Genomic DNA, 57671 nt, shown 5'->3' on the forward strand with positions numbered 1-57671 from the left:
GAAGTGTGGAAAGAATACATAAAGAACCAGAAGCCTAATGACCCTGATGATGACTTCAGTGTATTGTAGCCCGCCTTCAGGCGGAATGAACAGCTTTCAGCCGTAATTTGAAGCTACCGGCTTTAGCCGGTAGTCGTTCACATCTGGTGTAGGCGTAGAGTAGGCACTTTCGTTAAAATAAGGGCAAATTCGAACAAATTTCTTCAAACAACTTACACCAAGAACATGGTGTAATTATATGATAATAAAAAGAATATACAAGACCTTAAAACAGCCTAAAAGTAACACTCAAAAATCTTAAAATCCCTCGGTGGTAACACCGTGCCGGTTCGATTCCGGTCCTGGCACCATTTCTCAGTTGTTTTTAACAGATTTGGTTTTTTCGAAAATTTATAGCAGGAACTATCTTTTATCACTGCTTAGCCTCTTACTCGTTCCTGTAATTTTCCCATCTATGACTATTCCGAGGTTAGATATAAAGAGGCTACATTCCAATCCTAGAAAACTGATGTTTTTAGTGCTAGACTGTTTGATAGTATTTTATAAATAAGTGTTCTATCAACAGGTTGGCTCGATATGCAAGATGTTTTCCATCTACAAAAACCGAAGAAGCTTCCATTTTTGGAAGCTGTCTGTTGGGATTTGGGCAACATAAATCAGCTTGACCAGGATGAGATTCTCAACCGATATGAACGAGGTTGGGAATATAGAGGTGTTTTAGCTGATCTTGAAGGTGATGAAAAAGCATTTTTAATACCGCTTGCCAAGGCTAAAGGATCTTGGTTGCAAGTGAATGTTTGATCACAAATATCATCAAAAAATCCTCCTTGGCCAGGATAACATTAAATGCTCCAGATGAATTTGACTGGGTACCTGTGCCATGCTTAAGCTTTGAAGATCAGTGCACTGAAAAACTTTTAGCAAATGCTGATCGCTGGCCTGATACATCTATTAAGTCACGTGATTTGATTGATTTGGCCGTTTTAAGACTTCAAAATAAAATACCAGATGTAGCCGTGGCTAAAGCAGAAGCTGCGTATCCAGTTAAGTCGCCTTTGCAAGAAGCGGTAAGTAAGTTTCAAGGTTCTGCTAAGCATAGGAGAAAATGCTTTGCTGCCCTTGAAATCAAAAAGACTTCATTAATTATTGATGGAATTGATTTATTAGCTGATGGTCTTGGAATGAAGAAGACTGAAAGAATGCCTGATGAAATGAATGATAGTAAAGCAAGTTGAGGCAGGAAACGCAGTTAATAGCGAGCTATTGACAATTTTTCTAACGAAAATCAGGCATAAAGGCTGGTACCAGCGGTGACCTGATAATTACGTTGCACATCTTCCATTAGCTTGAGGTTTTGCTGACGACTATTGGATACCTGAGGTTTTTCTGTGGCGGGATCGGCTTCTTTTTCTATACGTTTATTGCCCTGCGTCTCTGTTGGTGGATTGGTGGTGAGTTCAACGCGTGCTTCCTGTGCCATAGAGATTGCCCGGGCGGCGACACGTCGATCCTGCTGCGAGGGTGTTGCAGGTGCGAGCGCAGCACGTTGAATCTGCTCGGCCTTGTTTATCGTTGCCTTGGGGTCGCCATTAATTTTGCCGGTATCAATGCTCACCTCACCACCTGTGGCATAGCGTTTGCCATTGGGGCCAACGCTGTAGCTGAAACTGGCTCCACCCTGGGCGAGGGTGCCGGCGGCACTTAGATGGGCTTGTTCATGATTGCGAACTTCTCGATCACGGCTCTGTAGTGTTTGTACCTGGCGTAGTTCGGATTGGCTCAGTTCCTGTTCAATACTCTTGCTCGTGGGCTGGTTCTTTTGATCTGTTTTTACTGAGGCTTCATTGGTTTTTTTGTCGGCACTTGCCTGAATGTCTTTATTCGATGTCTGAGAGTCTGCGGGCTTATTATCATTAGACAAGGCAGGGGTGACCCCCGACTTGTAGAATGTATTAGTAGAACTCCCGACACCTGTGATCATAGTTTAATCTTGTCTTTTACAGTGGGAATGCTCGCATGCCAACCATAGCGTTCGTAGAGCTCATTTTGTAGAATCAACATCTTTTCCAGTTCGCCGTGTATTAGATAGAGTCGCGGTTTCTGGTCGTGAAACTGACCTGCCCAGGCCAATAGTTCATTTTGCCCGGCGTGAGCAGATAGGCCGCCAAGGGTGTGTGTTTGTGCCTGAACAACAAATTCTTCACCCATAATCTTGACGTGTTTAGCGCCTTCAACCAGTGCGCGACCGACTGTGCCTCGAGCCTGGAAGCCGGAAAAGATGATATGGCTTCTTTTGTGCCAGAGGTTATGTTTGAGATGATGCATGATACGCCCACCGGTACACATACCGCTACCAGCAATAATAATAGCACCACCACTGATTTTGTTCAGTGCCATAGACTCTTCGGTGTTGTGGGTAAAGGTCAGGATGGGTAGCCATTTCTTCCAACCACCTTTGATCAGTTCATTAAAATGGGGGTGTTCATCATTGTATAGTTGACTGTTATGGGCATAGATACCGCTCACGGCAGTTGCCATTGGGCTATCCAGATAGACCTTTTGTTGTTTCAGGGTGCCATGTTGATAGAAACGCCCGAGGTGGAAGATCAGATCCTGGGTTCGACCGACAGCAAAGGCAGGGATGAATACATTGCCGCCATCCTCCATCGCTTCATCGAGGATCTGCTGGAACTCGATCAGGGTATCTTCAAGGGGGCGGTGATTGCGATCCCCGTAAGTAGACTCCATTAATAACACATGAGCATCCTTGATTAACTCGGGATCTTGTAGCAGAGGATCACTCTTGTTGCCAAGATCACCCGAGAAGACGATCTTGCGTTTATGTGGGCCATCCTTAACCCATAATTCAACAATGGATGAGCCAATAATGTGCCCGGCATCATTAAAACAGACTTCAACATCCGGGTGGATCTGAGTTTTTTTGCCGTACTCAACGGTGTGAATCAGACCCAGGGTCTTTTCAACATCATCCAGATCATAAAGCGGTTCAACAGTTTCTTCGCCATGACGTTGAGAGCGGCGGTTTTTCCATTCGGCATTCTTTTGCTGGATAAAGGCGGAATCCTTTAACATGATCTCCATTAATTCGAAGGTCTGCGGGGTGGTGTAAACGGGGCCATGGAAACCATCACGAATCAATTTGGGTAACAGACCCGAGTGATCGATATGTGCATGTGAGATAACAACCGCATCAATGGTCTTAGGGTCAAATAGAAAGGTCTTGTCGGTGGTGGGTTTGCGACGTTGGTTTTCTTGCGTCATGCCGCATTCAAGCAGAATACGCCCCTGGTCGGATTCAATTAGATAACAGGAACCGGTTACCTGTCGGGTTGCGCCGAGAAATTGTAATGTAGCCATGCCAACCTCCTTGTGGATAAAGGTTATCATTTCATTACCACATCTTTTAATATACACCTTATGAGTTTTGATCACCATCATATTTGGCATCCTTATACCTCAATGACAAATCCTGGCCCGGTATGGCCGGTGCGTTCGGCGAGTGGGGTGCGTTTATGCCTGGAGGATGGTAGAGAATTAATTGATGGCATGTCGTCCTGGTGGGCAGTTATTCATGGTTATAACCATCCGCGATTAAATCAGGCACTACAGCAGCAGATGGAACAGATGAGTCATGTCATGTTTGGTGGGCTGATCCATCAGCCCGCTGTTGATCTGGCGCGGTTGTTGATTGATATCACCCCTGATTCGCTACAACATATATTTTTTGCGGATTCGGGTTCAGTGGCGGTTGAGGTTGCGATCAAGATGGCGACACAGTTCTGGTTTGCCCAGGGATATCCGCAAAAGTCGCGTCTATTGACTATCCGTCAGGGTTATCATGGCGATACCTTTGGTGCCATGGCAGTCTGTGACCCAGAGAGCGGGATGCACCATCAGTTTACCCATCTGCTGGCAAAACACTTTTTTGTTGCCGCCCCGGTTTGTCGCGATGATGACTCTTGGCAGGATAGCGAACTGGATGAGATCAAGACGCGTCTGCAACAATCCCATAATGAGATCTCAGCCATTATTCTTGAGCCGCTGGTGCAGGGCGCGGGCGGTATGCGTTTTTATTGCCCGCAATATCTAACAGCAATACGTGCGTTGTGTGATCAATATGATATCTTGTTGATTGTGGATGAGATCGCTACCGGGTTTGGTCGTACCGGGACGCTATTTGCTTGTGAACAGGCGGCTATTGAACCGGATATTATGTGTCTGGGTAAAGCGCTGACCGGTGGTTACCTGACTCTCGCGGCAACGCTGACAAGTACACGGGTGGCAGAAGGAATATCGGCGGATGGTCAGGGCGTGTTGATGCATGGCCCTACCTTTATGGCAAACCCCCTTGCCTGTGCCGTCGCCATTGCCAGTGTCGAGTTATTGCTAGAGGGTGACTGGCAACAACAGGTCGCTAATATTGAACAACAGTTAACAGTTGGCTTGATGTGCAACCTTGATTTTGATCATGTGCGTGATGTGCGTGTCAAGGGTGCTATTGGTGTGATCGAGTTCAAACAGAAGATTGATATGGCGTGGATGCAGCCCTTTCTGGTCGAGCAGGGGGTATGGATTCGACCTTTTAATAATCTGCTCTATATTATGCCACCTTATATTATTGATAATAATGATCTCGGAATCTTGATCAGAGCGATGAATCAAGGGGTCAGAGCTCTTGATTTTAAAATCAAGTGCTCTGACCCCTTGATTTTGTGATCTAATAGCATCCTATGTTCAAACCAATCGAATTATTTATCGGCTTACGCTATACGCGTGCCAAACGCCGCAATCATTTTATCTCCTTCATATCCATGACCTCGATGCTGGGTATTGCCCTGGGGGTGATGGCATTGATCACCGTGTTGTCGGTGATGAATGGCTTTGAGGAAGAGTTGCGTTCACGCATCCTGGGTATGGCGGCGCATGGCACCATCAGCGCCTCGGGTCGAGGGCTGGATAATTGGCAGGAGATTATTAAGCAGGTAAGGGCGCATGAAACAGTGGAGGGTGCGGCTCCTTACATTCGTGGTGAGGTGATGATTACGCACGGCAAACAGGTTGCCGGGGTTGTTCTGCGCGGCATCCTGCCACAACAGGAACCGGCTGTTTCTGATTTTGACAAGGTTATGAAAAAGGGTGAGCTAACTTCACTGGTGGCCGGGAAATACGGGATTATTATGGGTAAGGAGTTGGCCTGGACGCTGGGTGTTGATGTCGGTGATCGGGTGACTATCGTGAGTCCGCAAAGCATTGTTACGCCTGCCGGTGGTTTACCGCGCTTACGTCGTTTTATAGTGACCGGTTTGTTTGAAGCAGGGATGTATGAATATGATCGCGGTGTTGTATTAACCCATATGGCTGATGCTGCACGCCTGTTTCGTATGCAGGATCAAGTGACGGGTATACGTCTTCGTTTTGACAACATGTTTGATGCGCCAGCAATCGTGCGTAATATTGCCAATGAGATGCAGGGTTATTATCGAATCTCCGATTGGACGCAGCAGCATACTAATTTCTTTCGTGCGATTAAAACCGAGAAGCAGGTTATGTTTGTCATCCTTGCGCTGATTGTGGCAGTGGCAGCATTTAATATCGTTTCCACCCTGGTGATGGTGGTGACGGATAAGCAATCCGATATTGCTATTCTACGCACTCTGGGTCTGAGTCCGCGCTCGGTGATGGGGGTGTTTCTGGTACAGGGGATCATTATTGGCCTGGTCGGCACCTTGCTTGGGGTATTGAGTGGTATCGCATTGGCTAATAATGTTGAGACTCTGGTGCCGGCTATTGAACGATTTTTTGGTGTGCAGTTTTTGCCGCCGGATGTCTACTATATTAGCCAATTACCATCGCAACTTGAGATGACTGATGTCGGGTCAATTGCTGTGGTATCACTGGTGTTAAGTTTTTTAGCGACTTTATATCCAGCCTGGAGTGCGGCACGCACACACCCGGTTGAGGCATTACGTTATGAGTGATCAAGTGGTGCTTTCCTGCCGGAAATTGAGCAAGGTATTTGCACAAGGTGATGTCTGCGTTGAAGTGTTCAAACAGGTTGATCTGGAAGTACAGCAGGGTGAACGTATCGCGATTATTGGTGCCTCTGGTGCCGGTAAAAGCACCTTGTTACATCTGTTGAGTGGACTGGATCAGCCCAGTGCTGGTGAGGTGTTTATTGCGGGACATAATATCAGTCGGTTAACGGATGCTGAACGTGGGACGATACGGAATCAGTTGCTGGGTTTTGTTTATCAGTTTCATCATCTGTTACCTGAATTTACTGCGCTGGAAAATGTTGCGATGCCACTCCTTATCGGTGGGCTATCCGGTCAACAGGCACAGGAGCGGGCACGAGCCATGTTGGCCAGGGTGGGGCTTGAACAACGTACCTTACATAAACCCGGAGAGCTATCCGGTGGTGAGCGTCAACGAGCCGCCGTTGCCCGGGCATTGGTGACGCATCCGCGTTGTGTGCTGGCGGATGAACCAACGGGTAATCTCGATCATCAGAATGCGGAACAGGTCTATCAATTGATGCTGGAACTCAATCAGTCGATGGGCGTGAGTTTTATTGTGGTGACGCATGATATGACTCTGGCCCAGCGTATGGATCGTATCCTTGAACTGAGGGATGGGGTGCTTCATTTGGTAGAGTAACATTGTGTTCTGATATTCATATATGTCTATTTTTGTATTTTTTGAGTACTTGGTAACCCCAGATCCAGAGTATGCCGTAGTAGGCAATGGTAGCGAGGATGGCTCCGGTAGCAAAGCTACCTAGTAGTAGAGGTTGCCATATCTGATCCATTACACTGACCAACCATTCAAAGGTGTTTTCTGAATCATATTCCAGTATCTGTGAGTTTAACATCCAGGCACCCAGTTTATAGGTGGTGTAATATATGGGGCCCATGGTTAAGGGGTTGGTTATCCATACCAGTGCCACAGAAAAAGGCAGGTTGACGCGAAAAATAATGGCGAATCCTGCTGCAATTATCATTTGCAAGGGCATAGGGATAAAGGCACAGAAAATGCCGACAGCCCCGGCGCCCGCCAGTGAACGACGGCTTAGATGCCAAAGATGAGGGTCTAGTAGATGGTCGCCAAACCAGGATAGATACTTGTGTTCTTTTAATTGCTGATGATCGGGGAGATATTTTTTAAATAATCTTTTCGGCATAGCTGGAGGAACCTCTGATCAATTATATACTCTTACATGGGTAACAATAAAGATCTATAAGGACTTTTTATTCAAGGATGAATATGATTATCTACAGTCTGGCTCTATTGGCGGGTATTGGCAGCCTGCAATTTTTCTCACAATTACCTGAATATTATTTTCTATATGGTCTGTTATTGTTGCCATTGTGCCTTGTACGCACATCAACTCGTTGGCTAGCATGGATGATCTTTGGTTTCTACTGGGCATGGTTTAATGCCGCACAGGTGTTGGATAAACGTCTACCCAAAGAGCTTGAGGGTAAGGATCTATTGGTGCAGGGTTATGTTGCTTCCATTCCGGATCATAGTGCTCGTCGACAATCTTTTCTATTTGATGTCAAACAACGGTTGGAGGATTCTAACGGGCAGGACTTTCCGATACGCATCAAGATGTCGTGGTATTACAGTCAGGCATCGCTTGAGCCGGGGCAATTCTGGCAGTTCAGGGTGCGTTTGAAGCGACCTCACGGGATGTTGAATCCGGGTGGCTTTGATTATGAACAATGGATGTTCAGGGCTGGGATTCAGGCCAGTGGTTATGTGCGCAAGGATGCTATGAATCGGCTGTTACGAGAGGATAGGTGGGCTTATCCGTTGACCTACTGGCGTTATCATCTGGCAATGCGCCTGAATAAGTTGCTCTCGGACGATGCATCGGCGGCCTTTATTCCAGCGCTCACCATCGGTCAGCGTAGGGGTATTACTACCCACCAATGGGATGTGTTACGCATTACCGGCACTGGACACCTGATGGCGATATCAGGCTTGCATATTGGTCTGATATCCGGTTTTGTTTACCTATTAACCAGGCTGTTGATGAGAGGGCTTATTATAGGGCGATTATTGCAAAGACCATGGTCGGTCAACACCATCTCATCCCTTGCTGCAATGATTGTGGCCTTGATTTATGCTGCCCTGGCCGGTTTTTCTGTGCCGACACAACGTGCCTTGATAATGGTGTTGATGTTCTTTTCTGCGACGTTATTGAAACGTCATATCAATCCATTTCACATCTTGTCCAGCGCATTGATAATCGTTTTACTCATAGATCCAGCCGTTGTATTGTCCGCCGGTTTCTGGTTATCCTTCCTGGCGTTGTATAGTATCTTTTATTTGCTGTTGTCTGATTCAGGTGATGGCGGTAAGTGGTTAAAATATGGTCGTCTTCAACTCATGTTGTCGACTGCATTGGTTCCTGCGAGTCTATTGTTTTTTCAACAGGCATCATGGTTGTCACCCTTGACGAATCTATTGGCAATTCCGTGGATGACCCTACTGGTCGTGCCATTAAGTCTGATCGGCACGGCTCTATTACTGCTGGATGAAACGCTGGCAGGATTTATTTTACAGTTAGCGGTTCAGACTATGGACTGGATATGGGTGTTTCTTGAGTATTGTGCGCAAATCCCGTTATCACAGTGGTTTTCTCCCGCTCCTTTATTAGGATTGTTGCCCCTGGTTGTTGCCGGTTTATTGTTGTTATTATCCCCTCGAACGGTGCCGTTGCATCTATTAGGTCTATTCATCCTGTTGCCTCTTTTATTGATGGATCAACCACGCCCCTCTGTTGGTGCGGTCTGGTTAACGCTGCTGGATGTGGGGCAGGGAACTTCGCTGGTGGTGCGAACAAAAACACACACGCTGGTGTTTGATGCCGGTGCTCGATATAGCGATAGCTATGATATGGGGCGTAGTGTTGTCGCCCCTTTTTTGACGGCCAAGGGGATTGATACGATTGATTATTTAGTAATCAGTCATGGTGATAATGATCACATGGGTGGGGCGCGTTCATTGTATCAGTTGCTGGATATTAACAAAGTCTATTCTAGCGTAAACAAAGGACTGGAATGGATTAAATACACACATTGTCGTAAAGGTGATGGATGGCAGTGGGATGGTGTAAGCTTCCTGTTTTTGTACCCCTCTGATGAAGGTGGACTTTCGGGTAATAATGCCTCTTGTGTGCTCAGGGTTGAGGCATCGAATGGCGATGTAATGTTGTTGACAGGTGATATTGAAAAAGAAGCTGAAGAAATTCTATTGGCGACTAATAAAGCATTGTTACAAGCACGTGTTTTAGTAGTGCCGCATCATGGCAGCAAGACTTCATCGGGCATACAGTTTATAGCGGCCGTTAATGCGGAGTATGCCTTGATCTCCTCTGGTTATAGAAATCGATTTCGTTTGCCCGCTGAAGAGGTGGTGAAACGTTATCAGGAACATGGGGTAACGGTGATGAATAGTGCCAGGGAAGGGGCGATTACGTTTTATCTGAATGAATCAGGACAGGCACTACGGATAGAACGTTATCGTGATGTTGCACAACGTTATTGGCATTAAGATCCCCCCGCGCGAGGATGACAAAACAGGTAGGGTGCCGCACTGCGCACCATTCCAAGACGCAGAGGTACACAGAGAGCAGGGGGTTATATTGTTTTTTTGTTGATTGACTGTGGTATTTCACTGGCTGGCATGGGGCGATCAATATAATAGCCTTGTGCCATATCACACCCCATATCCATCAGGGTGTTAAGAGTCTTAATATCTTCAATGCCTTCAGCGGTGACCAACATATCAAGGCTATGGGCTAATTCGATGGTGGATTGTATGATGACGTGATCTTTTTTACTGTCATGGATGTATTCTACGAAGCTGCGATCAATCTTTAGTTCGTAGGCTGTTAATTTTTTAAGATGGCTCAGGGAGGAATAACCGGTGCCGTAATCATCAATAGAGAGTTGGATATTGAGTTGTTCCAGCTGCTTGAGGTTATCCATTATAATGCGCTGTTCATCCATCAGGGCACTCTCTGTGATCTCTAGAATGAGTTGCTTGGCCGGTATCTTCCATTTTTTCAGAAGGTCGTGAATCTCATTGCTCAAATTGGGGTCGCGCAGGTTTTGTACCGATAGATTAACAGAGACCGTTAGGTCGACTCCTTGTTGGTACCATAAGGTGTATTGTTCCATCGACTTGTTCAATGCCCAGGAGGTAAAGGACTGTATCAATCGTGTCTGTTCAATGATAGGGATGAAGTCATTGGGTGGAATAAACCCGTGAACAGGATGGTTCCAGCGACTAAGTGCTTCAACCCCGGTGATCTTTCCGCTGTGGAGATCCAGTTTAGGTTGGTAATATAGTTCCAGTTGATCTTCTTGTATGGCATCTCTCAGATCACTCATCAGGCTATGTCGGGAATGTTGAGCCTGATTCGCATCCGGGCAATAGGTGAAATAACCGTCCTTGTTTTGCTTAGCTGAATACATGGCAATATCAGCACATTTTAGTAATGTTGATACTTCGGAACCATGGTCAGGGTAAATGGCGATACCGATACTGGCATCCAGAAACAGGTGATGGTTTTCAATCTCAAAGGCGGGTTCAAGAGCCATCAACAGGGCATTGGCGACATCTTGAGCTGATTCCTTATCTACATTATGTGAAACAACAGCAAACTCATCACCACCGAGGCGGCCAATGGTATCACTGTTCCTGATGGCCTTTTGCAGACGTGTGCTAACCTGTTTGAGTAATTGATCACCGGTTTCGTGACCCAGATTATCGTTCACTTCCTTGAATTTATTCAGATCAATCATTAGTACAGCAAGATGCTCATTGCTACGTGTTGCCTGCCGTAGATTTTGTTCCAGTCGATCCAGTAACAGAAAACGGTTGGGGATTCCGGTCAGGTGATCATACAGAGCCAGTTGTTTGAGTTCACGGTTGGCTTCTTCCAATTTAAAATTACTGGCCTTCAGGTTCTTCAGGTATTGCTCGGATAATTTTTGTGCCTCTTCCAGTTCCTCCACGGCCATTGCGTTTTCAATGGCAATGGCAACCTGGCTGGCGAAGATGGTTAGAATGCTTAGATCACGTTCATCAAATTTACCGCCGCCTTCCTTATGCATCCCGGTTAGTCCACCAAGCAGCCTTCTTTTACCAATTAAGGGGATCATTATTATGGTTTCGGCATCCTTTCTCCATACCTCACGATCCTGTTCATTCATATCATCCAGGACACCGGTCCACCACGGGGCTTTGTGTTTCCATACCCAGCCACAGACGCCGAAATTAACAGGAAGGGATTCGCCGATAATCTCTTCTGTATTTTCACCACAGCCAGCAGCATAAGTGTATTCGGTACAATCCTTGTTAAGAATCGGGAGCAATACTGTTTTGGCGTTAATCAGGGCTTTGGTGTGTTGGGTAACAAGTTTAAGCACCACATCCAGCTTGAGTTGGCTGGTGATGGCATTGGAAGTATCCACCAGGAGCTGGATCTCGTGATCATCCAGATGTAGCATGTGCGGGTTGTTTATGAACGGGTTTTCCATGGTGATGAAGGTCTTCCTGGTATAAATATCGATCAAATTATAAGTGTTATGTGGACGAATAAACTGTTTTCTACCTTTTAAGGGATATAATTTAGTTCCAGATCAGAGTCTATATCAGTATGATACCTGAAATCTTGAAGAAATATTAAGTGAAAGGAATATATCAGGTGAAAATATATGTTTGAGCTTATTCAGGCGGGTGGTCTGTTAATGTGGCCTATATTGATTTGTTCAGTGGTTGCCCTGGCTATTATAGGGGAACGTCTGTGGAGTTTGCAGGTTCAACGCATAGCACCACAGGATCTATTGCCTCAGATATGGACCTGGATACGTAATAATGAACTGAATAACGCACGTTTGCAGGATCTTCAATTATCTTCTCCTCTGGGTAAGATTATGGCCTCCGGTTTGACTAATAGAAGTCATAGTCGAGAGATTATGAAAGAGGCCATCGAGGACTCAGGTCGTCATGTTATCCATGAACTGGAACGTTATCTGAATACTTTGGGTACCATTGCCGCAACCACGCCTTTACTCGGTTTATTAGGTACAGTCATTGGTATGATCAAGGTGTTTTCAGCGATTACCACGCAAGGGGTCGGTGATGCAGCACCATTGGCGGGCGGGATCTCCGAAGCTTTATTGACCACGGCTGCTGGTTTGGTCGTTGCAATCCCTAGTCTGATGTTCTATCGCTATTTCCGTGGACGTGTAGAAATGTTGGTGATGTTGATGGAAGAAGAGGCAATGAAGATGCTTGAAATTATGCATGGTGAACGTGAGTCAGAAGACAATGCATTGGACATCAAAAAATGAATCTTCGTATGAAAAAGAATGATGAGTTGGACGTTAATCTAACCCCTCTGATTGACGTTGTTTTTTTATTATTAATCTTTTTTATGGTGTCCACGACCTTTGAGAAAGAGGCCTTGATGCATGTGGATCTGCCCGAAAGTGTTACCGCACCTATCGAGAGTATTGATCAACCCCTTAGTATCACTATTAATGCAGAGGGACAATATAGTGTGAATGACAAGGATCTCGCTAGTACAGAATTATCGGTATTGTCTACCGCAATTGCTGCTGTTGCCGGTGAACAAAAGGATCTTCCGGTACTCATACGTGCTGATGCGCGTACCCCTTACCAGGCCGTAATTACGGCAATGGATGTTGTGAGTCGACAAGGTTTGTCAAAGGTCTCATTAGCAACCATGGCGGCAAAATAATATTGGCAAAGTACGTAATGACTAAACCGGATCCTGATTCTTCGATTATTTTATACCGTCGTTTATTAAGCTATGTCGTGCCGCATTGGCGTATCTTTATCCTGGCAATCCTGAGTATGGTTGCTTATGCAGCAACGGATACGGCCTTTGCTGCATTAATGAAACCCATGCTGGATGGCAGTTTCGTCGAAAAGGATGCTGACACGATAAAGTGGGTGCCGGTCTGGCTGATACTAATTTTTCTGGTGCGTGGCCTGAGTGGTTTTGTCTCCAACTATGGGATGGCGTGGGTGGGCAGGCGTGTTGTTACAGAGATCAGGGCTGCAATGTTTAAACGTATGATGTTATTGCCCATGCGCTTTTTTGATGAAGGTAATAATGGTCAACTGGTCTCACAGTTTACCTACAACGTGGAACAGGTGGCACAGGCAACAACCAACGTTATTACGATTCTGATTCGTGATTCCATGACGATCCTTTTTTTACTGGGCTGGATGTTTTATATCAATACCTTTCTGGCAATGATATTTCTTTTTCTTGGGCCGGTGATTACCATTCTGGTTCGTTATGTCAGTAAACGCTTTCGTCGTATCAGTAAGGCAATACAGACTTCGATGGGTGAAGTGACTCAGATCACAACCGAGGCTATTGAGTCTCAGGAAGTAATTAAGGGCTTCTCCGGGCAGTCTTATGAAGCCGGGCAGTTTGATAAAGTCAATGAACGTAATCGTCAGCAACGAATGAAAATGGTGCTGACCAGTTCGGTTAGTGTCGCTAGTATACAGTTTATCTCTGCCTGTGCCCTGGCCGGGGTTATTTATCTTGCCACTCTTGATGCCATGCTGGAACAGATTACCCCAGGTGGTTTCATCTCATTTATTACGGCTATGTTGTTGCTATTGCCACCGATTAAACGGCTAACGACGGTGACAGCGGGTCTACAGGCGGGTTTGGCGGCGGCCGCTAGTGTGTTTGCTTTACTGGATGCAGAACCGGAACAGGATAGTGGTACGCAGTCATTAGTGCGGGCAAAGGGCTTGATTGAGATTCAACAACTGGGCTTCGCTTATAATGAAGATAAAGGTGAAGTGCTGCGCGATATTAATCTGACCATTAAAGCGGGAGAGACGGTGGCACTGGTGGGGCGTTCAGGTAGTGGCAAGTCTACTTTGGCGCATTTGTTGCCGCGTTTTTATGATGCTGGACGTGGTTCTATCTGTCTCGATGGTCTGGCCTTAAATGAATACAGGCTGGATGATCTACGTCGGCAATTCTCGGTCGTTGGCCAGCATGTTAGCCTGTTTAATGACACCATTATGCATAATATTGCCTATGGTAGTCTGGAACAGGCAACGGAATCTGCGGTGATTGATGCGGCAAAAAATGCTAATGCCTGGAGTTTTATTGAGGCCTTGCCTGATGGTCTGAATACCCAGGTGGGGAATCAGGGTGCCTTGTTATCCGGGGGACAGAAACAACGCATAGCGATTGCCCGTGCATTGCTCAAGGATGCGCCTATCCTGATTCTGGATGAGGCAACATCGGCACTGGATACTGAGTCAGAGCGTATGATACAAGAAGCACTTGATCGCTTGATAAAAAATCGAACAACAGTGATTATTGCGCATCGTTTATCGACGATTGAAAATGCGGATCGTATCGTAGTGATGGATCAGGGCGCTATTGTAGAGACTGGCAAGCATCATGAATTACTGGAAAAAAATGGTTATTATGCGGCCTTGTATCGGATGCAGTTTGCATCTGGAGATATTGATGTTCAGGTGTCACCATGAATGGACTTGAGGATGCGTGGTATCACCGTCGTAGCTGGCTGATTTTATTGACACCATTATCCGCATTATTTCGCTTGCTGGTGTTATTGCGGCGTAAGGCCTATCAATGGGGGTTACTAACATCCACTGCACTGGATGTGCCGGTGATTGTGGTTGGCAATATCACAGTGGGTGGCACTGGTAAGACGCCGTTGATTGTCTGGCTCTATCATTTTCTTATTGAACAGGGTTTTAAACCTGGAATTATCTCGCGTGGTTATAAGGGCAAGGCGAGTCAATGGCCGCAGCAGGTAAGGGCTGATAGTGATCCTTATGTGGTGGGTGATGAGTCGGTTATGTTGGCGCGTCAGACCGGTGCACCCATTGCAGTCGGTCCGAATCGAGTTGATACAGCACAGGCATTACTGGAGTATCATGACTGTGATTTGATCATCAGTGATGATGGCCTGCAACACTATGCGATGCAGCGGGATATCGAGATAGCTGTAATTGATGGTGTGCGTCGTTTATGGAATGGTCGTTGTTTGCCTGCCGGGCCATTACGAGAACCACAGGAGCGTCTACAGGAAGTCGATATTGTGGTGGCTAATGGTCTTGCCGGGGTACGCGAGTTTGCTATGAAGACATCAATTAATACCGCTTGTCGTCTGGATCAGCCTGATCAATGTCAGGCCTTAACGGCATTCGGGGCACAACCGCTGCACGTGGTTGCCGGTATAGGGCAACCGCAACGCTTTTTTCAAGCACTGGAAAAAAAGGGATTGTCTATTGATGTTCATGCCTTTCCTGATCATCATGCCTTTGTGCGTGAGGAGTTGGCATTTGATGATGATCAACCGATATTAATGACGGCTAAGGATGCCGTTAAATGCAGTCGTTTGGGACTTGAATGTGCCTGGTTTGTACCGTTGCAGGTTGAACCAGACCCTCGTTTTGGAGAAAGGGTATTAAATTTGTTGAAGCGGGTTTAGTATGTGGGTGGATTATGGATCAATAGGGGTAGGGTGCGTACTACGCACCACGGTTTTATGGATTCCCGCCTGCGCGGGAATGACGAGTTAACGGGATAGCAGTGGGTAGCAATAACCAATAAAGTGAGGATTACTTAATGAAGATAGCAATGGTTGGTTTGGGCAAGATGGGTGCCAATATGGTGCGTCGCCTGGTTCGGGGTGGACATGAGGTGGTGGCCTATGATGTGGATACGGCGACGGCTGTCGCTCTGGCCGAGGAACTGGAGGCGGTATCCGCAGCAGATAGTTTATCATCCATGCTGGGCCAAATGTCTGGTTCTCGTTCTATCTGGTTAATGGTGCCGCATCAATTTGTTGATTCCAGTATCGACGCATTGCTGGAGGCGGGTCTAACTGCTGGAGATCTGGTTATTGATGGTGGAAATTCCAATTTCAAACTCAGCCAACAACGTGCTGAACGTCTGCTGGAACAGGATATACACTTCGTCGATTCGGGTACCTCAGGGGGTGTCTGGGGGCTGGAGAATGGCTATAGCATTATGGTGGGTGGTAGCAATCATGCGGTTGATATGATTCGACCTGTGCTGGAGACACTCGCCCCGGCGAGCGATCAAGGCTGGGGACATGTGGGCCCGGCGGGTGCAGGACACTATGTCAAGATGGTGCACAACGGGATCGAATACGGGATGATGCAGGCCTATGCCGAGGGTTTTGAGATGTTGGAGGCAAAGAAGGAAATGGAGCTGGACCTACATCAGATATCACAGATATGGCAGCATGGTAGTGTGGTGCGTTCCTGGTTGCTGGATTTGATTGCTGATGCCTTTGCCAGTGATCAGGCTCTCTCTTCACTGAGTGATTATGTTGATGATTCAGGTGAGGGGCGCTGGACGGTACAGGATTCAATTGATCTTGCTGTGCCAACACCGGTTTTAACCTTGGCATTACAAATGCGGTTTCGTAGTCGTCAATCCCCGGCCTTTGGCGGCAAGGTGCTTAATGCTATGCGCGCCGGTTTTGGTGGGCATGCTGTTCGCGCCAGCGATGATGAGGATGCTTCTTCATGAGTGATACCGATAATAGAGGTGCCTGTTATGGTGATCAGGCTGATCCTGCCAATATTGTAATCATTGGCGCCGCTGGGGATCTGAGTAAGCGCAAATTGATGCCAGCATTATTTAAAATGGTGCGTTGTGGTCTTATTCATCCACAGAGTCGAATTATTGGTGTGGCCAATAGTCGCAGTATGGAAGAATGGCAAGCACTGGTCAGGGGCGGGCTGGATGACAACCTGGAAGAAGCGGCTACTGAGGAAGAATGGCTGGCCTTTGCTACGATGTTAAAGATCGTTGGCGGGAACCTGGAGGATGCCGAGACCTATCAACACCTGGCCGATAGCCTTGAGGTTTTGGAGGGGCGCAAGAACGCTATGTTTTATTGTGCGATCCCTCCGCAGTGGTATGGCGTTACCGCGAATGGTCTGAAGGATGCCGGGCTGGTGGATGATACAGAGGGTTATCGTCGTATTGTTATTGAGAAACCCATTGGTACTGATCTGGCATCAGCAAAGGCACTGAACCGGGAACTGCAAGAAGTATTTGATGAATCACAGATCTATCGTATTGATCATTACCTGGGTAAGGAGAGTGTGCAAAATCTCCTGGTCTATCGTTTTGCCAACAGTATTATGGAACCTCTGTGGAACCGGAATTATATTGACCATATCCAGATCTTCGCGGCGGAGACCCTGGGTATTGAGTATCGTGCCAATTATTATGAAAAGTCCGGTGCTCTGCGTGACATGATTCAGAGCCATCTGTTGCAGGTGATGACCTTGGTTTGTATGGAGCCGCCGGTTGAATTTAGTGCCGATGCCATACGTGATGAAAAGATCAAGGTATTGCGTGCCGTGCGCAGGCTTGATCCAGACAATGATGAATGTCAGGCAGTAGCGGCACAGTACGCATCGGGAACGATTGATGATGAAAAAGTGCCTGCCTATGTGAGTGAGGCCGATGTCTCGCCGGATTCGGCAACGGAAACCTTTGCCGCCGTGCGTTTTTATATCGACAACTGGCGTTGGCAGGGTGTGCCGATTATTCTGTGGACAGGTAAACGGATGCAGAGAAAGGCCTCTGAGGTGATGATTCGCTTCCGTAAGCCACCGTTTAACCTGTTCGATAGTCATGCGACTGAACCATTAGCCAATGCCCTGGTGTTCAGGTTACAACCGGATGAAGGTATTGTATTGCGTATGAATGCGAAGATGCCTGGCCTATCGACCGATATTCAGCGTATGGTGATGCGCGCACCGTATGCCAAGGATGGTAAGGATGTATCAGAGGCCTATGAGATCTTGTTGCATGATGTATTGAACGGTGATGCCACCCTGTTTTCTCATGCCGACGAGATTGAGGAATCCTGGGATATCGTTGCCCCATTGATCGATAACTGGAAGGATCGTTTTTCGATTGAACGTTATCGTGCCGGCAGCTGGGATGTTCCTGATATGGATGATCTGTTGAAGGACTGTGTCGGTGGCTGGCACAAGCCGAGCTGATATATCATGGTAGGGTGCGTACCACGCACCAATAAATTGAAGAGGACTAAGTTCTAGATGCCCATGCAACAATGGAACCGATTTGATGATGCCGACCAATTAGCGCAGGAAGCCGCCTGGTTTATTGCTGACCGGATTGAGGAGATATTGGCCTCTCGCCCACTCTGTCATATTGCCTTGCCTGGCGGTAGTACCCCTGCACAGTGTCTACGTTATCTTGCTGAAAAGTCATTGGAATGGGCGCGTATTCACTGGTATCTTACCGATGAACGTTGTTACCCGCCGGGTCATCCCGAACGTAACGATCAAATGCTTGATGAAAACCTGTGGTCTTTAATCAATGCGGATAGTTCGACTATACATCGTATCCCGGCAGAACTGGGGCCTGAACAGGCAGCTTTGCAATACGCAGAAGAAATAGCGGCGATTAATGCGCTGGATATTGTCGTGCTAGGGATGGGTGAGGATGGTCATACCGCAAGCCTGTTTCCAAGAAACCCAGCCTTGAATGAACATGCGCTGGTGGTGCCAGTAGACGATGCGCCTAAGCCTCCCTCACAGCGTGTCTCGTTGGGGATGAATGCCTTACATGACGCTTCCTTCAGAATTGTGCTGGCGGCTGGGGAGGGCAAGGCTGAGGCGCTTGATCGTGTTAGAAAAAAGATTGCCTTACCCATTAGCCAGGTAGGACATTTGATCTGGTTTGTGGATACATCCGCCTTATCGGAGTTATAATATGTCCCCGATACATTAGGAGATGATTGATATGAAGATGCCAGAGGTTCGTAGTATGGCTAAAGTACTCGGTATTAAAACTGGGCGCATGAGTAAATTAAAACTGATTCAGGCGATTCAGATGCGTGAGGGGAATTTCCCCTGCTTTGCCTCAGCGCTGAATGGAGTGTGTGATCAGCTTGCCTGTGTTTGGCGTAGTGATTGTTTTATTGCGGCTAAAAAATGAATCAAGGTGAATCAAGGGGTCAGAGCTCTTGAAATTCACTCGTGGCTTAGGAAATAGGCTTAATGATTTTTTCAAGAGCTCTGACCCCTTGATTTGTCAAGCATAGCTTGTTGATAAAGCTGAATATATTTCTCGGCACTGGTCTTCCATGAGTAATCATGTTGCATGGCGGTGTGTTGCAGGCGATGCCAGCTTTCATCTTTTTTATGATAGATGGTTAGTGCTTTTTCCAGTGTCTCTAACAAGGCCTGCGGGGTGTTATCCTTGACGTAGAAGCCGTTGGCAGTGTTATCAGCGAGGGTCTCTTGAGTGGCATTAACGATGGTATCGGCAAGACCGCCGACATTGCGTACCACCGGGATGGTGCCATAGTGCAGGCTGTAGAGTTGATTGAGTCCACAGGGTTCAAATTTTGAAGGCATCAGATAAATATCGGCAGCGGCCTCGATCCTGTGAGAAAGAGCCTCATCGTAGCCGATGATAACCTTTAGTTTATCGGGATGTTGTTCTGCCCATTGTGTTAATTGTGACTCGTAGGTTTTATCGCCACTACCGAGTATGACGATCTGTAACGGCCACTGTAGTAACGTTGACAGACTATCCAGAATGACATCGACACCCTTTTGTTCAACCAGACGACTGATCATACCCAACATCGGCACATCGGCGTCAACGGGAAGTCCTAGTTCAGCCTGTAGTGAAGTCTTGTTCTGGCTCTTGTGAGCGAGTGTCCGGTAATTGTAGTTATGCTCCAGATAAGGATCAGTGCCCGGATTCCAGATTTTGGTCTCGATACCATTGATGATGCCTGAGACTCGATCTTGTCGATGTTTGAGGAGACCATCCAGCCCGTAACCAAATTCAGGTTGCTGGATCTCAATAGCATAACCTGGACTAACGGTGTTAATGCGATCAGCATAGATGAGCCCACCCTTAATAAAAGATAACTGCTTGTGAAACTCCAGCCCATTCATGCCCCATAATGTATCGGGTAGACCCAGGTCAATAAACGCCTGGTAATTGAATAGCCCCTGATAGGCTAGATTATGAATAGTAAAAACACTACCGGGACGCTGTTCATGCTGACTAAGAAGAGCGGGTATCAGTGCGGATTGCCAGTCATTGCAATGCACCACATCCGGTTGCCAAGCAGGGTGACCTTTACCGAGGGCAAGCTGTACCGCAACCTGTGAGAACAAGGCGAAACGAAAGGCGTTATCTGACCATGGATTACCATCCGTATCCACATAGGGGTTGCCAGGCCGGTCAAAGGCAGCAGGGCAGTCAACCAACCAGACAGTGACACGGCTACCGGGTAGACGTGTCTCTAGAACTCTTACCTGATGACCATAATGTTCCTGTTCATCAATAAGTTTCACCTTACCCGCTTGCTGTTGAACCTGGGGATAATAAGGGAGTAACAGGCGTACATCTTGTTTAAGCAGTTGTAGTGCACGCGGTAGACTGCCAGATACATCGGCGAGACCGCCGGTCTTGATTAATGGGTAGGCCTCACTGGTAATATATAAAATCTTATTCATTTTTTCTCTTGATAATAATGCCTGATAGTGGAGGAAGGGTTAGGGTAATAGACCAGGGGTGCCCCATGCTGGCGGTGTGTTCTGCAACTATATTACCATTGTAGCCATGCTGACTGCCGTTGTAGACCTCGGCATCAGAATTAAAGATCTCATGGTAGTTCCCGGAATCGGATACACCGATACGATAGTGATTTCTAGGAATAGGGGTAAAGTTTAATACGGTAATAATGGTTTCATTATCGGTTTTTCTTTCATAGGATAATATGGAATGCTGGCTGTCATCACAATTAAGCCATGAAAAACCTTTTTCCTCAAAGTCATGGCGATGCAATGCAGCCTCTTTTTTGTATAAATGGTTGAGGTCGCTGAGTAGTTGTTTAACGCCGTTATGACCAGGGTATTGCAGGGTATACCAGTCTAGTGCCTGCTCATGGTTCCATTCATTGCCCTGAGCGAATTCACAGCCCATGAATAACAATTTCTTACCCGGGTAGGTAAACATGTAGGTATAAAGCAGCCTCAGATTAGCAAAGCGTTGCCATTCATCCCCCGGCATTTTGTTTATCATGGAACCCTTGCCGTGTACGACTTCATCATGAGAAAAGGGCAATACAAAGTTCTCGGTAAACAGGTAGAGCAAACCAAAGGTGAGTTGTTGATGGTGGTGCGTTCGATGCACCGGGTCTTTGGCAAAGTAGTTCAGAGTATCGTGCATCCAGCCCATATTCCATTTCATGGAAAAGCCCAGTCCACCGCTATCGGTTGGGTTGGTGACCTGTGGCCAGGCAGTCGATTCCTCAGCAATAATCATCGTGCCCGGATGGCGCTGATGGGTGAGTGCATTGAGTTCCCGCATAAAGGCGACCGCTTCAATGTTTTCATTGCCACCATGAATGTTGGGTATCCAGTCATTCGCTTCCCGTGAGTAATCTAGATAGAGCATGGAGGCGACAGCATCGACCCGTAGACCATCTAAGTGCATCTCCTCAAGCCAGAACAAGGCGCTGGCAATGAGGAAGTTTTTAACCTCATTACGGTTGTAGTTATAGATCAGAGTGCCCCAATCACGGTGTTCCCCACGTCGAGGGTCTTCATGTTCATAGAGGGCGCTACCATCAAAACGGGCAAGACCATGTGCATCCTTGGGGAAGTGGGCGGGCACCCAATCAAGCAAGACCCCGATATGGTGTTGATGGCAATAATCAATAAAGTAGCGAAAGTCATCAACCGAGCCATGGCGACTGGTGGGGGCGTAATACCCTGTGGTCTGATAGCCCCAGGAGGCATCCAAGGGATGTTCGGTAATGGGAAGCAGCTCAATATGGGTGAAGCCAGTCTGCTGCATATGTGCCACCAGACGATGCGCCAGTTCTCGATAATTGAGGAAATCGCCTTGTTCATCCCGTTGCCATGAACCGAGGTGAACCTCGTAGATCGACATGGGTTGATGGAGCCAGTCATGTTGTGCGCGTGCCTGGATCCATTCCTGATCAGACCACTGGTAAGTCGATTGATGACAGATGATGGAGGCCGTTTCAGGTCGTAATTCAAATTGTCGACCATAAGGATCAATCTTGCGCATGACCTCGCCCGATTGACGATTGCGTATCTCAAACTTATACAATGCCCCGGCGCATAGCTCCGGGATGAATATCTCCCATACACCGCTACTGCCACGGCAGCGCATGGGATGGTTGCGACCATCCCAGCGGTTGAAATCGCCAATAACACTGACTCGTTCAGCATTCGGTGCCCAGGTAGCAAACAGGGTGCCTTCAATCCCGGCAACGCTATGTGCATTGGCCCCTAATGTATTGTAGACATACCAGTGTTTGCCCTCGGCAAACAGATAAATATCATTATCACTGATCTGTGCGGGAAAGCAGTAGGGGTCGTGAAATTCTCTTGTTAGACCCTGTTTATCGATCATAGTGACCTGATAATGATCGCTTATAGCCTGATCATCACCGTGCCAGAAGAAAAAATCACTATTGGGGATGCGCGCCATTGGCAAAGTTCCGGAGCCAAGCGTAAGATGCTCACCATCAGGCGCATAGATACAGACGCTGGCTTGTCCAGCGTGACGGTGCAGACCTAATAGAGAGAAGGGGTCATGATGCCGGGCCGCAGCAATCTTTTTGAGATCATCACTTTTGTTTTTGATAAAAGTCGTCATGGTGGAGTCTGGATTGTGAGCGTTTTTCATTTTCTCGTCATAGTTCTCATATATAGTCGACAAATAGAACAGTTTATTCAATACTGTAGCTGGATGAGACACTACTATACTTGATGTGCTTGAGTTACGTGTACATTATCAATGATATGTTTAGGGAAAGTTTATGGATACACAACAATCTCCACGTTACATCAGTAACCTGACAAGAAATACTCTGGCACTGATCATGGCCGGGGGACGAGGTGAACGGCTGAAGAATCTAACCACCTGGCGAACCAAACCGGCGGTGCCTTTTGGTGGAAAGTTTCGTATTATTGATTTTCCGTTATCTAATTGTATTAACTCCGGTATTCGCAGGATAGGTGTCCTGACTCAGTACAAGGCGCATTCTTTGATCCTGCATGTGCAACATGGCTGGGGACATCTGCGCGGGGCATTTGGTGAGTTTATTGAATTGCTCCCCGCCCAGCAAAGAGTCAAGACTTCATGGTATACCGGTACCGCTGATTCGATTTATCAGAATCTGGATATTATTCGCCGACATGCCCCCGAGTTTGTATTGATCCTGGCGGGAGACCATATTTACAAGATGGATTATGGTGCCATGCTGGCGAAGCACGTGGAGAGTGCCGCCGATATTACTGTTGGTTGTGTCGAGGTTTCGGCAGAGGCAGCAACCGGTTATGGGGTCATGAGTGTGGATGAAAATAATCTGATCCACAAATTTACCGAGAAACCGGATAAGCCCGAATGTTTACCTGGTAAAGAAGGCATAGCATTGTGTTCGATGGGGATCTACATCTTTAACCGGGATTTTCTGTTTGAACAGTTGATTCGTGATGCTGATATGACGACATCCAGTCATGATTTTGGTAAGGATATTATCCCGGCTGCGATCGAGAAATACCGGGTGTGTGCCTATCCATTCAATGACGCTGATAGTGGTAAACAGTCTTACTGGCGTGATGTGGGTACGGTCGATGCCTTCTGGGAGGCTAATCTGGAATTGATCGGAGTCACGCCTGAATTAAATCTATATGATGATGACTGGCCGATATGGACGCTTCAGGAGCAATTGCCACCGGCAAAATTTATATTTGATGAGGATGACCGCAGGGGTATGGCGGTGGATTCAATGGTATCCGGGGGTTGTATTATCTCGGGTGCCGTCGTTCATCATTCCCTGTTATTCTCCAATGTGATGGTGCAGGATTATTCTACTGTTAATTCCTCAGTGATTCTGCCCGATGTGGTTATTGGTAAACATTGCCGAATCTCCTATGCCGTTATTGACAAGGGCTGTAATATTCCGGACGGCATGGTGATTGGTGAAGAAACAGAAGAGGATAAACGACGTTTTCATGTCACCCCCAACGGGATCGTTCTGGTAACCCCCGATATGTTAGGACAGGATCGACACCATGTCCGATAGTGATGATCAGGAGCATCCCCTTAATCTGGTTATCTATTGGCATATGCATCAACCCGAGTATCGTAACCTGGATACTGGGGAATACCATTTACCGTGGACCTATCTGCATACAATAAAGGATTATGTGGATATGGCTGCTCATCTGGAGGATTGTGAACAGGCGCGTGCCGTGGTTAATTTTGCGCCGGTCTTACTTGAGCAGATCGATGATTATAGTCAGCAGTTATCCAATTACCTGCATTATGGAAGAGATTTACGAGATCCCCTGATGGCGGCTCTGGCCAATAGTGAAATGCCACAGGGTTCGAATGCGCGTATTCACATTATAAGATCTTGTTTGCGCGCCAATGAAGAACGCCTGATTAATCGTTTCAAACCCTTCAAAAAACTGGCGGCAGTGGCAAAAAGTATCCTTGTCGATCATGCTATGGTTTCTTATTACACAGATCAGTTCCTGGCTGACCTGCTGGTGTGGTATCACCTGTCATGGATTGCTGAAACGGTAAGAAGGCAGGACTCCAGAGTCAAAACCTTGATGAAAAAGGGGGGCTTGTATACACCACAGGATCGACGGTTGCTGATTGAGTTAATGCATGAACTAATATCAGGCGTTATTGGTCGTTACCGGCATCTAGCGGAGCAGGGGCGTATCGAGTTATCGATGACACCTTATGCTCACCCTATCGTGCCATTGCTGCTGGATATAAAAAGTGCAGAACAGGCAATGCCGGATGTGACCTTGCCGGAGGTGAACGACTATCCGGGTGGAAAACAACGTAGCCAATGGCATATGAAAAAGGGTGTAGAGGTGTTTAAGAAACACTTTGGCTTCCCTCCACAGGGCTGTTGGCCATCAGAAGGCAGCATTAGTGGAGAGATGGTCGAGTTGCTGTCCGATATGAATATAAAATGGATGGCCAGTGGCGAGACTGTATTGCGTAATTCATTAAGTCGTTCAAATATGAGTGATAGCGATTGCCGGCATCAGACCTATCAATATCGTGACACTTCCCCCAGCCTGTTTTTCCGTGATGATGGTTTGTCTGATCTGATCGGGTTTAAATACTCAGACTGGCATGCCGATGATGCGATTGCTAATCTGATACGTCATCTGGAAGACATTCATGAGAGTTGCAAAGATAAGCCAGAGGCCATTGTCTCGATTATTCTGGATGGGGAAAACGCATGGGAATATTATCCGGAAAATGCCTACTATTTCTTATCGACCCTGTATAAAAAGTTATCCGAGAACAAGGGCATTCGTATGACGACTTATAGCGAATATCTCCTGAATGTTAGTAACAAAACAACCTTACCGGAATTGGTGGCGGGTAGCTGGGTCTATGGAACCTTCTCTACCTGGATTGGTGAACGGGATAAAAATACCGCCTGGGAGATGCTGATTGCGGTAAAACAGGTTTATGATCGGGTGATGGCAGAAGACAATCTTTCACTTGATATCAGGAAACGGGCAGAGATGCAGTTGGCGACCTGCGAGAGTTCAGACTGGTTCTGGTGGTTCGGGGAGTATAACTCAGCAGAATCGGTGGCATCATTTGACAAACAATATCGTATGCATCTGGCCAATCTTTATCAGATCATGGATGAACCCGCCCCGGCTTATTTGCACAAGGCGTTTTCATTTGGTAGTGGTGATGCGCTGGCAAGTGGCACGATGTTGCCTGGCAAGAAGCAGTGACAGATACAGTAAGGTCTGTTTTTTCTTTTAGTGATCAACGTCGTGCCGGTGTGTTGTTGCATCCTACCTCATTGCCAGGCCCGTTGGCTAAAGGTGATCTGGGACATCAGGCCTACCGTTTTATTGAGTTTCTTGCGTCCTGTAGCATTACTGTCTGGCAGATGTTGCCATTGGGCCCAACACATGAGGATGATTCTCCTTATCAATGTCTGTCAGCACATGCCGGTAATCCGCAATTGATCAGTCTGGACTGGTTGGCTGATAAAGGCTGGTTTGATGCGAATGAAATCGATATTGATATGAAGTTAAAGGACTATCGTAGTGAAGCCCTGGTGCGAGCAAGCACACACTTTTATGCGCAGAACGATCAATTCTGGCTACAAAAGCTGGAGGCCTTTAAAGAAGAACATGCCTACTGGTTGCATGATTATGTCCTGTTTATTGCCCTCAAACAACATTTTGGTAATGCCCCCTGGTATCAATGGCCACATGATTTCAGGGATAAAGATCCAGTGGCACTGGAAAAGGTAAGGCTTAAATTATCAAGTCTTATTGCCCACATTGAATTTGAACAGTTTGTTTTTTTTCAACAGTGGCAAGAGTTGCGTGAATATGCCCACCGCTATGGGATTAGTCTATTTGGTGATATGCCGATCTTTATTGCGCATGACAGTGCTGATTTGTGGTCACATCGGGAAAACTTTTTGATCAATGATCTGGTTGAGCTTGATGTCGTTGCCGGGGTGCCTCCAGACTGTTTTTCGGAGGATGGGCAGCGTTGGGGGAATCCTCTGTATGACTGGTCCTATATGTTAAAGGATGATTTTCAGTGGTGGAAGCAACGTTTCAGGACACAGTTATCCATGTTTGATCTGGTTCGTATTGATCACTTTCGAGGACTTGAGGCCTGTTGGCAGATTCCGGCTATGGAAGAAACTGCGGTAAATGGCTCATGGATCAAGGTGCCCGGCTATGAACTGCTCAGTGCATTAGTTGACAGTTATGGTGAATTGCCGGTGGTTGCCGAGGATCTGGGGATGATTACAAAAGAGGTGATTGATCTACGCAAATCTTTTCACCTGCCAGGCATGAAGATCCTGCAGTTTGCCTTTGATGGTAACCCCACCAATCCTTATTTGCCGCATAATCATGATGCCTGTAGTGTGATCTACACGGGTACACATGATAATGATACAACGTGTGGATGGTACCAAGCTCTGGAACCTTCATATCGGGAACAGTTGCTGGATTATCTGGGTGTCGATGCTATTAATGAAGACGATATTGCCTGGGTAATGAATCGGGTTGCCCTGGCATCCGTTGCGCCGTTGGTTATTTTACCGCTGCAGGATATTCTTTCGCTGGGTAGTGATCACCGTATGAATATTCCAGGTACGGTTGAGAATAACTGGCAATGGCGGTTTGAATGGCAACAGATTAAACCGGGTTTAAATGATCGTTTATCACACATGATCAATTTATATGAGCGTAATGTCGGAGTATGCATTAATGAATGAAGTAGATTTTTGTAAGGTTAGTTCTTATCCCATCCCTGAGCTGTCGACGGATCCTGAACATCTGGCGAATGATTTTTATCGTTATTTAACGCACCATCTTGGACGACATCCCGGTTGTGACCCGCTTTATTTTTATGAGGCGATAGCTCTGACTATCCGTGATCGGATTGTAGTGGACTGGGGTAATACCTGGCGGCGTTATGAACAACAGGGTGTGCGTAAGGCCTATTACATGTCCCTTGAATTTTTGATTGGGCGGGCACTGGGTAATCATTTGTTGAATATGGATATCGCCAGTGATGTCAAGAAGGCGTTGCAAGGCTTTTGTCTGGGGTTGGAAGAGATAACAGAAAAGGAAAAGGATGCGGGGTTGGGTAATGGTGGACTGGGTCGATTAGCCGCCTGTTTTATGGATAGTTGTGCCCGACTGCAACTGCCTGTTGTGGGTTATGGTATTCGCTATCAATACGGCATGTTCAGGCAAGAGATTGAAAATGGTTACCAACAAGAAGCACCGGATCATTGGTTACGTGATGGACACCCGTGGGAACTGGAACGTAGTGAGTTTACCCAGACCATTAAATTTGGTGGTTATGTAGGTGTGGCCTATGACACGGATGGTAATAAAAAAATTGCCTGGTTGGATACCGCCGATATTCTGGCGATCCCCTATGATGTGCCGGTCTCCGGATATAAAAACAAGACGGTCAATACCCTGCGTTTATGGAGTGCCAGTGCCACCAATATCTTTGATCTGGACGATTTTAATGCCGGAAGTTATGCCGATGCGGTTGAGGCAAAGAATGATGCTGAACATATCTCGATGGTCTTGTATCCGAATGATGTCAGTGAGAATGGTAAAGAGTTGCGTTTGAAGCAACAGTATTTCCTTGCCTCTGCCAGTATTCAGGATGTGATTCGCATGTGGGAGCTGGGTGAGGGGAAAAATTACACCACCTTTGCCGAGATGAATGTATTTCAGATGAATGATACCCATCCTACAATCGCTGTAGCTGAGTTAATGCGTCTGTTGATGGATGAAAAACATCTGGGTTGGGATGAGGCATGGGCCATCACCTCGCGTACTATGGCCTATACCAATCATACTCTATTGCCTGAGGCATTGGAAAAATGGCCGGTGTTCCTGTTTGAATCGTTGTTACCCCGCTTGCTACAGATTATTTATGAGATCAATGCGCGTTTCCTTAAACAGGTTGCTCAGAAATGGCCGGGAGATACTGCCAGACAGAGCCGGATGTCGATTATTGAGGAAGGCGACGTAAAACATGTGCGGATGGCCTATCTGGCAATCGTTGGCAGCTTTTCGGTGAATGGTGTCGCCGCATTGCATTCGCAACTTCTGATCGAAGGTCTGTTTAGTGACTTTTATGCATTATGGCCGGAGAAGTTTAATAACAAGACCAATGGGGTCACCCCTAGACGCTGGATCGCTTCCTCCAATCCAGAGCTTACCGAGCTGATCAACTCGCGCATAGGTGATGAATGGATCGCTGATTTATCGCATATATCACAGATCATAAAATTTGCCGATGATGAAGGGTTTTGTCAGCAGTGGCATCAGGTTAAGCAAGAGAAAAAGAAACAGTTGTCTGCACTGGTACTGGCACAGTGCCAGGTTGAGTTTAATGTTGATTCCATGTTTGATGTGCAGGTTAAACGAATCCATGAGTATAAACGTCAGTTGTTAAACCTGCTTCATGTGATTCATTTGTATGATCGCATCAAACGTAAGGATACCAAAAACTGGACCAATCGTTGCGTATTGATTGGCGGTAAGGCTGCACCCGGTTATCGTATTGCAAAATCCATTATCAAGCTGGTTAATAATATTGCTGATGTGGTCAATAACGACCCGGATGTCGGTGATCTGTTGAAGGTTGCATTTATCCCGAATTACGGGGTGTCCAAGATGGAGATTATCTGCCCGGGTACCGATCTATCCGAACAAATATCAACAGCGGGTAAGGAAGCATCGGGCACGGGTAATATGAAGTTTATGATGAATGGCGCAGTGACGATTGGAACCTATGATGGTGCCAATATAGAGATTATGGATGCTGTTGGTGAAGATAACTTCTTCCTGTTCGGGCTGAAGGCGGATGAGGTTGAGCAAGGTCGTAACACTTATTCCCCACGGGACATCGTAGCGGCTGATACCGATTTGAAGTCGGTGATACATTTGCTACAGTGCGGGCATTTTAATCCCTTTGAGTCGGGTATCTTTGATGACCTGATTGGATCGATGCTGAATCCGCATGACCCCTGGATGACACTGGCTGATTTCAGGGCCTATGTTGATGCCCAGGAACAGGTATCACTGGCCTATCAGGATAGAGCACGCTGGATTCGGATGAGTATTGAGAACACCGCTACTAGTGGCCATTTCTCAACCGATAGAACGATGCAAGAATATAATGATGATATCTGGAAGCTGAAAAAAACCTAAGGAGACAGGGATGTCAAATATATTAGATTCAAAGAGTTGGGTTGAGTTATTAAAGCACTATGAGAAGATTAACCAGTGCCAGATGAGAGATTTATTTGCTCAACAAGCGGGGCGTTTTGATGACTTTTCTATTCAATTAAATGATATTCTATTCGATTATTCGAAGAATATTATTACCCCTGAAACAATGGACCTGCTGTTTTCTCTGGCGCAAGAGGCGGGGCTGGATCAATGGATCAAGGATCTCTTTGACGGCATGCCCATAAACCATACCGAGCATCGTGCGGTATCACACATGGCACTTAGAAATCAGAGTGATACCCCGGTGATGATTGAGGGTGTGGATGTGATGCCCGAGGTTCGGCATGAGTTGAATCGAGTTAAGGCGCTTGCTGAGGCGATTCGAACACGCGTTTGGCGTGGCGTGGATAATCAAGCGATCACCGATGTGGTAAATATTGGTATTGGTGGTTCACATTTGGGGCCATTGATGGTGAATGAGGCACTGCATCCTTATTCATTACATGATCTCAATGTGCATTATGTCTCCAATATTGATGAGAATCATATTAATGATACGTTGGAGTTCCTTAACCCCGAGACCACCTTTTTTATTGTCGCCTCCAAGACCTTTACCACGCAGGATACTATGGTGAATGCCGGCACGGCACGGCAGTGGTATCTTAATAAGGTTGGGAACGATGCTAATATTCATCGCCACTTCGCGGCGGTGACTTCCAATGCAGGCTTGGCCAGAGAGTTCGGTATAGTTGACGGCAATATCTTCAAGATGTGGGATTGGGTTGGCGGACGTTATTCTCTGTGGTCGGCGATTGGTCTTTCTATTGTCATTATGATCGGTTCTGATAATTTTGATGAACTGCTGGCGGGTGCGCATGAAGTCGATGAGCATTTTAAAAACACGCCTTTCAGAGAAAATATCCCGGTGATTATGGCCCTGTTGGGGATCTGGTATAACAACTTCTTTGAGGCGCAATCAGCTGCAATATTACCTTATGACCAGCATTTGCATCGTTTTCCTGCCTATCTGCAGCAGGCCGATATGGAAAGCAATGGGAAATCAGTTGATCGTGAAGGTGTGCCGGTATCTTATACAACGGGCCCTATTGTCTTTGGTGAGATCGGAATCTCTGCACAACATGCCTTTTTCCAGTTATTACATCAAGGTACCAAGTTGGTGCCTGCGGATATACTGGCACCAGTCTATACCCAGCATTGTATTGCTCGCCATCATCGTGCGCTGATGTCGAATGTGTTTGCCCAGACCGAGGCGCTGATGATGGGCAAGACCAAACAGGAAGCTCAAGCTGAACTGGAGATGCTGGGTTTGAGTTATGATGAGGTTAAGGCATTACTACCCTACAAGGTTTTCCCCGGCAATCGACCCACGAATACCTTACTATTTGATACCCTGAATCCAGGAACGCTAGGTTCTATTATCGCGTTGTATGAACATAAGGTCTTTGTACAAGGTGTGATATGGAATATCAACTCATTTGATCAATGGGGCGTTGAGTTGGGTAAAAAGTTGGCAAAAAACATTCTGGATGAGTTGAATGATTCTGATTCGATTGATAGTCATGATAGTTCAACCAATGGTTTGATTAATTATTACAAGTCACATCGTCCACAGAGTCATTGATGAGCAATAAGCGGATTATTGCCGGTGATGTGGGAGGCACCAATACCCGTATCCTATCAGGTGAATGGGTGGATGGTGAAATCAGAGTGGATGCCATCAGACGTTATAGTAGTCAGGAATTTTCAGGTCTGTCCGCTATCATTGAACAATTTATGGTTGAGTTAAATTTGACGGTATCACCAGCCGCCTGTTGTTTTGCAGTCGCTGGCCCCGTTCATAATGGGGTTGCGAAGATTACCAATCTGCCTTGGGTGGTCGAAAGAAAGACCTTACAGACCTTGTTTGCTATTGAGCCGGTTGAATTGTTGAATGACTTTCAGGCCGTCACCTATGGTGTTTCCCGATTATCCGCTGATGAGATGGTGGGGCTACAGAGCGGTAAAGAGGAAGAGCAGGGGAATCGAGTTTTCCTGGGCGCGGGCACTGGGTTTGGCGTGAGTTATCAGTTGTGGCAAGAGGGGCGTTATGTTGCCCATGTCTGTGAGGCAGGGCATGTAGCCTTTGCCCCGACCAATGAGCTGGAGGCAGATCTGCTTGTCTGGCTAATGAAACGACATGAGTATGTGAGTGTTGAGTTATTACTCTCGGGCAGTGGACTGCATCGTATCTACCAATTCCTGGCAGAAAAATCAAAGGGCTCGGAATCAAAAAAAATTAATGATTTAATGCAACAGCAAGATCCTGCCGAGGTCATTACCCAATATGCACTGTCCAGAACGGATGAATTGTGTGTGCAGACAGTGGATTGTTTTCTGCATATTTATGGTGCCATGTGTGGCAATGTAGCACTGAATTATATGGCAAGAGGTGGAGTTTATGTTGCCGGTGGTATTGCCCCCAGGATAAAGGATTTATTATTGGCCTCTAATTTTATGACCGCCTTCAGGAACAAGGGAGCCATGCAAGGTTTGATGAACGAGTTTAGTGTCAAACTGGTGATGCAACCCGATGTCGGTCTATATGGTGCCGCAGCCTATACCGAACAATGGTGCGCACCATACCCACCCCCGGTAGGGTGCGTACCACGCACCATTAAACCTGTACCGAATAAGTAATAATCAGTATGATAAGTCCACCATAAATACAGAGAGCGAATGATGGATAAAAAACTACTGGATATTCTTGCCTGCCCAATCTGTAAGGGCGCACTGGTCTATGATAAGACCAATAACGAGTTGATTTGCAAGGTTGATAGATTAGCCTATCCAATACGCGATGATATCCCGGTTATGTTGGAAGAAGAGGCCAGGCAGCTACCCGCTGACGAAGAGGTTTAGCCGAGCGCTATGATGACTTCATTCAAGGTTGTAATACCGGCACGCTATGCCTCCACCCGTTTGCCCGGCAAGCCGTTATTGGATATTGCCGGTAAACCGATGATTCAACGCGTTTACGAGGCCGCCTGTGCTAGTGGTGCCGAACAAGTGGTGATTGCCACCGATGATGAACGCATCGAACAGGCTGCCCTGGGTTTCGGTGCCGAGGTCTGCATGACATCCACAGGACATACCTCAGGCACCGATCGTCTGGCTGAAACCAGTCGAAAAATGGCGTGGGCCGATGATGAGATTATTGTTAATGTGCAGGGTGATGAACCACAGATCCCCACCGGATTAATCAAGCAGGTTGCCAATGGTCTGGCGGATCATCCCGAGGCAGTGATTGCCACGCTATGTAGCTGTATCCAGTCCATGCAGGAATTGCAAGACCCCAATGTGGTCAAGCTGGTCAGGGATACACAGGGCTTCGCCCTGTATTTCAGTCGCGCTCCTATCCCCTGGGCGAGAGATGACTTTGCCGCCAACATGGATGAACTCCCAACAACGATTGATTATCTTCGCCACCTGGGTATCTATGCCTATCGTGCCGCCTACCTACAGGAATATACCCGCCTGCCATCCTGCGCACTGGAACAAGCCGAATCACTCGAACAATTACGCGTGTTATGGCATGGAGCCAGGATCTTTGTTGATGATGCCGTTGTTGAACCCGGACACGGGGTCGACACCGAGGAAGATCTGGAGCGGGTGAGGCAGGCCTACCTTTAGTCATGTTCACATGCACTTGAGCGAACGGGTAAGCATCTTACTATTAATGTGGCGTAGATGGATGTCCACCACTGTTTTTTAAACCAACTTCACGTTCACTCCGAAGCAGTGGATAGAAAAAAACAGCCATAAAAAAAGGCAAGATCAATAAGATCTCGCCTTTTCAATCCTCAAACCCAAGGGTTCAAGGTAGTAATAATCAGTATTTAGATTACTACGATGTTTTCTGCCTGAGGACCTTTTTGACCCTGAGTAACAGTGAATTCAACCTTCTGACCTTCAGCCAGAGTCTTGAAGCCTCCGCCTGCGATTGCACTAAAGTGAGCAAAAACGTCTGGGCCAGATTCCTGCTCGATAAAGCCAAAACCTTTAGTTTCATTGAACCATTTAACAGTTCCAGTAGTAGTAGACATAATAATATTCCTAATCATTCAAGAGTAATTGAAGCCTTTTCTTTTGAAAGGGCCGTTTGGCTGAAATTATTGCATTACTTATGAAGAACAGAACGAGGTACTAAAGACGTGACATCGCAGTGGTGTACATAAATATAAAACTTATTTTCAAGCTGGATGAATTATATCTGTTTTTATCGGCGAGTCAATGAGTATTTTCAATGAATATTTCCAGAGTAATCAAGGGGTCAGAGCTCTTGAAAACTTGATTTTGTAGATAAAAATTGGGGAGGGGAATATTTCAAGAACTCTGACCCCTTGATTATCGTATAATTGGCGATATTATGAAGAAAAAAAGTAAGGTTATTTTTGTTTGCATGGGCAATATCTGTCGTTCGCCAACGGCAGAGGGCGTTTTTTTGAGTCTGTTGGAGGCAGAAGGCATGCTGGATGTTGTTGAAGTCGATTCAGCGGGCACCCATGCCTATCATGTCGGGGAACAACCAGATCTGCGTTCGCAGGCGGCGGCTCGTGGACGTGGTATTGATCTGAGTAATCAGCGTGGTCGGCAATTTGAGGCAAATGATTTTATTGAGTTTGATTATGTGCTGGCGATGGATAGCGAAAACTATCGAGGCTTGAAGCATATCTGTCCGCCCGGGTATGAACATAAACTACATCGTTTTCTTGAATATGCACGTTATACCAAGACCCTGGATGTACCTGACCCTTATTATGGAGCAGGTGATGGCTTTGAACAGGTGCTGGATTTGATTGAAGATGCCTCGCAGGGTCTGCTTGAGACCCTGCGTAAGGAATCCTGAATATTTCTAACTGGTTTCTGAATCCGGTTTTTTTGCCTTAGGCTTGTCTGTAACAGGCTTATCCACCTTCGGTTTGTCAACTTTAGGCTGCTCTGTCTTAGGCTTATCCACCTTCGGTTTGTCAGCTTTAGGCTGCTCTGTCTTAGGCTTATCCACCTTCGGTTTGTCAGCTTTAGGCTGCTCTGCCTTAGGCTTATCCACTTTTGGTTTGTCGGCCTTAGGCTGCTCTGTCTTAGGCTTATCCACTTTTGGTTTGTCGGCCTTAGGCTGCTCTGTCTTAGGCGTATCCACTTTTGGTTTGTCGACCTTAGGCTGCTCTGTCTTAGGCTTATCCACTTTTGGTTTATCGGCCTTAGGCTGCTCTGTCTTAGGCTTATCCACTTTTGGTTTGTCGACCTTAGGCTGTTCAGCCTTGGGTTCCAATGGTAACGTATCCTGTTTCGGGACTAGCTCTGGTCTTTGAGCATTAACAGGATAAGGGGCAGGAGCAGGTGCCGATGATGTGGGCTCGATGTTCGTTGCAGGTGTTGGTTTGCTCTCACCTGATGCTGGGGCATTATCATCCTGTTGACTGCTTTCGCTAGGTTTACGCCATTTACCGGCACGACGGTTACGGCGACTGTTGCTGCGTTTTTCCTTATTTTCGCTATCATTTGGCGTTTTATTGTCGTCATTATCTTCGCTTTTCTCTACTGCATTTCCTGTATCAGTTAAGCCTTCCTGGCCTTCATCGGTATTGTCGCGATTACGGTTGCGATTACGGTTGCGATTACGGTTACGGTTGCGATTACGATTGCGGTTACGATTCTTTCCGTCCTCACCTGTCTTTTCATCAGAAGGGGCGGTATCTTCGGTCTGTTTGTCAACATTGCTGTTTTCATTTTGTTTGTTGCGCGGCTCGTTATTTCTACGGCGATTATTACGATTACGATTGCCTGAGCGAGGGCCACGGCCACGGTTATTGCGATGGGTACGGGATTCCTCTTCTTCCTGTGCCTTTTTCTCATCTTCTGTAGGGCCAAACAATGAACTCCATAGCCGTTTGATAAAGCCTGGTTTTGCTATTTTTTCTGCTGGTTTTGCTGGGCTCTCTTCTTTATGAGCTGGGGCAGGTTGTGCTGGAACGACCATTTTGACAACAGGTTCTTCTACCCGTGGTTTGTTTTCTTCGATCTCGGCAGTTGGATCTTCTTCACTATCAATCTTGATATCATAACTAGTCGCCGCATCTTCACCCTTTAGTTCATCGTTACGAATCCTGCGGATATCAAAGTTGGGTGTTTCCATTTGTGTGGATGGAAGCAGGGCAATTGAAGTCTTGTATCGGGTTTCAATATTATGGATGATGTCGCGTTTTTCATTAGACAGAAAGGTCGCCACACTGACAGGTAATTTTGCCAGGATACGGGCGGTGCGTTCTTTCATTGCCTGCTCTTCGAGAATACGCAGGATAGATAAAGATAATGATTCTACACCACGGATGGTGCCCTGACCGTTACAACGTGGGCAGGTGCTTTGACTGGATTCACCGAGCGATGGACGCAGACGTTGGCGGGACATCTCTAACAGACCAAAACGTGAGATTCGACCAATCTGAATACGGGCACGATCCATCTTTAGTGATTCGCGTAGACAATTCTCTACTTCGCGTTGATTTTTGGTGGGGGCCATATCGATAAAATCAATAACCACCAGTCCACCCAGATCACGTATCCGGAGTTGTCTGGCAACCTCTTCAGCAGCCTCCATATTGGTATGGAAGGCGGTATCTTCAATATCGGTGCCCTTGGTGGCACGAGCCGAGTTAATATCAATCGCAATCAGTGCCTCGGTATGGTCGATGACAATTGAGCCACCGGATGGCAGGTTAACCTGACGCTGAAAGGCGGACTCAATCTGGCTTTCAATCTGATAACGGGAAAATAACGGGACAGGATCATCGTAGAACTTTAGTTTGCCCATATTATGCGGCATCACCTGTTGCATAAAGCCTTCGGCCTGACGAAAAATCTCTTTGTCATCAATCAAGATTTCACCGATGTCTTTGCGCAAATAATCACGCAAGGCACGGATGATAACATTGCTCTCTTGATAAATAAGGAGTGGGGCGGCGCGTTCATTGGCGGCACGTTCAACGGCATCCCAGAGACTTCTGAGGTAGTCCAGATCCCATTGTAGTTCTTCAGCGGAACGCCCAACGCCTGCGGTACGTACAATAAGACCCATACCATCAGGGATCTCTAGCACACTCAAGGCATCACGAATCAGGCTACGGTCTTCACCTTCAATGCGTCTTGAAACGCCACCAGCACGGGGATTGTTTGGCATTAAGACCAGATAGCGACCTGCCAGGCTAATAAAGGTTGTTAGTGCCGCGCCCTTGTTACCGCGCTCTTCTTTTTCAACCTGAACAATCAGTTCCTGGCCTTCTTTCAGTGCATCCTTGATACTTGGACGGTTGCTTTGTTTCAGGCTTTCTTCACTGAAATAACTGCGTGCAATCTCCTTCAGTGGCAGAAAACCATGACGGTTAGCACCATAATCAATAAAGGCGGCTTCCAGGCTGGGCTCTACACGGGTGATTTTACCCTTATAGATATTAGATTTTTTCTGTCCTCGCGATGGAACCTCGATATCCAGGTCGTACATTTTCTGACCATCGACCATCGCCACACGCAGTTCTTCCGGCTGCGTAGCATTCACTAGCATTCTTTTCATGGGTATATTCTCTTAAACGCTCAACCTCAATGTCTACGATTGCTATTATCCTGGTCACAAGCAGACGTAAAGAGATCAGTGGTGCGCAAAAAACCTGGTTTATTAGCCAGATAATTAATGGAGCACTGCTTTCTTTACTGTTTGATGACGTTAATTGCATAAGACATGGGAGCCGCTATGTTAATAATGAGTTGCTTGCATGATTAATATTGTCTTTATTAATCGATTTCGTCGTATGATCTTTATCATAGGAACAAAAAACTTAGACTTTGTTTGCTTTTTTTAATCTGCATTCAAAGGCTTATCTCCACTATATCAAGCTTCTCTGTAACCCGCAATTGTTTATTTATTAAGGTCTGTTTCAGGTAAACAATTCAAAGCCGTGGATTTAATTCTGGTATTATGGGCGGATGAGCGAATCACAAATACAGATATCGGCACAGGTTCAGATCAAGGCTGTTATGGAAGATGAGGCGGGTCAGCGCATTGATAATTATCTGATGCGTCAACTCAAGGGCGTGCCCCGTAGTCATGTCTATCGTATTGTCCGTAAGGGGGAAGTCCGGGTTAACAAGGGACGTATTCGTCCTGAGTACCGCTTGAAAGCGGGTGATCAGGTGCGCATACCACCGGTAAGGATCAATAAGCCTGACGAGATAACGATTTCTCACCAACATCTTCAACAGGTACAGGATGTCCTGTATGAGGATGAGCGTCTGTTGATTATCAATAAACCATCGGGTCTGGCAGTGCATGGTGGGAGTGGTCTGCAATATGGCCTGATTGAGGTGCTACGCAAGGCGCGACCAGATGCCCATTTCCTGGAACTGGTGCATCGTCTGGACCGAGGGACATCAGGTTGTCTGATGATTGCTAAAAAACGTAGTGAGTTGCGTAATTTGCATGAACTATTGCGCGAGACTCGGGTCGATAAACGATATCTGGCTATGGTGCGTGGTGAATGGCAAGGTGGTAAGCAGGTGGTTGAGGCGCCATTGAAAAAAGGGCAGTTACGCAGTGGAGAACGTATCGTACGAGTGAGTGCTGATGGCAAATATGCGAAAACCCGTTTCTCTCCGGTTCTGGTGACTCCACAATTCAGTCTGCTTGAGGCGAGACCATCAACCGGGCGCACACATCAGATTCGTGTTCATGCCGCGCATATTGGTTTTCCATTGGCAGGGGATGATAAATATGGTGATGAGACCTTTAATCGGTTGATGCATGAGGAAAAGGGTCTGAAACGGCTGTTTTTACATGCTCGTTCACTGGCCTTTCAACGCCCGGGTGCCGATAACCGAATTCAGGTTAACGCGCCCTTAAGTCCAGAGTTGGCACGTCTACTGGATGGCTGGAAGGGCGTGTAGGGTGCGCATTGCGCACCAAAACCATGGTGTGTGATACAGCACCCTACCTAAGAATATGTAGAAAGAAAAGGAAACGGATATATATGGATAAAAACAAGGTGTTAATGCGCGATTGTCGCTTGATTGTATTTGATTGGGATGGAACCTTGATGGATTCTGTCGCACAGATTGTTGATGCCATGCATGCCTCAATGCGAGACCTTAATCTTGAGGTTTTAGCGGAGGATCAGGTGAAGAATATTATTGGTTTGGGTCTGCGTGAGGCCATTGATGCGCTTTATCCTGGCCGTGATGATGTGTTTTTACAGCGTTTTATTGAACGTTATCGACATTACTGGTTTGCTTTATCGGCACAATCAGAATTATTCCCTGGTGCGAAGCAAACGCTGAAGTTATTGCAGGAGCAGGGTTTGATGTTGGCCATTGCAACGGGCAAGGGGCGACAGGGGTTGGATAAAGTTTTAGCCGATACCGGGCTGGCTGATTATTTTCAGGTCACCCGTTGTGCCGATGAAACGACCTCGAAGCCACATCCTCACATGTTACATGAAATTATGTCAGAACTGGATGTGAAACCCGAGCAAACAATCATGATCGGTGACACCATATACGATATGGAGATGGCGCGTAATGCCAATGTAGAACCCATCGCTGCGACCTATGGCGTTCATGAGTGGGAACGTCTGCTCCAGTTCAATCCTTTATTCCGTCTCGATGAACTGATCGAACTCGGTGACTGGGTTGCCGAGTATTGTGTCGACCGAGCGAATCAATCACTTTCAATAGCAGGGTAAATAAATAATGGGACTGAATGACTTGGATAATAAGGATGAAGGGGATCAATGGGAACGAGATACCCTGGAGAAGGTGCTTTTTGCCTCTTTAAAGGAACAACGCCGGACTCGACGTTGGGGTATATTCTTTAAACTGCTTTTTTCTATTTATGTGTTTTTTATTATTTGGTCATTCAATCCAATCGACATTGAAATGAAACCGGGTAAGTCGGATAGGCACGTTGCATTAGTCGAATTAACCGGAGTTATTGCTGATGGTGCGCCCGCTAATGCCCATCGCATTATTGCAGGCTTACAGGATGCCTTTGAGGATAAAAAGACGGCCGCTGTCATACTGGAAATTAATAGTCCTGGCGGTAGTCCAGTGCAATCAGGTTATATGAATGATGAGATCCGTCGCCTGCGTAAGCAATATACCGATATACCATTATATGTCGTGATTGAGGACATCTGTGCATCCGGGGGGTATTTTGTCGCCGTGGCAGCCGATCAAATTTATGCCAACAAGGCGAGTATTGTCGGTTCTATTGGTGTGCGTATGGATGGCTTTGGTTTTGTTGAGGCAATGAATAAACTGGGTGTAGAACGCCGTCTGTTAACCGCAGGTGAACACAAGGGCTTTCTTGATCCGTTCTTGCCTCGGCGTGAAGAAGATGAGGCGCATATTAAAGGTTTGTTGAATAATATTCATCAACAGTTTATTACTGTGGTGAAGAATGGTCGAGGTAATCGATTAGAAGATGATCCGATGATCTTTAGTGGCATGGTGTGGACCGCAGAACAGGCACTTGAGAAGGGCATGATTGATGGCTTCGGTAGTTCGGAATATGTTGCGCGTGAGATTGTCGGTGTGGATAACCTGGTTGATTTTACACCGCAACCGGATCTGTTGGAACAATTTAGTGCGCGTTTTGGGGCATCGGTGGCAGCAGGTCTTAGTGAGTATATAGGATTATCAGGTATTCATTAATCTGTCATTCCCGCCTTCGCGGGGATGACTAGTTGTTGCGGGGATGGTCAGTCATAGCTAAATTACGCATACTCCTTCATTTTCCAACATGCGTGTAAGACGAATTAGCGGCAGACCAATGAGTGCGGTGGGGTCATCACCTTCAAGACGATCAAACAAGGCAACACCCATCGCTTCTGATTTGAAACTGCCGGCACAGTTATAAGGTGTTTCGGCTCGTAGATAATTTTCGATCTGTTCATCACTTAATATCCGAAAATACACGTTAAACTGAATCACCTCAATCTGGCTGCGTTGTTGTTTGGCATTGTACAGACACAAGCCGGTCAGGAATGAGACGTATTGCCCTGATAGTTTTTTAAGTTGTTGGCAGGCCTTTTCATGGTTGCCCGGTTTACCCAGAATTTGATCACCTAACAGAGCAATCTGATCAGACCCAATTAGCAACGCATCCGGAAATTGACTGGCACAGGCTTTTGCCTTTTGTTCCGCTAATCGGTAAACCAGTTGTAACGGGGGTTCACCTTCTAATGGAGATTCATCGATATCCGGTGATGCCGTTTCGAAATCAAGCTGCAATCGTGATAACAGCTCCTTTCTAAAGGGAGAAGTGGAGGCGAGGACTAATTGACTTTGACTCATAATAAAAATTGTTATCGTTACACTATTAACTCAAAAGGCGGGGGTTGTTCTCTTCTAACAGAGACCGTTGCCCGCATGGACGCGGGCATCGAGCCTACATGGACGTATTTACGGCGCGTCTCTGTTAGAAGAGAACAACACCCGCATCAACCCCACCATTCTAACCGATTTCAATCAGCGTTTCATCCGGATTAACGGTATCGCCTTTTTCAACGTGTACCGCCTTAATGATGCCATCAATCGGTGACTGTATCTCGGTCTCCATCTTCATCGCCTCGGTAATTAATAGTGCTTCTCCGGCCTTAACCTGGTCATCGACCTTAACCAATACCTCGATAATAGTACCCGGCATAGATGTGGTGACATCCCCTGGGTTGGATGCACGCGGTCGTTTACTGCCGCCCTTGCCTGAGGAGCCATCCTGATCCTCACCAATTTCTTCTAATACCTCAACCTGTATTTCTTCAGGGATGCCGTCAATGGTCAGGTAGAAGGGACGTTTATCCTGATGGGCATGACCGGAGCCAGTGACGTGAATATGGTAATTATCACCATGCAGCATGACATTAAATTCGGTAGGACGAGTACCGGATGTACACAGGGTATCGACCACCGGTTCCAGGGGTTCAGGTTCCAGGCTATTACTATTGCGTTGTTCCAGAAAGGTACGACCGATCTCGGGAAACATGGCATAGATCAGCACATCCTCTTTACTCTGTGCCACATCACCAATCTCGCGGGTGAGGTTATCCATCTCGTCATCCAGCAAATCTGCTGGACGGACATCAATAACATATTCATTACCGATGGCCTGTCGTTTAACCTTTTTATCAACCTCAGCCGGTGCCTTGCCATAACGTCCTTGTAGATAGAGTTTGACCTCATTGGTAATCGTTTTATAACGCTCACCGGTTAACACATTTAATACCGCCTGGGTGCCAACGATCTGTGAGGTTGGCGTTACCAGAGGCGGGTAGCCCAGCTCCTTGCGCACCTTGGGGATTTCTTCCAGCACTTCATTCATGCGCCCTAAGGCATCCTGTTCACGTAATTGGGTATACAGGTTAGAGATCATACCGCCAGGTACTTGATAGATCTGTACGCGCGTATCGAGGCCGGTAAATTCACTCTCGAATTGATGGTATTTTTTGCGTACCTCACGAAAATAAAAACCAATCTCTTGTAGTGCAGAAAGATTGAGGCCAGTGTCATATTCAGTCTCATGCAGGGCAGCGACCATACTCTCAGTCGGTGGATGGCTGGCACCACAGGCAAAGGATGAGATGCTGGTATCAATATGACGACAACCATTCTCAATCGCCTTTAACTGACACATCTCGGCAGTACCCGCAGTGGCATGGGTGTGCAGGTGAATCGGGATATCCAGTGCTTCGACAAGATCGTGTACCAGTTCAGCGGTCTTGAAGGGTGTTAACAGGCCCGCCATATCCTTGATAACAACACTGTCACAACCCATCGCTTGTTGCTGTTGTGCCAGGGTAACAAATTGTTTAATGGTATGAACCGGGCTGGTGGTATAACAGATTGTACCTTGAGCATGGGCGCCACATGCCTTAACAGTCTTAATTGAGGTCTCCAGGTTACGAACGTCATTTAATGCATCAAAGATACGAAATACCTGCATGCCATTTTCAACCGCGCGATTGATAAAAGCCTTCACCACATCATCCGAATAGTGACGATAACCGAGTAGGTTTTGCCCGCGCAATAACATTTGTAGCGGAGTGTTAGGCAGCGCTTGATGTAACTGGCGCAGACGTTGCCAGGGGTCTTCTTTTAGAAAACGAATGCAGCTATCGAAGGTGGCACCACCCCAGGCCTCCAATGACCAGTAGCCGATAGCATCCAGTTTGTCACAGATCGGCAACATATCCTCGGTGCGCATACGAGTAGCGATCAGGGATTGGTGAGAGTCTCGTAGAATAACATCAGTGATATGTACTTTTGACATGATAGGGAACCTATGATTGATTATGCGCCTAGATGTGCAGCAATGGCCGCAGCCATCGCTGTAACCAGTTCACGATCCGATATTTCGGTGTGGTAATGACAGAGTTCAGGGTGCTTTTCGATAAATGAGGTATCGAAGTGTGCTTTACGGAAAGCGGGGTGTTTGAGCACCTCAAGATGAAACGGGATGGTGGTCTTGACCCCATAAACCCCCATATCCTTTAATGCGCGTGCACCGCGATTTAACAATCCCTCCCAGTCCATTGCCCAGACGGTAATCTTGGCACACATGGAGTCGTAGTGGGGTGGGATTTTATAACCGGTATAAATCGCTGCATCGGTGCGTACACCGGGACCACCGGGGGCATAATAACGACTGATACGACCAAAGCTAGGCAGGAAATCATTCTTCGGGTCTTCGGCATTAATGCGGAATTCCATCGCATAGCCACGTTGCTGTACATCCTTTTGCTGGATCGTCAGGGGATGCCCCTCGGCGATACGAATCTGTTGCTGGACAATATCAATACCCGTGATCTGTTCAGTAATGGTATGTTCAACCTGTAGCCGGGTATTCATCTCCATGAAATAGAATTCGTCATTCTCATCCATCAGAAATTCAACCGTACCCGCATTGACATAATTTGCGGCACGCGCAGCGCGTATCGCATAATCACCTAGTAACTGCCGTTGTTCTTCATTAATCTGGGGCGAGGGGGCAATCTCAATGAGTTTTTGATGACGGCGTTGAATGGAACAATCCCGTTCAAATAAATGGATGACATTACCATGGTTATCCGCCAGGATTTGCACCTCGATATGACGCGGGTTATCTACGCATTTTTCCAGGAAGATATCAGCACAACCAAAGGCCTTGGTCGCCTCGGACAGTACACGGTCGTAGTTGCGACAGAGTTCTTCATCCGAGTTGCAGCGACGAATACCGCGTCCACCACCGCCCGAGGTCGCCTTCAGCATAACTGGATAGCCGATCTCACCCGCCAGCTGGCGCGCCTCATCAAGATCCTTCAGGTTGCCCTCACTGCCGGGGGTGATCGGGACACCTGCCTTCCTCATGGCATCACGCGCCATGGTCTTGTTACCCATGTTCAGGATGACCTTTGCATTCGGGCCGACAAAACAGATACCACGACGCACACAAGTTTCGGCAAGTAGAGGGTTTTCAGATAGAAAGCCATAACCAGGGTGCAAGGCATCACACCCGGTTGCCACCGCAAGATTGACAATACGATGGGCATTGAGATAACCCGCAACCGAGTCAGGGCCGATATTATAGGCCTCATCCGCCTTTTTAACATGCAGGGAATGACGATCCGCATCGGTATAGATCGCCACCGAGGTAATGCCCATCTCGGCACAGGCCCGCACAATACGGACAGCGATCTCACCGCGATTGGCAATTAATAGTTTCTTTATCACAACGCTCACACCCTTAGAGCAAGTATTGTTGCTAATAATACTGATTTTTGGGGTGTTGTCGAATAGATTAGCAAAACAGGGTATCAATAGAGAGAAAATATGCCATCAATATCAGCGTTCTATGGAATTATAATCTACATGTATTTCATGGATAATAAACAACATAATCTTCCACATATTATGGCAGCAAAAGTGGTAAAAATAGGGCGATAGAGCCTGTGCCAAATAATTTGCAGTTATTTAATTTTTATGATTATAATGAAAGCTACCTTTTTGGTAGGTTATTTGCTTGGTAATCGGGGCAGAAGAAAGGATTAAGGGAAATAGGTTGTTATCAAAAGTGGATGGCTCTGTAGGGTCGTCTGTAATATTAATGGAAACAGGGATAAAACATGAAAATCAAAAGCTTTAATAACTGGAATATTTCCACAAAACTATATGCTGGTTTTGGTTTTATTATTACAGGTCTGGTTGTGCTGGGTATATTTGGCCTCCATCAAGCATCCGCAATTAATCAGCGGGTTAATAACCTTTATACGCAGGAACTGATCCCTCTGGAAACGATTGATGATATGAAAGCTTCTCTTTATCGTATTCGTGATCGAATGGGGCGCATATTAACCGAACCTGAACGTTACACGGCTCATGAAAAACAATTTAAAGAACAATTATCACGGCTTGAACGTAACGAGAAAAAGTATAAAGACTCTCGGTTAGGAGAAACAGAAACCCGTTTAATGGACGCTTACTCTTCCAACTGGAGCCGATATTTAGAAATAATACACAATCAATTTTTACCTTTAATACTTGATGGCAAACAGGAGTTAGCAGAAAACATACTCTATGGAACAGCTCAAGAAGCATTTCGATCTGCCCGCAAAGCCGTTAATGAATTAGCCGATTATCAAATCAAACGAGCTGAGCGTCGCCATACCAATGCTGAAATGGCTTTTGAAGAAATGCAGGTCTTAACCATCAGTGTTATTATTGCGATTTTATTATTTGCTAGCTTTATCTCCTGGTATATCGTGCGCAGCATCGTGCAGCCGGTTTCTTTAATGCGTGATGTACTTGAGTTAATGGATCAGGGCGACTTAACTCATCAGGTGGACTATCATTCAGATGATGAAATTGGTGAAATGGTTGTCACCTTAAATAAAAGCATTGTTACTCAGCAAAAAATTATTGCTACAGTTTCCAATACTGTTGATGAGTTATCTTCTGCGGGTGAGGAAATGTCGGTGATTACAGGTCAAACCAGTCAAACTATTCATGAGCAACGGGGTGAAACCGAACAAGTTGCTACTGCTATGACTGAGATGACAGCAACTGTACAGGAAGTGGCTACCAATATTACTCACGCAGCAACGGCTGCCAATGATGCTAGTGATCAAACTAAAGCAGGTAGTGTAGTGGTGCAACAAGCCATTGCACAAATTAATACACTGGCTCAGCAATTGGAATTATCGGCTGAAGCCATACAAGAAGTAGAGAAGAACAGTGAGGCTATAAGTACAGTGTTGGATGTTATTAAAGGCATTGCCGAGCAAACGAATTTGCTGGCACTAAATGCAGCCATAGAAGCTGCGCGAGCAGGTGAGCAAGGAAGAGGCTTTGCTGTGGTAGCTGATGAGGTTCGTACACTGGCTGGACGTACACAACAAGCAACCGAAGAAATTAATAAGATGATTGATCAACTTCAAGCTGGAGCTAAAAAAGCTGTTGAGGTCATGGAGCAAAGTAGGGCGCAATCTCAATCTGCAGTTGATTTTGCTTCTCAGTCTGGAGATGCACTACAAACCATTTCAACTTCGGTTGAGAGGATTAATGAAATGAGCGCACAAATTGCCAGCGCAGCTGAAGAACAAAGTAGTGTGTCAGAGGAGATCAACTGTAACATTGTCAGGATAAGTGACATGTCAAATAAAACAGCCGAAGGCGCCGAAGAAACTGCAACTGCTAGCCAGGATTTGGCTAGGATGGCTGCTTCCTTACAAGGCTTGGTTGCTAATTTTAAGGTGTGAATAATGGTGTTCTCCCTGAGATCTAACTAGTCATCTGAAGGATGTTATTGAAAAAAGAAAAAATGCAGCGTTGTAAGTTGATTAAGTTATTGATCGCTTTTTTTCTGTTGTTACCTAACTTATTAAGTGCTGAACCTATACAACCTGATCGACCTGGTTTTAGCACAGGTACCTATACTGTAGAACCGGGGTTTAGTCATATAGAGATGGGTATTCAATCTGATTATAGTAATCAGATTGGTGACCCAGACAGTTACACCGCTCCACTCATTAATTATCGTTTAGGATTAACGCCTAATATGGAATTTAACCTACTCTGGGATGGTTGGGGCTTGGTGGATGGTGGTCGTCAGAACAATACAATGAATGATGTTTTTGTGGGGATAAAACATCGACTCGTGGTAAGTGATTCATACAATATCTCAGTATTAGGTTTTATTTCTCTACCTACGGGCAATACTGCCGATGCCGGACACTCAACACCATTTATTGCCTTGTTATGGGATTATGTAATAACCGATCAAATATTAGTTTTTGGTACAATGCAATTTATATCCTTTGTTGAAGATAAACAGCGTAGCAAGCAATAACTTTCAGCCAGCCATTGGTTTCTCTTTTACACATACCCAAAAAACCAGTACCTTTATAGAATATTATAATGATATAGCTATCAATTCAGATACACAGAAAAGTCGTGTAGTGGACGCAGGTATCGCATATTTATTAACTCCCTCCATCCAGTTGGATTTTAATGCTGGTTTTTCACTCGATCAGTATTCTAGCGACTTTATGGGCGTAGGTGTAGCTATACGTTTTTAGTCGTTTCAATCCACGATTGGCAATTAATAGTTTCTTTATCACAATACTCACACCTCAAGGGTCGCGGGAACCTTATAGTATCGCCCCATTTCTCGTCTACAGTTTGAATAATTGATGAAGTGCAGTGGAAACTGCAGAACGATCCTGTTTAGTCAACGCCCCAGCCTTACGAATGACCAGTTTATCATCCAGAGTAAAAAGCTTCATCCTCACCACCGATGCTGATGGCAACCCAGCGTCATCCAGACCTTGAATATTGACATCCAAAGGCCAATCCGAATTGCTGGCACTGGTAATCATCGCCAATACCGACTGTCCCACCTGTTTATTAAAGTGACCTGCGTCAGATAAAACCAACGCCGGGCGCCGCTTGGTGGTTGTTCTATCCGTAAATGGAAAGGGCACCACGACCACATCAAAAGCCTCAAAGGTCACGATAAGCCTCTTCATCCGCTTCCGATACCCACTCAGTCAGAGTACCTTCGATACTTTGTGCAAAGGCTAGATCGACAGGTCTCGCTTTACGAAGATGGACATCATTACCATCAATATCAAAAACGATCTCATCGCCCGAATGCAGGTGAAGTAGTTTTCGTACAGGCTCAGGAATAGTCGCCTGATACTTGCTGGTTAATTTGCTTGTTGAAGTTTGCATATTCGCCTCTTACCACGGTAATACTAGTATTACCCATTACTTAATAGCCATTATAGCAATTCCACCCAATTTAGCAAAAGAATAGCTTAATAACTGCGCAACAGGGAGTGTTGATAGGCAAGGTGGTATACTATCCCCCCTAATGTATTCTTTTGATTTAGGTCTGCTTCCTTCGGGACATCTGCACTGCTTCCCTTTAAACGGGGATGATTCAACTGGCAAAGAGATTCACATTGCTCCTATCGGCAAGGCCTTCGCACGTAGTGTGGGTGAAGGTTTGTTCAGCCTGGCGGCGAGTAAATACGGTAAAGAACTTTCTCCAGCACTACAATACTGGCGCAATATTGCCTGCCAATATCTGAGTCAACGCTGTCGCTTGATGCCGATAGACTCACAGTTTCCTGATCCTGTTGAGTCGCTCACCGCCATAGAAACCATGCCGCTACTTCTGAGTGCGCCTCCTATGCGGGGGGCGGAGTATCTTTCTGCATCGGTGTTGCAGGATATTTATTCCCGGCTCGATAATTGGGTATGCGAACAAATAACGTCTTTCGGTGGACTCGGTGCCTTGCTTGCCAAAAAGGCACCGCAATGGCATCAGGTAGGGCGTGTCTGTTTTCATCTGGCGGAAAACAAAAATGATCCGGATTATCCCTTCGCCTTCATGGTGACCTATGTTCCCGAGGTTTCAGAACAGGGTCAGATTCGTCATCAACCACTCGCTCGCGCCTTGCAGGAGTATGCGGGAACAAAAAACAAAAAGGCATTGATTCGCCTGCTTTCGCCTGTTCAACGCGCGGCTGAATCCAGCGCTGTCATTAAAGATCTGGTTGATAGCGGTGATATCTATCATCCTTTGGCCTGGACACCGGCGGAGGCCTATGCCTTTCTCAAGGATGCACCAGAGTACAAACAGTGTGGTGTCGTTGTGCGTTTGCCTGACTGGTGGAAGAAACGCAGTCGACCGCGTGCCAGGGTGACTATTGGTGATAAAAAGCAGAAGAACTTCACTGCTGATTCGTTACTGGATTTCAAATTGCATATTGCCCTGGGCAGTGAGCCGCTGAGTAAGGCCGAGTTGAAAAAACTGATGGCGGCAGGTGATGGCCTTGTTTACATGAAGGGGCAGTGGGTTGAGGTGGATCAGGCACGGCTGAGTGAAGCCCTGGCGCACTGGGAGGCGGTGCAGGCCGAGGCGGCTAGTGGCGGACTTGGCTTTGCAGAAGGGATGCGCTTGCTGGCAGGTGCGCCGGCTGATCTAAAGCAGGATGATCTACTGGAAGAGAGTCAGGAGTGGTCGTTTGTTCAAGCTGGAAAATGGCTAGCTACTGAGTTGGCGGCATTACGTTCGCCCGAGCAGATGAAGATCATCAATCCGGGCAAAACACTCAAAGCAACGCTTCGACCTTATCAACAGACGGGCGTGAACTGGTTATGGTTGCTTTCCCAATTAGGGCTGGGTGCCTGTCTGGCAGATGACATGGGTCTGGGGAAAACCATGCAGGTGATTTCACTGTTGTTGCTACTTAAAAAGAAGCGCAGTGACACAGCTTCCCTGCTGGTGTTGCCAGCATCGCTGTTGGGTAACTGGAAAATGGAACTTGAACGCTTTGCTCCTTCCCTGCGCTGTCTGTTTATACATAGCTCCCAGTTAAACAAAAAAACAATGGATGCCATCGCGAATGAAAGCACTGCCCTGAAAGACATCGATGTTGTATTAACCACCTATGGCACGCTGATGCGTCAGTCATGGTTGCATGAACAAGTGTGGCGACTACTGGTGCTGGATGAGGCTCAGGCAATCAAGAATCCTTCTGCTAGACAAACAAAAGCGGTAAAGGGAATCAAGGCCCAATCCCGTATCGCCCTGACCGGCACGCCGGTTGAGAATCGGCTCTCGGATCTATGGTCACTGTTCGACTTTTTGAACCCCGGTCTGCTGGGATCAGCGGCACGTTTTAAAGGTTTCGTGAAATCACTTTCACAACGAAAGCATGATCACTATGCGCCATTACGCAACCTGGTTGCCCCCTATATTTTGCGACGACTAAAAACGGATCGATCCATCATTAGTGATTTGCCAGAGAAAACAGAAATGACGGCCTATTGTGGTCTGAGCAAGGTTCAGGTGGTGCAATATCAGCAGGCCGTGACCCAGATGGCGAAGGCGATTGAAAACCGGGATGGCATAAAACGCCGTGGACTGGTGCTCTCCTACCTGCTGCGCTTCAAGCAGATCTGCAATCATCCCTCACAATCGCTGGGTGATGGTGAGTACGATCCTGAAAAGAGTGGAAAATTTCAGCGTCTGGCCGAACTCTGTGAAGAGATCGCCTCACGTCAGGAGAAGTTGCTGGTATTTACCCAGTTTCGTGAAATGACCGCACCACTGGCTAACTTTCTGGCCGAGCAGTTTGGCCAGCCCGGTCTGGTATTGCACGGAGGCACAGCGGTTAAAAGGAGACAAAAACTGGTCGAACAATTTCAGGATGAAGCGGGACCCCCCTTCTTTATTCTCTCCCTTAAGGCAGGCGGAACCGGTCTCAACCTGACACAGGCCTCTCATGTCATCCACTTTGATCGCTGGTGGAACCCGGCAGTAGAAAATCAGGCCACTGATCGCGCCTTTCGCATTGGTCAGAAAAAGAATGTGCTGGTGCATAAATTTGTCTGTCAGGGGACGGTAGAAGAGAAGATAGATGCCTTGATTAATGAAAAAATGGCGCTTGCCAATGATTTGCTGGAAGGCGGCTCCGAGGCCTTGTTAACAGAAATGGATGACAAGGCACTGCTTAATCTGGTATCACTAGACATTGAAAAAGCGAAAGTTTAACCTGGAATCCAGGTTTTAAAGGTGAAATGAAATGAGTTATGGCGGATGGGCACCCTATGTGTCGGTAGCAGAACGACGTGCAAAGGCAGCTAAAGAAATAAAGAAACTGAGTAAAAAAGGCATGGAAGTCGAGCCCATCAAGGTTCAGGGCCGCAAGATTGTCAGTACCTTCTGGGGTGAAGCCTGGTGTGATCATCTGGAAAAATTCAGTGATTATGATAATCGCCTGCCAAGGGGACGAACCTATGTGCGCAACGGCTCAGTCTGTCACCTGACTATTTCAAAGGGAAAAGTTGAAGCTATCGTTAGCGGTTCTGAACTCTATAAAATAAAAATCAACATTAGCCCGCTCAGTGCAAATAAGTGGAATAACATACGCAAACAGTGTGCTGGACAGATCGGTTCCATGCTTGAATTGTTGCAGGGGTGTTTCTCCGATAATGTCATGCGGATTGTCACCGATAAAAACAAAGGATTGTTCCCTAAACCCAGCGAGATAACGCTGGCCTGTGATTGCCCGGACTGGGCTGAGATGTGCAAGCATATTGCGGCGGTACTGTATGGTGTTGGTGTCAGACTGGATCACCAGCCGGAACTGCTTTTTCTTTTGCGTAACGTTGATCATGAAGCGCTTGTTTCAGCCGAGCTGGATATACAGACCGTGACAGCCGGAACAGGCAAACGGCGGCGGCTGGCCGAGGCAGATCTCTCTGGTGTATTTGGGGTGGATATGGATGAGCCGCTAAAACCTGGTCGCAAAAAAAGAAAAAAGAGTGAAAGCAAGAAGGTATTTATCCCGACAGCCGCCGCCATCGTCAGACTCCGCAAACGATTCAAGATGAACAGCGCCCAGTTTGCAAAGCTACTCGGTATCAGCACCGCCACAGTGAGCAATTGGGAAAATAGCAGTGGCAAGCTCAATCTCCGCCAACGCACCCTGGATGCGCTTATCCCGGTAACTGAACTTAGCCGGGAGCAGGCCGCGAGGAAATTAAAGCGTAAGCGTTAATCTGATTTCCAGTTTATTTAATTGCATGCGCAAAAAATTGTCATCCCCGCGCAGGCGGGGATCCATCAACTTGTTGATTATATTAACGCTTTTCCTGGTTCCCATGCTCCTGCGTGGGAACCCAAGGGCATGATATTATCCTGCTATGGGTATGCATTCCCACGCAGAGCATGGGAACGAGGAAAACTTGTCATCCCCGTGCAGGCGGGGATCCAGCCACTTGTTAATTATATTTCCTGGTTCCCATGCTCCTGCGTGGGAACCCAAGGGGATGATATTATCCTGCTATGGGGTATGCATTCCCACGCAGAGCATGGGAACGAGGAAAACTTGTCATCCCCGCGCAGGCGGAGATCCAGCCACTTGTTAATTATATTTCCTGGTTCCCATGCTCCTGCGTGGGAACCCAAGGGTATGATATTATCCTGCTATGGGTATGCATTCCCACGCAGAGCATGGGAACGAGGAAATGCTTGTAATACAATGGATTCCTGCCTGCGCAAATGACAAGTTAACGGGACATTAGCAGTGACAATATTTATAATATGTAACTAATTGATCAGAGGTTCCCTAGCATTATTTCAGAGGAGATATTAGTGGGTTTTCAAGGTTTTCAGGCCAGATATAGGCGTTTGTTTCAGGAGAGTTCTGCCTGGAAGCTACTTCGTGCAGACAATGCACCAGTGATACTGGCCTTCATCTCAGACTTATTCTCTGACGAGAATGAAGTGCCCTTTGGTCGTGCCCGCATAGCACTGGATGCTGAATTAGAGCAATGCCGTGCGTCAGGTATCTGGGAGACTGAAACCGGGGCAGGGTCTTACCTGAATCAGTGGATTCGTGCAGGTTGGTTACGTGAGATGGATGATCAACTAAGTAAAACCGATGCCAGTGAGGTGGCACTAAGGTTTTGCCAGGGCCTGGATCAAAGAGGTTCAGGTACAACGGCATCGCATTTAAGGATTGTTCAGGAAGCGGTGCGTGATTTTGCCGTGGCGATTAGTCCTAACCCGGATGAACGGCTTAGCCTGCTTGAATACCGCAAAGCTGAGATTCAGAATGAAATTGATGCGTTGAATGCAGGTGTTGTTACCCAGCTATCTGAGGCGCAGCAACGTGAACGGATGAGAGAGATTTATCAGTTGGCTTCAGTGCTAACCGGTGACTTTCGCCGGGTTGAGGATGAGATCCGTGAGCTGGATCAGGATATTCGTGTGCAAATGATTGAAAGTGATGCGAAGCGCGGAGATATTTTGTTGTCTGTAATGGAGAAGGAAGCACTATTGGCTGACAGCGATGCGGGGAGTGCCTTCGAAGGTTTTTTTCAACTCTTGTGTGACCAGAATCGATCAACCGAATTCAGAGATCAATTGCGTAGCATCCTGAGCCGACCGGTCGCGGAACAATTAAGCCATCAACAACAGCGATTTCTTGGTCAGCTCATGCGGGAGCTGTCCCGTGAGAGTGATCGAGTCTTTAAAATCAGACGAAGAACGGAGGAGAGCCTTAGGGCTTATATCGAAAGCGGTGCTGCTTTTGAAAACCGTGCGGTGGATCAATTGTTGAGTCAGCTGGAACGGCTGGCCATTGAGCTGAAAGAGGCTGCCCCGGATTTTGCCAGTGAACTCAAGAAATCGACGGCTTTATTTTTGCCGGTTGGAAACATCCGGATCACCTCACCTGACACGATGCAGCTGAGATCCCCCGATGAAAAACTGGACACCTCCGGTGTTGAAGAAGAAGTGAATTCCCGTAGCCCGAGTCTTGAAATGCTGGATTGTCTCGATGCGGTTCAGGTTAAGAAGGTGGCTTATCAAATTCGGGATACGTTGCGTCGCACAGGTCCGATGACAATTGCCTCAGTCGTTTCAATGCACCCTATGAAATCAGGACTGGAAGAACTGGTGGCTTATTTGCGCGTGGCAAAATCGGTGGGTGCAACTACGCTGGAGGATAAAGAAGACCTGGAGATTCTGGATAAACAGGGCGTTCGTATCAAGGCATCCATACCAAAATATTTATTAAGTGCAGATTTATTTCCCGATAACATAGAAGAGATGGTGATATGAGTCAGGATAAAGGTTATAACCCTGATTCAGCCTCGGGAGCAATGGAATCGATTCAACGGTCAGATAATGATAATGAAGTGAATTCTATTGAACATGAAAGTGGGGGAATGCCACCTGAGGCAAGGCGGGCACTTGTTAGTCTGCTTAAGTATGGAATTATTTTAGCTTCGCAAAAAGGCAAACCTTTTGACTCCATTTGTCGATACCAGAGCTCTGTTCGAAGCCATCTGGCTGATGTGTATTTAAAGCTTGTGCTGGATGAAAAAACGGGTATCGCTTTTGTTGCTCAGTTGGATGAAAATGATGATGAGGATCCTGATGCGGTGTCCTTAATCACCCGCAGGACGCTTTCACTCTACGATACCTTATTGTTGTTAGTGTTACGAAAACATTATCAGGAACGGGAGAGCTCAGGGGAGCAGCGCATTATTATTGATATTGAACGGATAGAGGCAAATCTTACACCGTTTCTCCCGCTAACCAATAGTATGAAATCTGATCGCCGCAAGTTAATTTCTGCACTGAACAAGATGGTTGAAAAACGTTTATTGACAAGGGTTAGGGGTAGTGATGATCGTTTTGAAATCACACCGATTATTCGTTATGTGGTGAATGCAGAGTTTCTGGAGCAGATGTTGGAAGAGTATCAAGGTCTTGCTTGTGAAGCCGGGTTGAGTCTGAACTCGCAGGGGGATGATAATGAATAGCAACAGTGTTTCATCGAATGATCTGTTAACCAGTCGTTCCCTGTTTAGTGTGGGACAGATTCGATTGGCGGAACTATCCGTTTATAACTGGGGATCATTTCATCACTTGCACACGGCTACCATTGATCCTTTCGGTACCCTGGTGACGGGTGATAATGGTGCGGGTAAATCCACATTGATCGATGGTTTAATGGCCTTGTTATTACCCGCAGGCCGTGCAACTTTTAATGTGGCTGCCGCTCAGGGTGATCGTTCTGATAGAACATTGCTTTCCTATATGCGAGGTAGTTTTGGCTCTGTCCATGAGGGTAGTGGTACACGGGTTAAAAGTAAGCGGGAAGGTCCAGTGGTCACGGGTTTACGAGCACTTTATCAAGGTGATGATGGTTCCTGTATCACCTTGGCGGCACTCTTCTGGACAACACAATCAAGCAATGCCCTGGCAGATGTTAAACGTGTTTATATTGTTGCAAGGCGTAATCTTTTGCTTAAGGAAATACTTGATGCCTTTGGCGAGGGTAATGCTCGATCTCTGAAACAGTGGTTAAGAAACGATTCATTTATTACAAACTGTGATGATCGTTTTTCAGACTATCAGGAACTGTATCGAAAATCCCTGTATATGGATAACAGAAATGCACCAGCTCTGCTATCCCGTGCATTAGGATTGAAGAAAATTGATGATCTTACTGGCCTGATCAGGGAACTGGTTTTAGAACCCAGTACGGTTAAGGACGATGCAAGAAAAGTAGTCGATGAGTTTTCTGATCTTGTTGCAACCCATAATCAACTGATCGATGCGCGAGAGCAAAAAGAACATTTAAGTAAATTACCGGAACTGGAGCAGGGGCTGAGATATGCCGAAAAAACATTGCGTCGTCTGATGAGTGAGCGAGATGGTTTGGCCGCTTATTTCGGTGAGATTTGCTATCAGTTGTGGAGTAAAAAAATAGCCGCTTTGCAGTTGGTTCTGAAATATTTGTCACTATTAATCAAGCAGGTTTCCGAGCAGGAATCAGAGGCTGATTTATTGGTTGAGCAGTGTCATGAGGATTATATCAAGGCGGGTGGTGATCGTATTGAGGCGCTGAAAAACGAGTTGAAATCAGCTGAAGCCAGAATGAATAGCATTATTATTCGTTCATCAAGTTATCAGAAGGATGCCCAAGCGTTAAACCTTGATGAGGCATTATCTGAAAATGTGTTCCTTGATAATCAAGCAAAAGTCGAATCCAGTTTGGGAGGGCTTGAAGATGATAAACGAAGTGCCCAGAATAAGTTCGCGCAAATTGGCGGAGAACTCAGTAACCTGCAAACAAAACAGAAAACAATTGAAACTGAAATTACAGCAATCCAGGCACGCCCGGATTCAAATATTGATGTAAGGTTTCAACAGTTGCGCGATGAATTGGTTGAATCCCTGGGCTTTGATCGAGAGCAGTGTGTTTTTATTGGTGAACTGATCGATGTGAATGAAGAGCAGCGTCATTGGCAAGGTGCGATAGAGCGAGCCTTAGGAGGTTTGTGTACGACATTAGCTGTACCTGCCGATCATTTTTCTATGGTGACCCGTTGGCTCAATACCCGGCATACAGGATTGCATGTGCGTGTTCAGGTGGTTCGAGAAACTGCGGGGCAGGCTGATTTCAAGACCCGTGGTTTTTTAAAGAAGCTTGTCTGGCGTAAGCACCCCTATCGAGAATGGCTAAAAAAGCATTTATCCCGTTTTGATTTGCACTGTGTATCATCAACTGAAGAATTGGATGTGACACCATTCTCCATCACCCGGCAGGGCTTGATGCACATGGATAAAGGCCGGTTTGAGAAAAAAGACCAACATAAGATTGATGATCGACGTCGCTGGCAACTGGGTTTTTCCAATAAATCCAGGTTGGCAATTTTGCACAATGATAAAAGGGGGTTAACACAGCAAATCGCTGAAACCTTGCGTTTGGTGGAGAAAGCCAGAGAAGATCTGGATGCGATAAACAGGCGAGAATCGCTTTGGGAGAAATTACGGGATTATCAATGGGATGAGATCAATGCACCGTGGTGGGAAGCAAAGGTATCTCGAATGCAGAAAGATCTACAGGCGTTGGAACAGGCAGGCAGCGATCTTGACAAAGCCAGGCAACGCTGGGAACAGAAAAAACAGGATCTTGCCGATATTAGAACAACAAAAGAGCAGCATAAAGTTCGTGAAGGTGCATTAAAAGAAAAATCAGCGGATGCAGATCAGCAACGGCAGTTAGCAGCAGATGCTGCGGCGCATGGGCTGGAAGATGCTGTGCGAGAGTTACTTGATAGGCGTGTAGACTCCTTGCAGGAAAATGATCTTGATAAAGTTTCATCACTGGAGCATAAATTTAGTCAGCATATTGAAAAATCGCTGGAAAAATATCGAGGGGAAAAGAGCCGGGCAGAAAATACATCCACAGGAATAATGTCGTCGTTTCGCCAGAAGTGGGAAGTAATTGCAGCTGACTGGCGTTGCGATATTGCGAGTCTTGAAGATTACCTGGAACATTTACGTCAACTTGAGGAGGAAGGGCTGCCACATCTGGTTGAGCAGTTTATTGGCCGACTCAATAAGCATGCAACACAGTCTCTGGCACGTATTCAACAGCAACTGGAATCTGAGCGTGATGAGATTATTGAACGTATCGACATTATTAATCGAGTGCTGACGCGCACGGAGTTCCGACCAGGTTCTCATCTTAAGCTGGGAACCAAAAAAGAAAAATACCCCCATGTTCAGTTATTTGAACAATATATTAGAAAAGTATTAAGCCAGGCCACCAGTG

General features: G+C 46.6%; 46 protein-coding genes and 1 pseudogene (1 of these 47 running past the window's edge). 34 read left to right on the forward strand and 13 right to left on the reverse strand.

Features of this window, described 5'->3' with window-relative positions:
- Nucleotides 1-576: 576 nt before the first annotated feature.
- Nucleotides 577-1235: pseudogene (locus GXP22_04380) on the forward strand (nucleotidyl transferase AbiEii/AbiGii toxin family protein).
- A 50-nt stretch (nt 1236-1285) separates the two neighbouring features.
- Here GXP22_04380 and GXP22_04385 read toward each other — a convergent pair.
- Nucleotides 1286-1981: a hypothetical protein gene (locus GXP22_04385; GenBank protein ID NOX08717.1), complete on the reverse strand. Its 696-nt coding sequence runs from the start codon at nt 1979-1981 to the stop codon at nt 1286-1288.
- Nucleotides 1978-3378: an MBL fold metallo-hydrolase gene (locus tag GXP22_04390; protein NOX08718.1), complete on the reverse strand. Its 1401-nt coding sequence runs from the start codon at nt 3376-3378 to the stop codon at nt 1978-1980. Before GXP22_04390 ends, GXP22_04385 begins: the two co-directional genes overlap by 4 nt.
- 60 nt (nt 3379-3438) lie before the next feature.
- Here GXP22_04390 and bioA point away from each other — a divergent pair, with 60 nt between their 5' ends.
- The 3 genes from bioA to lolD are packed head-to-tail and all read left to right on the forward strand — an operon-like array spanning nt 3439 to nt 6678.
- Nucleotides 3439-4737, forward strand: coding sequence for an adenosylmethionine--8-amino-7-oxononanoate transaminase (gene bioA / locus GXP22_04395; protein NOX08719.1), 1299 nt, complete (start codon nt 3439-3441; stop codon nt 4735-4737).
- A 14-nt stretch (nt 4738-4751) separates the two neighbouring features.
- Entirely contained in the window at nt 4752-5999 is a 1248-nt protein-coding gene (locus tag GXP22_04400) for a lipoprotein-releasing ABC transporter permease subunit (GenBank protein NOX08720.1), read from the forward strand.
- Complete coding sequence (lolD, locus tag GXP22_04405; protein NOX08721.1) at nt 5992-6678, forward strand: lipoprotein-releasing ABC transporter ATP-binding protein LolD; 687 nt, start codon at nt 5992-5994, stop codon at nt 6676-6678. Before GXP22_04400 ends, lolD begins: the two co-directional genes overlap by 8 nt.
- A 16-nt stretch (nt 6679-6694) precedes the next feature.
- On the opposite strand, the gene GXP22_04410 is transcribed toward lolD, so the two are convergent.
- On the reverse strand, nt 6695-7201 hold the full coding sequence (locus GXP22_04410) for a DUF2062 domain-containing protein (GenBank protein ID NOX08722.1): 507 nt from the start codon (nt 7199-7201) through the stop codon (nt 6695-6697).
- Between the two features lie 77 nt (nt 7202-7278).
- Between GXP22_04410 and GXP22_04415 the strand changes: the two genes are divergently transcribed.
- Complete coding sequence (locus tag GXP22_04415) at nt 7279-9582, forward strand: DNA internalization-related competence protein ComEC/Rec2 (GenBank protein ID NOX08723.1); 2304 nt, start codon at nt 7279-7281, stop codon at nt 9580-9582.
- 86 nt (nt 9583-9668) lie between these two features.
- Here the strand turns inward: GXP22_04415 and GXP22_04420 are convergent, their stop codons facing one another.
- Complete coding sequence (locus GXP22_04420) at nt 9669-11576, reverse strand: bifunctional diguanylate cyclase/phosphodiesterase (GenBank protein NOX08724.1); 1908 nt, start codon at nt 11574-11576, stop codon at nt 9669-9671.
- Between the two features lie 177 nt (nt 11577-11753).
- Here GXP22_04420 and GXP22_04425 point away from each other — a divergent pair, with 177 nt between their 5' ends.
- The 8 genes from GXP22_04425 (at nt 11754) to GXP22_04460 (ending at nt 19090) form a co-directional block, all read left to right on the forward strand.
- Nucleotides 11754-12392, forward strand: coding sequence for a MotA/TolQ/ExbB proton channel family protein (locus GXP22_04425; GenBank protein NOX08725.1), 639 nt, complete (start codon nt 11754-11756; stop codon nt 12390-12392).
- Complete coding sequence (locus tag GXP22_04430) at nt 12389-12802, forward strand: biopolymer transporter ExbD (GenBank protein ID NOX08726.1); 414 nt, start codon at nt 12389-12391, stop codon at nt 12800-12802. Before GXP22_04425 ends, GXP22_04430 begins: the two co-directional genes overlap by 4 nt.
- Nucleotides 12803-12819: 17 nt before the next feature.
- Nucleotides 12820-14595, forward strand: coding sequence for a lipid A export permease/ATP-binding protein MsbA (gene msbA / locus GXP22_04435; protein ID NOX08727.1), 1776 nt, complete (start codon nt 12820-12822; stop codon nt 14593-14595).
- Nucleotides 14592-15566 carry a tetraacyldisaccharide 4'-kinase gene (locus tag GXP22_04440; protein NOX08728.1) on the forward strand — a complete coding sequence of 325 codons (975 nt, stop codon included), beginning with the start codon at nt 14592-14594 and terminating at the stop codon, nt 15564-15566. Before msbA ends, GXP22_04440 begins: the two co-directional genes overlap by 4 nt.
- 137 nt (nt 15567-15703) lie before the next feature.
- Nucleotides 15704-16636, forward strand: coding sequence for a decarboxylating 6-phosphogluconate dehydrogenase (gene gnd, locus GXP22_04445; protein ID NOX08729.1), 933 nt, complete (start codon nt 15704-15706; stop codon nt 16634-16636).
- The gene (zwf, locus tag GXP22_04450; GenBank protein NOX08730.1) at nt 16633-18129 is read left to right on the forward strand and encodes a glucose-6-phosphate dehydrogenase; all 1497 of its coding nucleotides are present in this window, start codon (nt 16633-16635) and stop codon (nt 18127-18129) included. The genes gnd and zwf overlap by 4 nt, the downstream gene beginning before the upstream one ends.
- A gap of 63 nt (nt 18130-18192) precedes the next feature.
- Nucleotides 18193-18864, forward strand: coding sequence for a 6-phosphogluconolactonase (pgl, locus tag GXP22_04455; protein NOX08731.1), 672 nt, complete (start codon nt 18193-18195; stop codon nt 18862-18864).
- Nucleotides 18865-18895: 31 nt separating this feature from the next.
- Entirely contained in the window at nt 18896-19090 is a 195-nt protein-coding gene (locus GXP22_04460; protein NOX08732.1) for an SAP domain-containing protein, read from the forward strand.
- 71 nt (nt 19091-19161) lie between these two features.
- On the opposite strand, the gene glgA is transcribed toward GXP22_04460, so the two are convergent.
- Nucleotides 19162-20631 (reverse strand): glycogen synthase GlgA, encoded by a 1470-nt coding sequence (gene glgA, locus GXP22_04465; protein ID NOX08733.1) that lies wholly within the window; start codon nt 20629-20631, stop codon nt 19162-19164.
- Nucleotides 20624-22807, reverse strand: a complete 2184-nt coding sequence (gene glgB / locus GXP22_04470) for a 1,4-alpha-glucan branching protein GlgB (GenBank protein ID NOX08734.1) — start codon at nt 22805-22807, stop codon at nt 20624-20626. The genes glgA and glgB overlap by 8 nt, the downstream gene beginning before the upstream one ends.
- A 163-nt stretch (nt 22808-22970) precedes the next feature.
- On the opposite strand from glgB, the gene glgC reads away from it, so the two are divergent.
- From glgC to kdsB, 8 genes are read left to right on the forward strand one after another with little or no spacing between them, the layout of a single operon-like run.
- Nucleotides 22971-24239 carry a glucose-1-phosphate adenylyltransferase gene (glgC, locus tag GXP22_04475; protein ID NOX08735.1) on the forward strand — a complete coding sequence of 423 codons (1269 nt, stop codon included), beginning with the start codon at nt 22971-22973 and terminating at the stop codon, nt 24237-24239.
- Nucleotides 24229-25938 carry a glycoside hydrolase gene (locus GXP22_04480; GenBank protein NOX08736.1) on the forward strand — a complete coding sequence of 570 codons (1710 nt, stop codon included), beginning with the start codon at nt 24229-24231 and terminating at the stop codon, nt 25936-25938. Before glgC ends, GXP22_04480 begins: the two co-directional genes overlap by 11 nt.
- Nucleotides 25935-27455 carry a 4-alpha-glucanotransferase gene (gene malQ / locus GXP22_04485; GenBank protein ID NOX08737.1) on the forward strand — a complete coding sequence of 507 codons (1521 nt, stop codon included), beginning with the start codon at nt 25935-25937 and terminating at the stop codon, nt 27453-27455. Before GXP22_04480 ends, malQ begins: the two co-directional genes overlap by 4 nt.
- Nucleotides 27448-29922: a glycogen/starch/alpha-glucan phosphorylase gene (locus GXP22_04490; GenBank protein ID NOX08738.1), complete on the forward strand. Its 2475-nt coding sequence runs from the start codon at nt 27448-27450 to the stop codon at nt 29920-29922. Before malQ ends, GXP22_04490 begins: the two co-directional genes overlap by 8 nt.
- Before the next feature lie 10 nt (nt 29923-29932).
- Nucleotides 29933-31585, forward strand: a complete 1653-nt coding sequence (pgi, locus tag GXP22_04495; protein NOX08739.1) for a glucose-6-phosphate isomerase — start codon at nt 29933-29935, stop codon at nt 31583-31585.
- A complete protein-coding gene (gene glk / locus GXP22_04500) occupies nt 31585-32640 on the forward strand; it encodes a glucokinase (GenBank protein NOX08740.1) in 1056 nt (351 codons plus the stop codon). Before pgi ends, glk begins: the two co-directional genes overlap by 1 nt.
- Nucleotides 32641-32682: 42 nt before the next feature.
- A complete protein-coding gene (locus tag GXP22_04505; protein ID NOX08741.1) occupies nt 32683-32862 on the forward strand; it encodes a Trm112 family protein in 180 nt (59 codons plus the stop codon).
- Nucleotides 32863-32871: 9 nt separating this feature from the next.
- Nucleotides 32872-33633, forward strand: coding sequence for a 3-deoxy-manno-octulosonate cytidylyltransferase (kdsB, locus tag GXP22_04510; GenBank protein ID NOX08742.1), 762 nt, complete (start codon nt 32872-32874; stop codon nt 33631-33633).
- A gap of 206 nt (nt 33634-33839) precedes the next feature.
- Here kdsB and GXP22_04515 read toward each other — a convergent pair whose 3' ends face one another.
- Entirely contained in the window at nt 33840-34046 is a 207-nt protein-coding gene (locus tag GXP22_04515; GenBank protein NOX08743.1) for a cold-shock protein, read from the reverse strand.
- A gap of 323 nt (nt 34047-34369) precedes the next feature.
- Here GXP22_04515 and GXP22_04520 point away from each other — a divergent pair, with 323 nt between their 5' ends.
- Nucleotides 34370-34849: a low molecular weight phosphotyrosine protein phosphatase gene (locus tag GXP22_04520; GenBank protein NOX08744.1), complete on the forward strand. Its 480-nt coding sequence runs from the start codon at nt 34370-34372 to the stop codon at nt 34847-34849.
- A gap of 6 nt (nt 34850-34855) precedes the next feature.
- Here GXP22_04520 and rne read toward each other — a convergent pair whose 3' ends face one another.
- Nucleotides 34856-37567 carry a ribonuclease E gene (gene rne / locus GXP22_04525; GenBank protein ID NOX08745.1) on the reverse strand — a complete coding sequence of 904 codons (2712 nt, stop codon included), beginning with the start codon at nt 37565-37567 and terminating at the stop codon, nt 34856-34858.
- A gap of 410 nt (nt 37568-37977) precedes the next feature.
- On the opposite strand from rne, the gene rluC reads away from it, so the two are divergent.
- The 3 genes from rluC (at nt 37978) to GXP22_04540 (ending at nt 40698) form a co-directional block, all read left to right on the forward strand.
- Complete coding sequence (gene rluC / locus GXP22_04530; protein NOX08746.1) at nt 37978-38934, forward strand: 23S rRNA pseudouridine(955/2504/2580) synthase RluC; 957 nt, start codon at nt 37978-37980, stop codon at nt 38932-38934.
- 104 nt (nt 38935-39038) lie between these two features.
- On the forward strand, nt 39039-39728 hold the full coding sequence (locus GXP22_04535) for an HAD-IA family hydrolase (protein NOX08747.1): 690 nt from the start codon (nt 39039-39041) through the stop codon (nt 39726-39728).
- A gap of 7 nt (nt 39729-39735) precedes the next feature.
- Nucleotides 39736-40698: a S49 family peptidase gene (locus GXP22_04540; protein ID NOX08748.1), complete on the forward strand. Its 963-nt coding sequence runs from the start codon at nt 39736-39738 to the stop codon at nt 40696-40698.
- Between the two features lie 57 nt (nt 40699-40755).
- Here the strand turns inward: GXP22_04540 and GXP22_04545 are convergent, their stop codons facing one another.
- From GXP22_04545 to GXP22_04555, 3 genes are all read right to left on the reverse strand, one after another.
- Nucleotides 40756-41340: a septum formation inhibitor Maf gene (locus GXP22_04545; GenBank protein ID NOX08749.1), complete on the reverse strand. Its 585-nt coding sequence runs from the start codon at nt 41338-41340 to the stop codon at nt 40756-40758.
- 160 nt (nt 41341-41500) lie between these two features.
- Nucleotides 41501-43312 (reverse strand): sodium-extruding oxaloacetate decarboxylase subunit alpha, encoded by a 1812-nt coding sequence (oadA, locus tag GXP22_04550; protein ID NOX08750.1) that lies wholly within the window; start codon nt 43310-43312, stop codon nt 41501-41503.
- Nucleotides 43313-43332: 20 nt separating this feature from the next.
- Nucleotides 43333-44751 (reverse strand): acetyl-CoA carboxylase biotin carboxylase subunit, encoded by a 1419-nt coding sequence (locus GXP22_04555; GenBank protein NOX08751.1) that lies wholly within the window; start codon nt 44749-44751, stop codon nt 43333-43335.
- A gap of 99 nt (nt 44752-44850) precedes the next feature.
- Between GXP22_04555 and GXP22_04560 the strand changes: the two genes are divergently transcribed.
- The 4 genes from GXP22_04560 to GXP22_04575 all read left to right on the forward strand — a co-directional run bounded on the left by GXP22_04560 (nt 44851) and on the right by GXP22_04575 (nt 47594).
- On the forward strand, nt 44851-44964 hold the full coding sequence (locus tag GXP22_04560; GenBank protein ID NOX08752.1) for a DUF4160 domain-containing protein: 114 nt from the start codon (nt 44851-44853) through the stop codon (nt 44962-44964).
- Nucleotides 44965-45143: 179 nt separating this feature from the next.
- The gene (locus GXP22_04565) at nt 45144-46775 is read left to right on the forward strand and encodes a methyl-accepting chemotaxis protein (GenBank protein ID NOX08753.1); all 1632 of its coding nucleotides are present in this window, start codon (nt 45144-45146) and stop codon (nt 46773-46775) included.
- Between the two features lie 47 nt (nt 46776-46822).
- Nucleotides 46823-47365 (forward strand): hypothetical protein, encoded by a 543-nt coding sequence (locus GXP22_04570; protein ID NOX08754.1) that lies wholly within the window; start codon nt 46823-46825, stop codon nt 47363-47365.
- Nucleotides 47337-47594 (forward strand): transporter, encoded by a 258-nt coding sequence (locus GXP22_04575; GenBank protein ID NOX08755.1) that lies wholly within the window; start codon nt 47337-47339, stop codon nt 47592-47594. The genes GXP22_04570 and GXP22_04575 overlap by 29 nt, the downstream gene beginning before the upstream one ends.
- A 96-nt stretch (nt 47595-47690) precedes the next feature.
- Here the strand turns inward: GXP22_04575 and GXP22_04580 are convergent, their stop codons facing one another.
- Entirely contained in the window at nt 47691-48029 is a 339-nt protein-coding gene (locus tag GXP22_04580; protein NOX08756.1) for a type II toxin-antitoxin system PemK/MazF family toxin, read from the reverse strand.
- Nucleotides 48019-48249 carry an AbrB/MazE/SpoVT family DNA-binding domain-containing protein gene (locus GXP22_04585; protein ID NOX08757.1) on the reverse strand — a complete coding sequence of 77 codons (231 nt, stop codon included), beginning with the start codon at nt 48247-48249 and terminating at the stop codon, nt 48019-48021. The genes GXP22_04580 and GXP22_04585 overlap by 11 nt, the downstream gene beginning before the upstream one ends.
- A gap of 142 nt (nt 48250-48391) precedes the next feature.
- Here GXP22_04585 and GXP22_04590 point away from each other — a divergent pair, with 142 nt between their 5' ends.
- The 5 genes from GXP22_04590 to GXP22_04610 form a co-directional block, all read left to right on the forward strand.
- Nucleotides 48392-51082: a DEAD/DEAH box helicase gene (locus GXP22_04590; protein NOX08758.1), complete on the forward strand. Its 2691-nt coding sequence runs from the start codon at nt 48392-48394 to the stop codon at nt 51080-51082.
- A 31-nt stretch (nt 51083-51113) separates the two neighbouring features.
- Nucleotides 51114-52091 carry a helix-turn-helix domain-containing protein gene (locus GXP22_04595; protein NOX08759.1) on the forward strand — a complete coding sequence of 326 codons (978 nt, stop codon included), beginning with the start codon at nt 51114-51116 and terminating at the stop codon, nt 52089-52091.
- Nucleotides 52092-52687: 596 nt separating this feature from the next.
- Nucleotides 52688-54160: a DUF3375 domain-containing protein gene (locus GXP22_04600; GenBank protein NOX08760.1), complete on the forward strand. Its 1473-nt coding sequence runs from the start codon at nt 52688-52690 to the stop codon at nt 54158-54160.
- Entirely contained in the window at nt 54157-54867 is a 711-nt protein-coding gene (locus GXP22_04605) for a DUF4194 domain-containing protein (protein NOX08761.1), read from the forward strand. The genes GXP22_04600 and GXP22_04605 overlap by 4 nt, the downstream gene beginning before the upstream one ends.
- Nucleotides 54860-57671: the 5' portion of a hypothetical protein gene (locus GXP22_04610; GenBank protein ID NOX08762.1), read on the forward strand. 626 nt of this gene lie beyond the right edge of the window; only the first 2812 of its 3438 coding nucleotides appear in the window; the start codon lies at nt 54860-54862; its stop codon lies off the right edge, out of view. The genes GXP22_04605 and GXP22_04610 overlap by 8 nt, the downstream gene beginning before the upstream one ends.

The sequence above is a fragment of the Gammaproteobacteria bacterium genome (assembly GCA_013151035.1).
Lineage (GTDB): Bacteria > Pseudomonadota > Gammaproteobacteria > JAADJB01 > JAADJB01 > JAADJB01.

Bases quoted from the DNA above. Each gene is read 5' to 3' on its own strand.
- GXP22_04385 (NOX08717.1), bottom strand. From the start codon at position 1,981: ATGATCACAGGTGTCGGGAGTTCTACTAATACATTCTACAAGTCGGGG.
- GXP22_04390 (NOX08718.1), bottom strand. From the start codon at position 3,378: ATGGCTACATTACAATTTCTCGGCGCAACCCGACAGGTAACCGGTTCC.
- bioA (NOX08719.1), top strand. From the start codon at position 3,439: ATGAGTTTTGATCACCATCATATTTGGCATCCTTATACCTCAATGACA.
- GXP22_04400 (NOX08720.1), top strand. From the start codon at position 4,752: ATGTTCAAACCAATCGAATTATTTATCGGCTTACGCTATACGCGTGCC.
- lolD (NOX08721.1), top strand. From the start codon at position 5,992: ATGAGTGATCAAGTGGTGCTTTCCTGCCGGAAATTGAGCAAGGTATTT.
- GXP22_04410 (NOX08722.1), bottom strand. From the start codon at position 7,201: ATGCCGAAAAGATTATTTAAAAAATATCTCCCCGATCATCAGCAATTA.
- GXP22_04415 (NOX08723.1), top strand. From the start codon at position 7,279: ATGAATATGATTATCTACAGTCTGGCTCTATTGGCGGGTATTGGCAGC.
- GXP22_04420 (NOX08724.1), bottom strand. From the start codon at position 11,576: ATGGAAAACCCGTTCATAAACAACCCGCACATGCTACATCTGGATGAT.
- GXP22_04425 (NOX08725.1), top strand. From the start codon at position 11,754: ATGTTTGAGCTTATTCAGGCGGGTGGTCTGTTAATGTGGCCTATATTG.
- GXP22_04430 (NOX08726.1), top strand. From the start codon at position 12,389: ATGAATCTTCGTATGAAAAAGAATGATGAGTTGGACGTTAATCTAACC.
- msbA (NOX08727.1), top strand. From the start codon at position 12,820: ATGACTAAACCGGATCCTGATTCTTCGATTATTTTATACCGTCGTTTA.
- GXP22_04440 (NOX08728.1), top strand. From the start codon at position 14,592: ATGAATGGACTTGAGGATGCGTGGTATCACCGTCGTAGCTGGCTGATT.
- gnd (NOX08729.1), top strand. From the start codon at position 15,704: ATGAAGATAGCAATGGTTGGTTTGGGCAAGATGGGTGCCAATATGGTG.
- zwf (NOX08730.1), top strand. From the start codon at position 16,633: ATGAGTGATACCGATAATAGAGGTGCCTGTTATGGTGATCAGGCTGAT.
- pgl (NOX08731.1), top strand. From the start codon at position 18,193: ATGCAACAATGGAACCGATTTGATGATGCCGACCAATTAGCGCAGGAA.
- GXP22_04460 (NOX08732.1), top strand. From the start codon at position 18,896: ATGAAGATGCCAGAGGTTCGTAGTATGGCTAAAGTACTCGGTATTAAA.
- glgA (NOX08733.1), bottom strand. From the start codon at position 20,631: ATGAATAAGATTTTATATATTACCAGTGAGGCCTACCCATTAATCAAG.
- glgB (NOX08734.1), bottom strand. From the start codon at position 22,807: ATGACGACTTTTATCAAAAACAAAAGTGATGATCTCAAAAAGATTGCT.
- glgC (NOX08735.1), top strand. From the start codon at position 22,971: ATGGATACACAACAATCTCCACGTTACATCAGTAACCTGACAAGAAAT.
- GXP22_04480 (NOX08736.1), top strand. From the start codon at position 24,229: ATGTCCGATAGTGATGATCAGGAGCATCCCCTTAATCTGGTTATCTAT.
- GXP22_04490 (NOX08738.1), top strand. From the start codon at position 27,448: ATGAATGAAGTAGATTTTTGTAAGGTTAGTTCTTATCCCATCCCTGAG.
- pgi (NOX08739.1), top strand. From the start codon at position 29,933: ATGTCAAATATATTAGATTCAAAGAGTTGGGTTGAGTTATTAAAGCAC.
- glk (NOX08740.1), top strand. From the start codon at position 31,585: ATGAGCAATAAGCGGATTATTGCCGGTGATGTGGGAGGCACCAATACC.
- GXP22_04505 (NOX08741.1), top strand. From the start codon at position 32,683: ATGGATAAAAAACTACTGGATATTCTTGCCTGCCCAATCTGTAAGGGC.
- kdsB (NOX08742.1), top strand. From the start codon at position 32,872: ATGATGACTTCATTCAAGGTTGTAATACCGGCACGCTATGCCTCCACC.
- GXP22_04515 (NOX08743.1), bottom strand. From the start codon at position 34,046: ATGTCTACTACTACTGGAACTGTTAAATGGTTCAATGAAACTAAAGGT.
- GXP22_04520 (NOX08744.1), top strand. From the start codon at position 34,370: ATGAAGAAAAAAAGTAAGGTTATTTTTGTTTGCATGGGCAATATCTGT.
- rne (NOX08745.1), bottom strand. From the start codon at position 37,567: ATGAAAAGAATGCTAGTGAATGCTACGCAGCCGGAAGAACTGCGTGTG.
- rluC (NOX08746.1), top strand. From the start codon at position 37,978: ATGAGCGAATCACAAATACAGATATCGGCACAGGTTCAGATCAAGGCT.
- GXP22_04535 (NOX08747.1), top strand. From the start codon at position 39,039: ATGCGCGATTGTCGCTTGATTGTATTTGATTGGGATGGAACCTTGATG.
- GXP22_04540 (NOX08748.1), top strand. From the start codon at position 39,736: ATGGGACTGAATGACTTGGATAATAAGGATGAAGGGGATCAATGGGAA.
- GXP22_04545 (NOX08749.1), bottom strand. From the start codon at position 41,340: ATGAGTCAAAGTCAATTAGTCCTCGCCTCCACTTCTCCCTTTAGAAAG.
- oadA (NOX08750.1), bottom strand. From the start codon at position 43,312: ATGTCAAAAGTACATATCACTGATGTTATTCTACGAGACTCTCACCAA.
- GXP22_04560 (NOX08752.1), top strand. From the start codon at position 44,851: ATGCCATCAATATCAGCGTTCTATGGAATTATAATCTACATGTATTTC.
- GXP22_04565 (NOX08753.1), top strand. From the start codon at position 45,144: ATGAAAATCAAAAGCTTTAATAACTGGAATATTTCCACAAAACTATAT.
- GXP22_04585 (NOX08757.1), bottom strand. From the start codon at position 48,249: ATGCAAACTTCAACAAGCAAATTAACCAGCAAGTATCAGGCGACTATT.
- GXP22_04590 (NOX08758.1), top strand. From the start codon at position 48,392: ATGTATTCTTTTGATTTAGGTCTGCTTCCTTCGGGACATCTGCACTGC.
- GXP22_04595 (NOX08759.1), top strand. From the start codon at position 51,114: ATGAGTTATGGCGGATGGGCACCCTATGTGTCGGTAGCAGAACGACGT.
- GXP22_04605 (NOX08761.1), top strand. From the start codon at position 54,157: ATGAGTCAGGATAAAGGTTATAACCCTGATTCAGCCTCGGGAGCAATG.